Genomic DNA, 57,671 nt, shown 5'->3' with positions numbered 1-57,671 from the left:
CCATTTTAATTGCTTCGGGGCGGGTACCAAATACGGTTAAAACTTTCATCTATTATCCTAAACACAAAAGCCTGCCAAAAATGGCAGGCTTACTTAATCTACTTATATGAGTTAAAAAATTCCGCGGCTATCAACAACAACTTTCCTAGCCACTTGCTCTGCAGGTATGGCCTTAAATTCTTTATGATCAACCAACACTGCTAATGTATTACTGCGCTCAAGCGCTTCTTCAATTGAAACCAACTTAACGCCTAACGCTGCTAGAGCTTCTGGTAGCTCGTTGATATTTGGCTCAACAACTAGCACTTCGGCTTCGTTGTTTTGCGCTAGCATTTTGGTAATATCGAGTGCAGGGCTCTCGCGTAAATCATCAATATCTGCTTTAAATGCAATACCTAAACACGCTATCACTGGCTTTTTAAATTGATCAGCTGCATCAGTTATTTGCTTTAAAACATAATGAGGCTTAGCGTCGTTAACTTCACGAGCCTGACGTATGAGTTTTGCAGTTTCTGGCGCAGAACTAACAATAAACCATGGATCAACAGCAATGCAGTGACCACCCACACCAGGGCCTGGGTTTAAAATGTTTACTCGCGGATGACGGTTTGCAAGCTTTATAAGTTCCCAAACATTAATATCTAGCTTGTCGCATATCATTGATAGCTCGTTTGCAAACGCAATATTTACATCGCGAAATGAGTTTTCTGTTAGTTTTGCCATCTCTGCTGTTCTGGCGTTTGTTAGTAAACATTCACCCACAACAAAGGTTTTATACAAGGCAACCGCTTTTTTCGAGCACTCTTCCGACATACCGCCTATAACGCGATCATTCTCTACAAGTTCGCGCAAAACGTGACCTGGCAATACACGCTCAGGGCAATGTGCAATGTTTATATCAGCTTCGTTACCAGCGGTTTGTGGAAAAGTTAGGTCTGGGCGTGCTTCGGCTAACCAGTTTGCAAGCTCTTCTGTTGCCCCAACAGGCGAAGTTGACTCTAAAATAACTAAATTGCCTTTTTCGAGTACTGGCGCAATTGCTTTTGCTGCAGCTTCTATGTAGCTCAAATCTGCTTGGTAGTCTTCTTTAAAAGGGGTTGGAACAGCCACCATAAATGCTTCTGCTTTTTCTGGTTTTGTTACTGCCTTTAAATTACCGGCTTTAACTGCGCTGCGTACCACCATATCAAGGTCTGGTTCAACAATATGCACATTCCCTGCGTTTATTGTATCTACAGCATGTTGGCTTACATCAACCCCAATAACATTAATTCCGCGTGATGCAATAACAGCTGCAGTTGGTAAGCCTATATAGCCAAGCCCAACGACTGATACAGTTTTAAATAACATTTAAACCCCTAATTTAAATTAACTTTTGTAAAAACCCAGCCCTGGGCAACTTTAAACTTTTTTTGTAAGGTAGTAATAAAAATACTTAATTAAATTACTTTGCCTCAATATCCTTGTTGGCTGGCTTAATAATCTGTAGAGCCACTCTAAGTTTACGGCTCTAAAAGCGGCAGGTGCTCGTTTTACATTTTCGGTAAACACGTCATAGGTTCCGCCTACTCCCATAAAAAAGGTAGATGGGCACGACTTCTGACACTCAAAAATAAATAACTCTTGACGAGGAGACCCTAAAGCAACACTTACAAGCTTTGCACCTGAGTTAGCTATTTCTTCAATAACTTGCTGCTCTTCGCTAGCAGAAAAATAACCGTTTCGATAACCTACAACATTTACGCCTTGCGCTAACAATTTGTTATAAGCTTCATGTACCACAGACTCTTTTGCACCTAATAGAAATACTGGCACATTATTCTCTGCAGAACGTAACATTAAACGCTCCCAAAGCTCACAACCAGGAATGCGCGCCACAGGCTGTTTTAATCGCTTTGACATTACATAAGACACACCAATACCGTCTGGGTATCTCAAAGTAGCTTGCTGCAATGTGCTCATAACCTGTTGGTCAACATTCGCTGCCATCACCTTTTCAGGGTTTATTGCAACTGCAACACCTGGCTTTACGCCCTCAGGTACTAAAATTGAAGTATCAATAAGTTCATCAATTGATTTATAGGCTAAAACGTCTATTCCACCTACATTTATACTATTCATTATCAACTCTCAATTTAGCGTATATCTTTAATATTTCCTCTGTTACAGAGGATAACTGGTATGGTGCGGCAGACTTTATTGCACAGAGGCGCATTGTTAAATAGTCTTGTTCTGATAAGTCCAAAACTTGCTCTATTGCAGACGTTGCGTTAACACATACGTTTTCGTCATTTTGAATTAAAAAGCCATTTTCGCCATTTAGTAGTTGCGCGGTGCTGCCGTCGGTCTGTGTTGCTATTACAGGTAACCCACACGCCATTGCTTCCGCCATTACCAAACCAAATGATTCATTATATGATAAATTAATCAACATGTAACTTTCGTTATAAATTGTAACCAGCTGTTGTGCACTGCAATAATCAAAATAACGAATGCTCACGTTCTCGTTTTTAGCGAAACGCTCTATAAACGAACTATCACCTGACCCTACTATCGCTACCGTTAACTTACGCTGAAAATTTTCTAAAATTGCTTCGAGCCTATCAATGCCTTTGTTTTTATTTAAATTACCTACAAAAACAAAATCGAACTGTTTTATTGCGGTTGTCTGTGGCTCATAAAATAGGTCATTCACACCCGCACTTAGCACACTTGCAGAAACAGGCTTAAAAAATCGCTGCTTTAATTTTTCACTCACAAAAATAAACTTATCAACAAAACCTGAGCTATACCGATAAACTGGCCCAGGTGTTGGATACAAATAAATATCGCTACCGTGAAAAGTAACAACGATTTTTGCTCGCCAATTACGTAATAATTTATAAGCAATAGCTAATAAAATATTTGGAAAGTAAAAATGAACATGAATGATATCGTACTTTTTAAACGAAAAAATATAACCAAGCACGAAGCGCAAAAAGAACAAAGGATAACGCAATAACTTAGCAATTCCCGACTTTTCTTCTTGATCTAAATAATAAAAATCAACATGGCAATTACCCTGCTTTTTTAAGCTCTCGTACTGGTTAAAAACAAATCGTCCCGAATTTGGCTTGTTTTTACTTGGCCCCATATTCGATAGCAGTAATACACGTAAATTGCTCACTTGTTTTGTTTCTCCATACGCTTAAGCTTAACGCCATAATTGGCGCGCGAAGGTATAAAATGAAACATTAATCGGTATGCTAGCTGTATAAAAGGGATAAAAATAGCAGGTGTTTGTGGGGAGTATCCCGATTCGACAACCTGATTTTTATACTTTGAAGCAGTTTTTGACCATATTGATTTTAAATTACGATAAGACACCGCTCGTGAATAGTCTTGTTGAATAAATGAGTCAAAAACAATTCGAGAGGCAAATGGTGAAACTATTGTAAAAAATTGTGCGGCTAATACATTACTACCAAATACGGTATAGCGACCACCTCGCCCATACACAAACTCATAGTAAGTCACTTTTTGATAATCATTTAATTCTAGGTTAGCAGTTTTAACTTTGAAATCTTGCCACAGTATCTCAAATTCGCCGTTAGTCAGTTCTTTATAGCGTAAACGAAGTAACTTATGTGCGCTAAAGTTGATAAAACGATAAACAAATGGCACTAACTTTAATAGCTCTCCTCGCTTGCCCTTAAAGTTTATGTAGGTGCCTCGCTGAAATAAATCACCTAAGTAACCGTCATAAAAAGTAGAGGCTTGGTTATAGTGCTGTGCAATGTAGTGATAATTGGTATACAAGCGATTAATAGGCTTTAATGTGGCAAACGCCATTTCGTCCAAAATTGCTTGTTCTTGTTCATGAAGCGGCTGCTCATTAAAGTCAAAGGCATGGTAGTGTTCAAAGTCTTGCTGGTAATGCCCTGCTATTTTGCGTTCAGGCGAACCTTCGGGTCCGTAAGTAAAACCATATTTATAAGCACCATTAGCCAATAGATAACGAGAGTCTAGGCCGCTGCTTAATGGCAAAATTCGGGTATCGTAGGGCCAAAATTCAGTTAATGTATTTACATACTCTCCAAGGTCTTCTATTGCTTTTCCGTCATAAAATGTAAAGTAACTCTGCTCTGTTCCAGAAGTAATCGCCGCACCTGGCTGTAGGCGCTCAATTTCATTGTAAAGCGTGTAATTACCAAACAAGTGCTGCTTTTTACGAAGAATACTTTGCATATCATTATTTAATGTATGCTCTTGTGTAAGAAGAGCTTTAACGCTTGGCGCAATTCGCAGCCCATTCGCAAGTCTATCAATATAATGTGTTGATAAGCCGAGTGGATCTGTTAGCAAAGTTTGTTGTTCGTCATTTTTCCAAAAGATGACAAATACACCCGCTAAAATATCGTTTAATACGCTTGGTCCGCGCTCAACAATATCTTTGGCAAGTAAAGCAAGGGGATTTAACTTTTGCTTATATATAAACCAACCTGAAGCAATAAATACTTGCTCTTGGTAAATCGCTAGCGGCGGAGTCGACCAAGCATTGGTATCGTAAATCAAATAACCATCGGCAATATTTTCAGGAAATTGATATAGCTTGCTATTGTCAGACATTGCAGCAAAAGAAGCCGGTAATGACTTTGGATCGCAATTTAAATACATGCCACGCATTTTATTTATCCTTATGACGCTGCATTTGTATTAACAGACGTACGTTGTTGACGTCGTTGTAAGTAGGCTTCAAGAGGCTTTTTACCAAATATCGCCCCAACCAGTAATTTAACTATTACACGTGGGTTTAATAACTTTAACTTTAAAGCATGAGCGTATTTTTTTATTGCCATCATACGGTTACCGCTACGTAACTCAAAGTCAGCCAAACTTTCGAACTGTCTTGATAAGCCATTATTTAAGCCAAGGTGAAGATACTCTGCTTCGTACTTCTCTATAATTGCACGATGACCATTCGCTTTTGATACTGGATTACATGAAATACCATCATCAGCAAGTTGGTAAGTAATAAGCGCTTCGGCTAAGTGAATTGCAGGGTATTTTTTTGATAAACGTAGCAGTAAGTCATAGTCTTGCATGCTTGGTAGGCTGTTATCAAAGCCGTCAACATCGCGGATAGCATCAGTTGCAATCAATAAGACGGATGTGCAAATACCATAACCTTGATTTAGTAACGATTCGTATAAGTTATCGGCTCCAAGGCAGCCAAAGTACTTTTTCCAGCCTTGATACTCTAAATACATATCGGAGTAACAAATGGCTGCATTGCTTTTCTCTAATGCGGCTATTTGTTGTTCAAGTTTAGTTTGTAGCCACAGATCATCATCATCTAAAAATGCTACATATTCACCTTGAGCAAAATCAACACCGGTATTACGCGCTTGGCAAGCCCCTTTGTTCGCACTATGTCGAATATACTTAATTCGCTGTTCATCAGCATATTGTGCCATTACAGCTTCGGTTTGGGCGCGCGCATCGCTACTAGGATCATTATCATCAACAATCACTATTTCCCAGTTCTCATAGCTTTGAGCCTGTACACTTGCGATTGCTTTAGGTAATGCATGCGCACGTTTGTACGTTGGTATGATGACAGTAATTAATTTATTCATTTTAAAAGCCTAGGTAATATATCGCGCTTACTTGTTTCGGTAACCATCGTAATAAGTAATATCTGTTTCGCTATAGTGCTTAAAGGTCAAGAAGTAATCTAACCCTTTGTTTTCTATCGGGTGTCTATGTATTTCATCTTGATAAAAAAAGTTACTTTCATTAATCAGGAGCACATAAGAAAATGCGGCCATATGAAAAGCGATAACTAAAAATAAAAAGCTGCCTGTTATTAATTTGGGTGTTATGTACTGAAATGCTAACAACATTAAAGGGGCATACAGAAGGTACAACGGCAATAAAATGCGATGTAACTCATCACCTATAAAAAACAGCGCAATAAAGCTGAGCAATGTTAAAAAGCTCATCATATTAAATAATCGAATATACGTTGGGCTTGTTGTTTTTATATAGCCAGGTAATGCGATAATCGTGACGAAAATAAAAAATAACAAAGAAGGTAGTTTTGAAAAACTAGGTTCAAAAACTAAGCGCGTTAAAATTTTATTAATCATGTAATGATTAATAACAGAACCTACTCCTTTAATTGCTAACACCCCAAAAATTGCTGCAAAAACAAACCCTAGAATTAACAAGATTAATTGTTCAATATTCCAACGTCGGTTTAAATGCTTACTAAAAATAAGCAAAGGAAGTAGTAAAAAGCTTGTTGAAAAGTGCATTAAACTTCCTAAGAAAAAAATAGCTATGCCATGTTTCTTATTCGTTTGTGAGTACCAAATTCCATAGAGTAAAATAGGCACAGCCATACATGCTCTGATCAAGTGCCACTGACTTTGAAAGAACTTATAAAAAAATACAATCATTAAAAAGCACAGCAGTGGACTAGGGTTATCAACTAACTTACAAAATTTCCAAATTAACAGGTAGGTAACTGCTAGCGTTATAAAGTAGTAAAGGAATGAGTGATTATTAGTTAAGCTCGCTACAACCCAGCTATATAAAGCGAATAAGAAGTCTGCATGCTTTGCATACAGTAATGAAGTGGGTAACATGCTAGAAAAGCTGCTATAACGCTCATAGGCCATTAAGTAAGAGGGCATATCATCTGCTCCCCCCCAAAGATACCCTATATGACGCGAAGCAATCAGCACAGATAACGAGAACACAACAAAAAAGACGATTGCACTATCAAGTTTGGTTTTTTGCACTGCGAAGGCGTAAATAAATACGCCCGCAACCCAAGCTAAAAATGGCAAAAATAACCAGCCTGCAAGCAACAGGCAGCCAGTGATTAATAGCTTGGTATTTACTTGCTGTTGTTGTTCAGCAAAGCCGAGAGAGTCGTCAGCGTTCAAGTTATAACCTTATCACTTTGGCTTAATCACCTTTGCGCTGACGATTATTAATACGAACAAAATGTAGTAATAAGATGCTTACACAAACAAAAAACCCTGAAAAAATAGCACCAAGAATACAAATAACCGCTCTGTTAGGAGATGACTTTCGTTCTTCAACGATAGGGCTTTCAATAATCTTGAACGCAAAGTCCTTACGAACCTCGGCAAGTAACATTGCTTTGGTTTGCTCTTCTATAATTGTGTAGAACACGTTTTGCATTTCGGCTACGTTGGTTTTTGATAGCTGTTCATTTAAGTACTTAATGCTTTCTTTTTTCTCAGCTATTTCACGTTCTCTAACCGATTTATTGATCAATGCAACGATATTTTCTACATACTGCTTAGAGATGCGAGGGTCGATATGCTCAAATGAAATTTTAACTAAACCATTTACTTTGTCTTGTTGTACAGAAAGCTTTTTGAGTAGTCTCTCGTATGTTTCATACATTGAAGGCTCTAGACTTTCTTGTGACTCTTGGTCTATTTTCCACTTTCCATCGCTATAAAGCGCAGGATCGATTACCAGCTGCTGAGAATCTCTATTCCATTCTTTTACAGCGAATAAATTCACTTTTACGTTATTTTGCTCAATAAATTTATATAGAAAGTCTTTTGATTTGATGATCTCTAAATACACAGCAGTGTCATCACCAGCACCACCTAGATTGATACCTGCAACACTTGCTAAGCTACCCAACTGCCCTAGTGATGCTAAGGCACCGCTTTCTTGCTGCTTTTGCGGCGCTAACAGTACAGTCGACTTATACATGTTTGGCAAGGTTAACGAGTAGGCTAAAATTGCTGCACTAAAAACGATTGATAAAAAGATGATTAACCACTTTTTGTTCCAAAGTACTAACCAAAGTTCAATCAGATCAAAGGGCTTTTGTGAACTTACGTTCTGATTTACCGTGCCTGTCATTGCGCTTTCCCTGCTGCCAATTTTAATAAATACTGACCATAGCTTGTTTTACTTAAAGCTTGCCCTTGCTCTATTAATGACTCTTTAGTGATCCACCCCTGCTTATAAGCAATTTCTTGCAAACAGGCTATTTTGAAGCCTTGGCGCTTTTCAACAGTTTGTACAAAGAGCGACGCTTCCATCAGGCTGTCGTGCGTGCCTGTGTCTAGCCATGCAAAGCCTCGTCCTAGCACTTCAACTTTAAGACGCTTTTCGTCTAAATATGCTTGGTTTATTGCCGTGATTTCTAACTCACCACGAGCTGAAGGAGTGACCTTTTTGGCTTTTTCAATAACTGAGTTATCGTAAAAATACAATCCGGTTACTGCATAGTTAGATTTAGGCTCTAACGGTTTTTCTTCGATTGAAATACCATTAAAGTTTTCATCTACTTCAACAACTCCAAACCTTTCAGGATCGTTTACTTGATATGCAAAAATACATGCTTCTTGGTCAAGTTTTGCATGGGCTTTTAACTTTGGTGAAAAGTTAGAACCATAAAAAATGTTATCACCCAAAATGAGGCAAACGTTGTCGTCGCCAATAAACTCTTCACCAATAATGAAAGCTTGCGCTAGGCCTTCAGGTTTTGGCTGTACCTCGTAGCTCAAATTGATACCAAAACGGCTGCCATCACCTAATAGTGTTTTAAACTGCGCCTGATCTTGAGGTGTTGTAATGATGAGTATATCTTTAATTTCAGCAAGCATTAGCACCGATAATGGATAGTAAATCATCGGTTTATCGTAAATCGGTAATATTTGCTTAGAAACACCTTGAGTTATCGGGTGTAAGCGTGAACCACTACCACCGGCAAGTATGATGCCTTTTGTTTTGCGTAATGATGAATTGTCATTGTTCATTTGTGAATTACTCATTTCCATACTTCATTTAATGGTCAGTTCTGAGCGCTTAGGTATGCTTACTTTACACTCAATTTTCTTTATCGAAACGTTCAATTTAGGCTGCAGAAGCTAGCAATTATTCTCCGGCTGCACCTAGTCGCTCACGTTGATATGAGCCATCCTGAACATTTTGGCACCAATCTAGATTGTCTAAATACCATTGCACTGTTTTTCGAATACCAGACTCAAACGTTTCTTGAGGTGTCCAATTTAATTGGTCGGCTATTTTAGCTGCATCAATTGCATAACGACGGTCATGGCCAGGACGGTCTGTAACATAGGTGATTAGCGAAGCATACCCTTCGGCTAAATCTTTACTTGGTGCTAACTCATCTAACAAACTACAAATAGTTTTTACTACTTCAAGGTTTGTTTTTTCGTTATGTCCACCAATGTTGTATGTTTCACCTACTTTACCTTCACTAGCAACGGTGTATAAAGCACGAGCATGATCTTCAACAAATAGCCAATCTCTAATTTGTGAACCATCACCGTAAATAGGTAATGCCTTGCCTTCTAACGCATTTAAAATGACTAGTGGGATCAGCTTTTCAGGAAAATGAAACGGGCCATAGTTGTTCGAGCAGTTGGTAACAACGACAGGTAAACCATAAGTGCGGTGCCACGCTCTCACTAAATGATCAGAGCTTGCTTTACTGGCTGAATAAGGGCTACTAGGTGCATACGATGTTTGCTCTGTAAATAAAGGCAAACTTGAGCTATTTTCGACATCATCAGGATGAGGTAAATCACCATAAACTTCATCTGTCGAAATATGGTGAAATCTAAAGGCTTGTTGTTTATTAGTATCTAAGCTTGCCCAATAACCTCGCGCTGCGTCAAGTAGGGTATATGTACCAACAATATTTGTTTGAATAAATTGGCCAGGCCCATCAATTGAACGATCAACATGCGATTCTGCAGCTAGGTGCATTATAATATCAGGCTGATATGATTGGAAAAGTGAGTCGACAGTTGCACGATCACAAATGTCACCTTGAATGAAAGTATAACGTTCGTTATTTTCTATGCTTTTAAGTGACTGTAAATTTCCAGCATATGTGAGCTTATCTAGGTTTATAACTTTATGTGATGTTTCGTTTATTAAAAAACGTACCACGGCACTTCCAATAAACCCTGCACCACCTGTTACTATAATCGTTTTCATCCACACCCTTTTTAACTAAATTAATTAGCTTTTCAACAGCGGCGAATTATCGCAAATATACAGCCTATTTGCTATAACCTGCCGATTTTTTGCCGTTTTCTAACTGTTCTAAATACAATTCTAATGTTAATAAACTGCCTATTTTTTCAGGGCGAATTGAGTCGTCCATGGCAAAGAACTTGGATAGAATTTTATTAACTTGGTCATTGCCAATTAATGTTGCGACTCGGCTATTTGGCATACATAACATATCTGTAAGATACTGCTTAAATTGCGTTTCTCTGAGCCAAGTGTCGTAGGCTACATAGTGTCGCTTAGGGGCAATTGAGCGATATAGCTTGCGTGCCGCTCTTTCAAACACAGAACCTTTTATTAGCTTTACTAGTTGTTGCTTAACTGGATTTACCTTTGGCTCAACTTGATTTTCGGTCAATGAAATTGGTTTTCCTGTTTGTTGCCAAGGGATCGCTGCAAAATAGTCAGGATAATAACGTAACAACATTGCGTGGTATAACTTACCATTACGTCTAAAGCTTTCTGGTAAAGAATAAAGAAACTCAACCAAATCGTTATCCATAAACGGTTTAAGGTTATGTAACTGATGACTCAATAAATCACTTCCAGCGCCAATAAAGCGTACTCCGCGATTATAAATAAGCACAGGATCATCATTTTCATATGTAAAGTAGTCATGATCAATGTTTGCATGTTGAACATGCTTAGTATAGCGAGTTGCAATTCTTTTCTGCTTTGAGATTGTTGCTTGCGACTCAGGAAATAAATAGCTCCCGCCAAAAGTCACATCACCTAAATAACCATTGAGTAAATAATTAGACTCTTGTGCAATCAACTCTACAGAGCTGAGTGCATGCATGTGTAAAATATTCTTTAAGCCATCTGTTAACCAAACACCACGTTCTCTGCCAGAGAACCAATTGTTTTGATCAATTGCAACCAACTGGTTAGATACCCCTGCTAAATCAGCCACTTGTTTTGCAATAATTGCATCATCGCAACTAGGTTCACCAAAGGTAAATGTTTTGATTTCGCCTTTATAGTGCTGCTTGGCTCCAGCGAGCAAAACTCTAGAGTCAAGACCACCACTTAATGTAATTGCTAATTTAGGCTGTTTTACCACACTCATACATCGAGCCATACTGGCATCAAAAAGCTGATAAGATTTTTCAACAGCCTCATCAAACGAGATGTCATTTAGTGGTTTAATCTCTGACCATTGCCAGTAGAGTTGCTGCTGATAGTGTTCTGCTTGGGTATTAACAGTGACTAATGTTGCTGCTGGCACACGTCGTATATTCTTAAATAAAGTTTGCTCACCAAGCATGTGCCCTACATCAATATAGGTATCTAAAGCCGCCTGATCTATCTTTTGTGTGTAATCTGGGTGCAGTAGTATGGCTTTTGGCTCACTTGCAAACCCTTTTATACGATCACCTTCAACCCAAAGGTAAAGTGGTTTAATACCGAAGCGATCTGTTGCCAAATGAAGTGCTTGTGTTTGTTTATCATATACCGAAAAAACAAAGTAACCATTTAAGCCATTACAAAACGCAAGTAGGTTATCAATTAGATACTGCTCGCAAAGATTCTGTAGCGCATCTTCCGTTTTACAGTCATTACCATTGATTGAAAAGATATCGCCCCAAATAGTGACGTGCAAGCGATCATCGCTATATTCGTAGCACGCTATTTGCTCAACATTTTTAAGCATTTGCTGATAGTGCTGCGAAACAAAATAACTATGTTTATCGCCTGCTACATTCGCAAAGCAATCATGATCTTCTGCTACTTGGTCTGGGCTAATAAAACCGATCATACCGGGCATACTAAGAACCTCGAATAAAACTGTAAAACTTGAGTAGTTGCGGTGTAATTACGATTAAGTAACCTACACAAATAAGCACAAACAAATATACTGGAGCTAATATTAATAATGGCTGTATAAGTAATAACAACAAGGCTGCTATCGCAAAAAATGCTATGCATGCTGGCCCGAGTGCGGCAGCAAACTGGAAAAAAGACAATCCACTAATAGGCTTAATAAGAAGTTTCCAGTGCAGTAAAAATAATAAAACCTGTAACGCAACCAGCGCTTGCACCATTACCGTAATACCTTCATTGATTGAAAGTACGATAACTAAGGGACGCACAACTGTGACAGCGATATTCCACCAAAAGCCACGTTTTACCTCACCACTAGCACGTAACAGCACACCAATAGGATTCATCATAGATATGATAAGCATATATAAGCCAAGCCAACGAAGAAGCTCAGCATGTTCCAGCCACTCAGCCCCATAAGCAATACCTAAAATAAATTCAGGGAATAAAGCAACTAAACAGTACAAAGGTATATTGATTAAGCTAAGTAGTCTAATCACCATGCCATATAAAATGGCTAAGCTATGCGTTTCTTTGTGCTTAACAATAAGCGGAAAGGCCACTTTGTTTACCACTGGATTAATCAATTGTAATGCAGGTCTAAATACGAGCGCTTTAACATAAGCATAAATACCAAGTACTTCTGGCCCTAGTAATTTACCAATCAATAACTGATCAAGCTGAGCACTTATAAAGTTTACAAAGCTCTCTCCGGTTTGATAAAGGCCATACTTAATTGGCGCGATTATGCTGTTTAAACGTAACTTGCTAAATCCTGGTCTTAAAAGAGGGAAGCCAACTAAAAAGCAAGTACTTAAAAGCAGAGCATTTAATAATTGAGAAAACACAACTGACTCTAGCCTCAGGTCAACTGCTAACAATATAATTAATGCTATAAAACTTGCTACGCTGGCGAATACTTCAATTTTGGCAATACTATTGAAGTGCATTTTTTGCTGTAACAACGCTAATTGTTGCTGCCCTAAGCTGCGAATAAAAAATACCGGAGACAAATAACATAACAATAAAGACAGTTGTGGCATGTTAAAAAATGACGCAGTGGGCACAGCCATTATCAGCACAAGTAAAGAAATCACAATACCCAATATTACATTGACCATATACAGCTGGTTTAGTTGAGATTTTTTTAACTGCTTATGGAATATTAGGGCGTTTGAAATGCCTGCATCACCAAATATTTGAGCAAAGCCCACCACCAACTGTATGATTGCCAATACACCAAGTTCGGCAGGCGTTAAAAATCGGGCAAGCACAATTAATTGCGCAAGCTGCAGACCACCTTTTATAAGTGTGGCAGAGGCCGTCCAAGATACGCTAGATACAGCATCACGTGCTACACTCATGCTAATTTATCCATGTAATTTCTCTAGCATATCGCGCCATTTCGGTGCTAGCACTTGCTCGGTGAAATGCTGATTCATAAGGTCAGGGTTACGATTATTGTCTTTATTGATTAACTCTTTTAACTCTGAAAAATTCATGCTGGCCACTTCATCCGTTTTATGGATCTCAAAGCCAAGTTCTGTCAAATAGGTATAACTAGATGTGTTAGAAAGTAGGAACATTGGTTTGCCCATTAATAACATGGCATATGCAACATATAGCCCTTGTTGGCGGTGTTGGGCAAATACAGTTAAGTGAACATCATTCAATAACTTATCGTAGTCTTGCTTGTTAAGCATAGTGGTAATTGCATTAAACTTATTACCAAACAATGCTGTAGCATGTTTTATCACTTCATCTATGTAGCTTTGCTCACCACCATAGTTTAGTGGCATGATAATTTCGACACTTTCACCAGCTAAATGAGCTAGCTTATTTAGTGCGTCAATATGGTTATTACTTGATGATGCCGAATTACCTACGAGTATTTTTAGTGGTTTTTCAGACGTTAATTGCTCGCGGTCTCGCTCAACTTTCATCCCAATTAATGGGTATGGCAGCACTTTAACATTTCGTTTGAATAATACACGTTGAGCAAGTGACGCATCTCCTTTATTTAGAGCAAACACATGTTTATAGCGATTAATAACTAACGCATGTAAAACATGGACTATACGTTCTTTTATCGTACGATTTGCTTTTGTATGACGATATAGCTCAGCCCCCCAAAGTACACAGCTGCTGCGCTTTGTGACCGAGTGAAATAACAGTTTTTTCCAAACATGCATATCAAACGAACCATGAAATACTATTTGGTCTTCTTTAGCTGTGCTCTCAAGCAAAGAAAAAAGCTCTGTATTATCTTTATAATTTAAAAAGTTTGGGATCGGCTCTGGCGTTTTAACCCAAAATTGCTGTTCTGCATCTGGGGTGCATTGCTGACTGAAAAACTGTTGCATCGGTTTATAGTGATGCGGCGTATCAGCAAAGATATGGATTATACGTTTTGTCATGTCGATTATTTATTTTGGTAGGCTGCTAGGAAAGATTTTTCATGGGCTAGTAAACCATCTTCGCGCGCTTTAATATATTTTGCAGGTTGCCCAGCATACACTCCCCAAGCCGCTAATGAGCGATTTACTAAACTCAGTGCGCCAATAGCCACACCTTGCTCTAGCATTACGCCTGGTAGAATTACACTGCCACTTCCAACAATTACATGCTTAGCGAGTGTCACAGGGGCATGTTCAACGTTAGTAAACTCACTATCAATAGTCGGGTTAGTTAAAAAAGCCCCTGAATAATCATCACTGCTTGAGTAGATAGCAACCCTTGAAGAAATATTACAAAAATCGCCTATTTGAATATGCCCAGCGCCAATAAGGCAGCTGTATACGGCAAGATGAATATGACTTCCTAGTGTTATACCACCCTCTCCTGCAGAGAGAACACAAAAATCATCTATGCGGACGTTGTCGCCTATAGAGATCCTTGATGCTCCATAGATAGATGCTTTCTTTGATATTTTTACGTTCTCACCAACGTTTGAAAAACCCAGTTCTTGTAATTCATCTCGCGTATAAATGGCCATCTAGCTTCCTATTAAATGGATATATTAACAACTGGTTTGGATCGCAGAAATTAAACTACTACATATTTGCTCAACGCCATCCAACGTTAAGTCGGTGAACATTGGTAAACATAAAATGCGTAAACTTAACTCATTGCCATGTGGAGTACTACCTTGCATTCCATATGCAGGGACTGTTGACAAGCTTGGATAAAAGTAACGCCTTGTTTGAATACCTTGCTCGAGGAGTTTAGCTTGCACTTGTAACAGCTGTTGCTCATTTTTAAGTACAACTGGCATGTACGCGCCATTGTTTTCGCCTTGAGGATGCCAAGCCTGTAAACTCAGCAAGCCTTGCTCAGCAGACGCTTTTAATAGCAATTGGTATTGCGCTGCAAGATCACGCCTTTTCTGAGTTATCTCACTCACATGTTCGAATACAGATAATCCCATTGCTGCATGCATTTCGCTCATTTTTGCATTAATGCCAACCAGTTCTGGGTAAAGCTTTGCGTCAAAACCAAAATTAATTAATTGCTTTGCTTTTAAATAATCAGATTCATGCTTAAAGATGATGGCTCCACCTTCTACACTATGAAACAACTTAGTAGCATGTAGACTCAAAGTCGCTACATCACCATGCTCAAGCACTGTTTTACCGTTGATATCGCTCGCAAAGGCGTGAGCAGCATCGTATATAACCTTTAAGTTATATTCTTTCGCTTTACACTCTATAGCCTCCACATCACATGGATTGCCAAATACATGCACACCTAAAATTGCCGAAGCACTATTAAGTTGGGAATGTGTAGCTCTATTTATATCAAGGTTATAAGTATTTGGATCTATATCAATAAATTCTGGGCTAATATCAGCAAACTTTAAAGAGCTTGCTGTTGCAGCAAATGAGAACGGCGTTGTTAATACCGTTCCTTTAGTATCAAGTGCAGCAAATGCGACTTGCAATGCTAAGGTCCCGTTGGCGACCAATAGTAAATATTCAACACCTAAATATTCTGCAAGTTGTTGCTCTAATTGCTGCAAACACGGGCCATTATTTGTTAACCAGCAGCGCTCAAATATACCATCAATTTGCGCTTTGTACGCGTCGATTGAGGGCAAAAACGGTTTTACTATTGGATACTTCACTCATCAGACTCACAAAACAAAAACAGTGACGAAGTGTAGCAAACAACGATTAATGGGGCTAGCAGAGAAAGAATCTTTTAAGTTAACTATGATCAGTAAAAATCGCCTATAAAAAAAGCGAGCCGAAGGCTCGCTTTTTAAAACCATAACTGGTTATGTACTAAATACTTATTAGTAAGTTAATACACGGTCAGCTGAAGCTTTGTGGTAGTAAACACCTTTAACACCAATGTTACCTGATGGAGCATTTACAACTACGTTTACGTGTGCGTTACCAGTGATGCCTGACTCTTTAGCAAATGCAGCAACTTCTAGGCTGATGTTTGTTACAGAGTTAGCAGCAGCAACTTGAGTAAGCTCTTTAGTGTAAGTTTTACCTTCAGCTTTAAGAGTTACAGTGATTGCACCTTCAACTGTACCACGGTTAGCAACAGTGATTGATTGAGCGTACTCAGTACCGAAAGGCATAAGCTCGATGTCGTCTGAAGAACCGTCTAGCGTCCAAGCACCTGCAGAAGCTGCTGGGATAGAAGCAGTACCAGTAGATGCAGTTGTAGCAGTAGTTTCGAATGTGAATGATTGCTTAGTAAGTACAGAACCTTTAGCAGCCTGACCTTTAACGTTTGCAGTAACTGTGAAGCTATCAATATCAGTATCAACTGTTTGAGTAATTGTAAGCTCAGTCATGTTATCGTTAAGTTTTGCAGCAAATGTATCAGCGTTTGCAGTAGCTTTAGTAGCAATTGTTAACGCGTTACCAAGCTCTGCTGTAGAAAGTTTGCCGTCTTTATCTGCATCATAATCCATCGCGAAAGAAAAGTCAGAACCTTTAAGTACGTGAGTTAACTTCGTGAAAGTAAGAGGCTTAAGAGATGAAACGTTTGTTAAATCAACAGTTAGTACATCTTTAAGTGGATCTGTAGCAAATTGTTGACGACCTTTACTTGTAGTAATTACACCGTCAAACTTAGTAAGGTCTGAAGTTAGCTGTGATACATATGTATATGCAGGAGCTGTGCTTGTAGCTTTACTCGCATCATAGTCACCGATAGAAGGGTTAACTGAGATAGCTTTAGAGCTGAATGATACTTTACCTTTTGCAACAGCATCGCTAGTGTCAAGGGTAAATTTTGAAAGCGTTAACGTGTCGCCTTTAGCTGAGTTAGCAGTACTAACACGGAAGCGAGCAACGTTGTCACCTTGGAAGTCAACGAACGCAAAAGATGCAGGAGTAGTTGCACCACCATTATTATCTGTTGATAACACTGGATCAACGGTCGTATCGAATTTAGCACCAGTAACAGTAATAGCGATTACGTCATTAACAATGTACTCAGCACCTTGAACAAATGCTGGATCAGCTAGATCGTCTTGAGTTAACTCACCAACTACAGCAACACCTTCTAGTGATACTTTTTCATCTGCACCAGTAACTGATGCGGCTAAAGCTGCTGTAGATAAACCTGATAGCGCTAAGGCAACAAGTGTTTTTTTGAACATTTTATATTCTCCAAAGTTTCATGAAACAGGAACCTTCATTGTCCCTTTTTTTAGTTTTGAATGACCATGCACCATAGGCCGTCACCTAAGTGACTACTAGTCAAATTCAGAATTAGTCTAATGAATGTTAGTTTATTGTCAAGTAATTAACAGTCGTTACACTAACAAATTTATATTACCGTTTTATGGATTCTATGTACACCTTTTAAAATCATTTACTTTCATACACTTAAATATATCGCAGTTTTTTTATTGAAAAAAAAGTCTTTGGTTACAATTGTTTACACACCCTGTTTTGCACCTATTTTGTACATATTTTGTGCGCATAAAAACTCCAATGATTTTGAAGCATTGTATTTATATAAATTAACAAAATACTTCAAGGTACTAAATATTTTATTTGGCTGTTTTAGTGCCTGCATTTGCTTTTTTAGTTAATAATAACATTTTTTGCTGGTGTGGATATTTTTAATTCTGTTAGACCTTGCTTAAATTGCTCGTAAACACTTTCCCACTCAGCTGTATTACCTATAATTCGAGGTGTTACTAATACAACAAGTTCAGTTTTAGTTGAGTTATTGTTAGTTTTATCAAACAATTTGCCCACAATAGGAATACTTGAAAAGAAAGGCACTGAGGTATCACTTAACGTACTGTTTTCGCTAATTAGTCCACCAAGCATAATTGTTTGACCGTTTGCAGCAATTACCTCTGTCTGTAAACTACGTTCAAACACAATTGGGTTGCCCTCTGCACCCGTTCCCTCTGATTGAGTACTTATTTCTTGGCTTATTTCTAAAACAACGACACCTTGCGCATTCACAGTTGGCGTGACTTTTAAATCGATACCAGTTTCTAAATAACTAACAGAAGCGCGAGAACCATTGGTTGAATCAGTCACTATTTCACCTACAACAGGGATACGGTCACCAACACTTATATTTGCTTGAACACCGTCTCGCACTGCAAGTGTTGGCCTTGATAGTACATTAACATAGTCATTCGTTTGTAATAAGTTAATTGCCAAGCTGCCAGCTGTTCCTGATAAGGCGTAAGTTAGGCCAGGGCTATTTTGTGTATTTGCATTTAGTGTAAATCCACCTTGCGCTGTCGCTCCTAAGTTTGTAAGAGCAAATTCAACCCCCTGTTTAAACACATCGGTCAAACTGACCTCTGCAATCATTACTTCTAACATGATTTGTTTAGGCATAATATCTAAACGTTTAATCATAGGAAGTAAGTTTCGGTAGGCATCACCCGTTGTATAAAAAATCAATGAATTAGAACGTTCATCAACGACCATCTTAATACCATCAGATTGAACTGAAACATTTGCAGAAGCTGATTTTTTTGACTGACTAGAAGTATTTAGTTGTTGATTTTGGCTCGCAGCTGAGGTGCTATTCGATAAAGCCTGAGCGCTACCTCCACCTAAAAGATTTTGAATACTTGTGCCTAAATCTACAGCTCTTGCAAATTCTGGTACAAATACAAAGTATTGCTCTTGATTACCGTCTGCTGGCTTGTCAAGTTGACTTGCCCAAAACGACACTCGCTTTAAAAAGTCTTTATTGTTTGTAAAAAACACCATGGTATTCGTGCGCTCGAGCGGCACAATAGAAATAGCTTGCTCACTTGACGCATTAATACTCACTGATATGCCTTCTTGCTTAAGTAAATCTTGTAATTGTTTACTCAAATCATCAACTGGGACAAAACTTGATTTGTACATGCCTATTGAACGATCACGAAACACGGGCTGATCAACAAGCTGCATAAATTCAAGCGCTTTGATAATGTCATTACGTTTACCCTTTAGCATTATCGCCTGTTGTTCAAACATAGCCTTGGCATTCACTTGGGTTAGTTGCTTAATCGTGTTTGCTAACGATGTTTGCATACCTGCTTTAAAAGGCGCAAGTTGTACAATTTCGCTCGAAGTATTAGGTACATCTTCAGGGTTAGCACCATAACCGTACACTAAGTTATTTGAGATGCCATCTTCTGATTTATGGATGTAGTAAATACCGTCTTGAAAACGAATAACAATGCCTCTTTCTTGCAGCATTTGCTCACTGATTGTAAACAACTTACGCTTGCTTAACGCATCTTGAAGATTTAATGTGACTTGAGCTTTACTCGCATTTAGCTGTTCACCCAAAATGTAATTAACATTTAATAACTCGCCAAACACATAATGCAGGTAATCTTTAACTAATAAGCTATCGGCAGTTAACTTAACTTGCTCAGCATCACTAAATTGGCTTGCAAGGTCTGTTTGACTTGATTTTGGGCCGCTTTTATTTTGTAACGGCTCTATGTAAACAATTCCTTCGCTTGCTTTTTTAGCTTGCTGCGTATCTTCAACTTTGTCTACGGCTGTTGCTGTAACATTATTTGTCTGTGCTTTTTCTAAATACGATGGCGCAGCGGTAATACCGCTATTTGATCTTGCGCACCCTGTAAGTACACTCATCGCAATCATGCCTAAAAAAAGGGCCTTGCTATGTTTCATAAATTTTCCGGACACTATAACTAGTTGTTTATCAACCACGTTGGTACATGATTAAAGTAATATTTTGTTGACCTTTACTAAGCTCAACTTCGGTATTTGACAATACTTTTAAGCTATAACCATGCACTGTTTGCATATCGGCATACTTAACAAGTTGTGTATTATCGTCATTGATATTTTTTTGTTCTATTAATACATAAGGTTCATTTGTAGTGATTACAGCTTTTAGTTTAAGTTCATAATCGCCAGCAAATACGCTAATTAGTTCACCATTTTGCTCTGCTTGTTCAGCCGCGGACAAGCCTTTTTCTGCTACCTGTGTATTTTGCACGGGTTGGCTGTATTTTTTGTATGTTTGCTCTAGTGTTTGCCTTGTTTTCTCAGATAGTAACGGCAAAGGCATAACCTTTAAACTTTTCTGGTTAAAGTCGTTATCTGCTTTGGTGCTCTCTAAAATTAAACGATTGCTAAAATCTAAAGTAAATAACAATAAAATAAGAACGCTAGGAATAAGTATTGCTTTATTCATTAGGTTCTCCTTGCTGCATATAAAAGCTTAGCTGAATTGTACCATCAACCTGGCCAAGTTCTTGTGCTGTTTGGCCTTTAATACGCATATTAAAATCGCTAACTTGCATTAATGGCGTGTTCGTTTCTAGTTGCACCAACACATTTTGAAAGTTTATTAGTTTGCCACTTATGTTTAATGTAAGTTGATGACGCATCAAGCTGTCTTCTGCTACTTTAAGGCTGACCAACCAGTTGCTGTTGTTTATCTGTAGATTATGCGTTGCCATCAACTGCTCAACTTTTTGCTGCATAGCAAGTTTAAACTCTGTATCTTTTTGTGGCTCGACAAATAATCGATTAATACTCTCTAGCTGCTGACTAATTTGCTGTTGCTTAGAATCAATAGTCGCTTGATTATCGATTACAGTTTGCGATTTTGTAGCCCGCTTTTGTAAGTTGCTAATTATGCCTATTTGCTCATCTTGCCAATCAAGTAGTGGGACTACCGCAAACTTAAGCACTAATAAAACCGCTAACAATGCTAAAGCTATTTGCTGCTTAGGTTGTAACTGACTCATTGCGCCCCCTGCTCCGACACCGCAGGTATCACTTGATCATTACCTGTATTTAGAACGAAACTAATAACAAAGCTTTCACCACCGCGTTCTTTGCGTGATGGGTAATCAAACTTAGCATCTTCCACTCGACTATCTTGCATAACAGTCGCAAGTGCATCAGTCGCTTTATTTGCCTTACCTCTCAAAACAAAGCGCCCTTCTTGCCAGCTTATACTACTCAATTCTGCAGAATTGAATAAATCACTTATAACCAAAAAAACCGGGCTAGTTATAGGAAGTTGTTGCAACAATTGCTGTCGCTGCAGTAAAGCATCACGACTGGTCATATATACATTCAATGTATTTAGCGCTTTGTTGACTGTTGCTTTGTTAGCGTCGAGTTGACTTTCTAGCTGATGCGTTTTGAAAACTAAGTAACCACTAGTTAATAAACCATAGACAACAAATATACCGCCAAAAATAGCACTGTATCGAAGGGCTAGGCGTTTGTTAAATATGTTGACTGGAATATTTAAGAAGGCTTGTAAATATTGCTTAGGTGCAGCATACAGGCCATTGAGTACCCGCTCTAAATATTCTTGCTCTGTATTAATATTGATTACTTTGCTTAACGGAATACCAAACATACTAGCGAAGCGTTCAGGGCTATTTATTATTTTACTTTGCAATGATGAGCAAACATTCTTCTGATGTTTAGTGATGAAGCTAGCATTATGATAAGTATTTAAAATCACTTCTCCATCATTGACTGTTTGGCTCATTAATAACGACTCTGGTAGCGTAAACCACGCTTTAGGTGAATCTTTAGCAAATTGCCATTGCATTACTTGGCTTTGTTCTGCCGCCATCGCAGTTACTAAGGTCTGGGTAGTCGCTTGCTGTTTATCGGTACTTTTCTGCTCAATGTCTAGTAATTGCTTTAATTCTTTTTTATTACCAATAGGGTAAGTATTGAGTTGCTCATTGTAGTGTTGACGCCCAACAACTAATAACCACTTCGTTGATTGTGTGTCTGATGATGGTCTTAAAGCAAATTTATGGTGCTCATTTAGCACAAGTTCGTAGGGTTGTTCAGTATAAAAAGCAACCACTTTACATAGCCATTTTTTAAACAATAACTTAATTTTATTATTAATCATTATGCTCTCTATCGCGTCTTCACAGCTACTTCATTGATCACGGGATCTTTTGTTGGTTGCAAATGAAAGTATATTGTTTTATTTACTACCGCCTGCCCAACTCTCGATGTTAACGATACCCTGAATAAATTAGATGGGTACAAAATAATATCATCACTTTCAGTTATGCCAGTTGCTTGGACAAAGTCTTTAACCGTTAACCTATTGGCTTTACGCTGCATAATAACATATTCTGCAACTTCGTTACTTAATAATGCATAAAGTAACGAATTAGGCGAATTCATGGGGTTGAACGTGCCTTTTTTATATTGTGTTGTGTTTTCAGCAAGTACTGACAATTGCTTCGACGGCAACCCCAAATGCCCAAGCTCTTCAATATCATGAATAGCTGCATTACGCGCAACAGTGCCATCACTAATGTAGTCTGAAGGCTTCTCTAAACTCTGCCAAGCTATAATCTGCAACATCGCAAGCTGGGCATCATAATCATTTAAGCCGCTGTAGGTCAACAATCGCTTTAAGCGTACTTGATTTGGGTAGTGAATATTTAGCAAACCACGTAAATCTTGTAACCGAACTTCAACATTGTTGGTTGTTTTAAAAGGCTCACTATAAAAGTTCCACGTTGTAATTTGCGGATTATTAGCCGGAGGACTGGGGATAGGTGTTAACTTTTCAGTCAGCAAAGAAAATACGATATTCGCTTGGGCGTTATTTAACTCAACTAAGGCTTGGGCCTTATCAACCATCATAGTTGCGCTTTTTACTTGCTGTCGGGCTGACTGCGTAAAGTATAAGGCTAATATAGAAACGACTGCGACGATTAATAATACTTGTACAAGAGCTATTCCACGCTGCTTTGTCATAATTCACCCGTTTGAATGTAATTACCAAACCAACGATTAGGCTCTTTATCTAATTGGAAGTAAAATTCCATTGGCTGCTGTTTTTTGACTAAGGTTAGTTTGACTATTAGAGGTGTTAACTGTTGATCTAAGCCAGAATAAGTCGGTTGCCAAAATGGTTTTTCACCTGGCTCTTGCAGTGCTTTTTGCTCAAGAGAACTCCAACCATAATAACTGAAAGTAACGCTATCGAGATCTTTTAAGAGTGTGTACTTATTTGAAAACTCGATGTTTTGTTCAGAGTTAATTAATAACATGTCAGCACTTGAAATCGACTGATAAACTAACTCAAAGCGACCTTGTTGATTTTGAACAGCTGTTAATCTCACAAGCTCAGGATTTTTGGTATCTGTATAACCATTTTTGGTCATCATCAGTAGGCTGTCTTCAGCGCCAACAAAAAACATCTCTGGGCGTCCTCGATTATTCTTGATCAGGTACGGTTCTATACCCTCTAAGATGTTTTGCAATATATAGATTGATTTTGTCTGTTCAATATCTTGCTCAAAGCTACCAAGCTCCTTGTCCCAACGAGAAGCCAATTGCATGTATACATAGTTTCCAGTAAACATTATGAGGGAAAGCAACGTCACTGAAATCAGCAGCTCGATTAAAGTAAACCCTTGCTGTTTATGCATTGTGCCAACTCACTTCATTAAATGTATAGCTTTTTTCAATACCATTTCGTTTAACTATGAGAGTGACTTGCCACAAATTTATTTGTTTTTTTTCAGCAGCCTGCCTACCAAATTCAAGAGCCATAGCCTCATCTACAACAACTTTACTTTGCACAATTACAGCCTGCCATTGGTATTCAACTCCCCAGCCGAATCCACTGCCTGACAAGTTAGACTGCTCTGAAGTTGATAACTTTATTTGTTGTTGGATTTGCGTTATTAATGCAGGGAGGTTAGCAACCAATTTTACATGGTTGCTTGCTTTTTCACTGGCAATAAAGGCGCCCCTATAAATAAGAGAAACAGCTGCAAGCGAAGAGAATAAAATAATAGTCGCGATAAGCAGCTCAACTAATGTAAATCCTAACTGGTGCTTTGTTTTCATTTTGATGAGGGCTCTAAACTTATCATTAGCGGTTCATCCCGAAAATAGCCTTGGATCTCAGTAGGCGAAACGAGTCCATTATTATTGAAGTTTACTTGCAGTGCATCAAACCGTAATGATTCTAATTTTTTTGTTTTTATTAGTTGATTTGTATCCGTTTGGTATAAATAAATCATATCGTCTTTGAGCTCAAGTTGATACGAACGCGATTCTATAAAGGATTGAAATGCTATGCTTTTAATCCAATTCCGTGTTGTTAGAAGCTCAGTTCTTGCTACACTTTTGTCTACTGCTTTTACTGAAATTGGCGCCACAACCGAAAGTAATAATGAAACAATACTTAAAACGATAATAAGCTCGATAAGGGTAAAACCATATGCAAATTTATTATTTGCAACGTGCATTAGAAACCTACGTCGTTTAGAGAGATCATGCTCATCAACATGATAACGACGATACCACCGACGAAACCACCCATAAATAAAATCATTAATGGTTCAATCAATGACGTCATATTATCCGTCCAGGTTTCAAAGTCTTGCCGTGAACGATTTGCTATTTCATCAAATACAATATCTAAATTACCGGACTCTTCCCCCACCTCAAGCAGTGAAATATAAAATGGTGGATATAAAGAAGTTTGCTGTAATGCAGGGGTTAATTGACTACCACGTTTTACTTTTTTTCGCGCAATTGTCATTTCATGATGTAATACGTGGTTTTTGATATTACCCGCAGCCAGTTCTAATGCTTGGTCAATGGGGACACCAGCTTTCAGCATCAAACTTAAGCCACTATTAAAACGTATGCGCTCAACTGTGGCACTTGCATTAGCTATTACGGGTAATTTTAGTGCTGTTTTATGCCACCAATACTGAAAACCTTCACGTTTACTTGCCCAAATAAGCGTGGGGACTGATGCAATAACCGCCAATGCCAAGAACACTTGATAGTCATTCATCCACTCACTAATAGATAACATGAGCTGAGTATACCAAGGGAGTGAGCTTAATTGACCAAACATATCAGCCATTTTTGGAATAATGAAATTAAATATGAAAAAAACACTTAAAATACAGACAAATAAAATAACGCATGGATAAGTTAAGGAGCCAATAATTTTACGCTGTAATTCACGCTTAAATTTTAGATCTTTTGCGATTCCAGAAAATATTTCGCTTAAGTTACCTGAAGCTTCACCTAATTCAATTAAGTTACAATAAAGGTTATCGAATACATCAGGATAAGCTCTGAGTGCTTGAGATAGGCTACTTCCTTTTTTTATGCTACTGCTAATATTAGCAAGCATTTGTGCTAATGCAGCTTTAGCTTTTGTGCGCCTTATTATGTCTAAGCCGCGGTCAATCCTAACTCCAGTTGCAAGTAATAAACTTAACTCCGCTGTTAAAAATTCAAGGTCGGCTAAGGATACCTTGCTTTGAAAAAGCACACCGGAAGTTGCTCTTTTATGTTCTTCTTTAACTTCAAAAGGCAGTAAGTTTTGCGCTTTTAACTTATTAATTGCATCTTGCTCAGAGGTTGCTTCAATAAGCCCCTCTGATTTGGCGCCAGATGAATCATAGGCTTTGTAATTAAACAGTGCCATTAGCCTGCTACCCGTATAACTTCATCTATTGTTGTATAACCTAATACAGCTTTATGTAGTCCATCTTCTAGTAAAGTACGACGATTAAGCGAATGGTTATGCTTTTTAGCTTTAGGTATGAAATCAGCATCTTTTGGCATTGCTTTAATTTCATTATCACAGCGTAAATACTCTGTTACAGCCATGCGTCCTTTGTAGCCAGTATGAGCACAGTGTTCACAGCCTTTCCCTCGAACTAAATTAATCTTGACTAGATCAAAACGTTCAGCAAACTGAACTAGGTTATATTTTTCTATCAATGTTTGTGCGTCAGGATCGGGCTCACTACATTGACTACACACTTTACGTGCCAATCGTTGTGCAACAATTGATACAAGTGCAGCATTAAGTAAAAACTCTTCAACCCCAAGATCGAGTAATCGAGTATATGCACTCGCTGCATCATTGGTATGGACAGTACTAAACACTAAGTGACCGGTTAGTGCTGACTGTAATGCAATTTGCGCTGTTTCTTTATCACGAATTTCACCCAACATAATAACGTCTGGATCCTGACGTACAATTGAGCGAAGACCTGCAGAGAAGTCAAATCCTATATCACTATTAACTTGCACCTGATTAATACCTGGTAATTGGTATTCTACCGGATCTTCTAAGGTAATAATTTTTACATCATCATTATTAAGGGCATTTAAAAATGTGTATAAGGTGGTTGTTTTACCTGAACCGGTTGGGCCTGTTAATAATACAACCCCTGCAGTTGTTTTAATATCTTGGCGGATCAGCTCATTAATGTCATCTGATAGGCCCAAAACTGACATATCATAACGTACGTTTTCTTTTCTTAGAAAACGCATAACAACCGATTCACCATCATTTAATGGTAATGACGATACACGAATATCAAGCTCTTGATTAGCAATTTTCATTTCGATTTTGCCATCTTGCGGACGGCGCTTTTCAGCGATATCCATACCCGACAAAATTTTCAAACGCGTAATTATTGGCAGTTGTTTACGAGCCGAAATAGTTTCAGCTTCATGCAAAACACCGTCAATTCTAAAACGCGCCCTATAGCGCCCTTGGTAAGGCTCTAAGTGCATATCTGATGCACCTTGACGTAATGCCCTACTAATTAATGAATTAAGTAAATTTACAGTAGGTGCTTCGGTTGCTAATTCCTTAAGGCGCTCTTCTTCATCTAAAGGACTATCATCGTCAATATCTGTTAAAGGTTCTTCGTATTTCGCAGCTAGTAATTGAATATCAACTTCATTCGCAATGAATAATGAATAAGCTTGGTTGTTTTTACTTAACCAGTCATTCATAACTTGATTCAATGGATCTTTACATGCAAAAGAAATATGTTCTGGATTATCAGTTATTGGTAACCAGCTTTGCTCAACAAACATATCAAGCGTAGGCTTATCGATGGCTAGTGCAGAAAAGTTAGCGTACTGTTCACTAGTAAATAGTGGGATACCTAAATATTCACTTAGTAAAAAAGGAACTTGATCTTCTGGCAAGCTCCCCATGTTTACAAGTACTTGTTCTAACCTTCCGCTATATTTTGCCTGATAATTTAAGGCTCGAGTAAGGTCTTGAGGGTCAACACCAAAATTTTCTATAAGTAAATCATGTAATTGCATTATTGATGTATTATATCCGCGTTGTTGTCGGTACCACCCTCTTTACCATCACTACCGTATGATTTTAGCAAGTATGGATTTCCATTTTCACCTGGGGTCTTGTATACATAAGGGTTTCCCCAAGGATCTAACGGGATATCTTTTGGTAAATAAGGACCATCCCAACGTGGATCATCACTTTTACGTAACTGAGAAAGTTCAGTTGGGTATTTACCTAAATCAAGTCGATAAGTATCAATAGCAGTTTCGAATGATGACATTTGTGCAGCTGCTATTTTACGCTCTGATGAACTTAACTTAGAAAAAAACTTAGGCGCGACCAGTGACATTAAAAGCCCTAAGATGACAATAACAACAAGTAGCTCCATCATCGTAAAACCATTATTTTTTTTCATAAAACTCTCTTTAAATTTAGTTATTTTTTGACGTCTATTTTTTTCGTCTAAGAAACCGTGCTACTTTCCAACAGTGTTGTAGTGCTAAAGAATAAAACACAAATACAATCAAAAATAGGGCAAGCATTATCCATTCAGGAACATTTAAAACTTCCCCTAGGATACCAACACTGCTCAAAATTATGGCAAAAAACAATATTGAGCTCAACGCCCTGCGAGGACTAAAACCTACTCGCATAAAGATATGGTGTAAATGATCGCGGTCAGCACTAAACGGCGATAGCCCCTTACGTTTACGGCGAATTATAATGGCCATCATATCCATTAAAGGTACACCAATAATCCATAACGCTGTTACAGGTCTAAATGCTGATTCGGTTGTCTGAGTGCCTACCATTAAAAACCAAATAACACTTAAACCAATAAACATAGAACCCGCATCACCCATGAAAATCTTCTTATTTCTATGGCCTTTAACACCTAAGTTAAACGCTAAATAAGGTAGTACGGTCGCAACAATAATAAGCGGTAAATAAACCAAAGCATAGTTACCACTAAACAGCATTAAAATAAATACAGATAATAAGGTGAGAATACTTAGCGAACCAGCTAAACCGTCAATGCCATCGATCATATTAAAGGCATTAATACAAGCTATGACACTAATCACTGTAAATATTACACCAAACCAACCAAGGTCAATATCACCCATTAAAAATAGATTGCCCAGATTTTGAATGTATATTTCACTACTGTAGATCATCACAAGAGCAACTAGAACTTGGACGCCTAATCTAATTTTTACACCTAATTGACGGTAATCATCTATAACACCCAAAACTACAATGACCGCAGCACAAGCTAAGTAACTTACAATTTTCACTGTCAGTGGGTGAAATGCCATAATCGAAATTGCTACAGCCAAAAAGATAGACAACCCTCCAATTAAAGGAATGGTGCCGGTATGCTGTTTACGCAGACATGGTTTATCGACTAAGCCAAATTTTACAGCTAATGGCGTAATAGCCAAAATTATGATGTATGAAAAAACAAATGCAAACATCAATGTAATGAATTCAAAGGTCATTATGAAGCCTTAATTAAGAAACATACTTCATTGTTATAATGAACTGATAGCCGCTACAGCTACGCCCATTTGATACACTATTTGTGTTGCAGTGCTCCAAAGAGTCAAGTTATCAATATAATCAGAATCTAAAGGTACTACTATAGTATCACCTGGCGATAACTGAAAATTATTATTAACCGCAAACCAAGACCCTTCATTTGGCACTTCAATTAAACCACTTGCCTTAATGATATAAATACGGTCTTCATCAGCACGTTGCTTTAAACCACCGCTGCGGCTTAAATAGTCATTAAGGCTAAGCTCTTCCTGATAAAGGTGTGAACCAGAAAAGTTAACCTCACCTACAACACTTACACTTGAGCGTTTTGAAGGTACATATAGTACATCTTGATCTTCTACCTCTAAATGACGTTGACCATTCATAATTGCAGGTAGATCAATAACCAAACGACCAACAGCCCTAACATTCGCTAAGTCATTTATTAAATTATTCATATCTTGATACGATAATGACGCATCAGTAATAGAGTTATTAAAACTTTTAGAAGCAATATCTCGGCGTAAATCTTCAGACAACTTCTTTAGTTGTTGCTGCTGCTGTTTTCGAGTTTCTTCACGCGTAAAAATAGCCCCCTCAGGATAAGAAAACTCTGTAAAACCGCCTGCGCGCTCAATTACTTCGGCTAAGGTTTCCCCTTTTGAAATACTATAAACACCAGGGAATTTTACTTCGCCAACAATATTAATTTTTCTATCTTGCTGCCAATTTGGAATCGGGTAAATATTAATTGTATCTTTGCTTTTTAACTCAAATGATGAACTAGACTCATCATTAACTAACCTAGATAAATCAATACTAATATGTTCCAAATTAGATTTTCCTGCAAAGCGAGTTACTTCAGCACTTTTCAGGTAGGCAGATTCTTTTAGGCCACCAGCAGCTAGAAGCGCTCCTTTCACTGACGCATTCACAGGTTTTGGATATACACCTTCGTAAAATACCTCACCACGGATACCTATAATTTGTAATCCGTCATCAGAGTTTGCTTGCTGATTCAGTTTAGCCAAAATAGGTTTAAGCAACCTTTTTCTACTAAAAACAGCATACTCATGCTCTTCTAATTCTTCCTTATTTGTGAGCAATTCAGTAATAGAAAGAACTTCTTGCTCTTTTTCTTTAGAGAGTGTCTCAGCTAGTTCCTTATCCAACGCTGAACCAAGATCGATAAATTCATAAAATTTTCGCTCTTCGTACTCATCCCAAAGCTTGATTTTTTCTTGTTGTTTTAACTGCTCTTTAGTTAAAGCCATGCCTGCAAGGGCATTTTCTTCACTTTCTAAAGATTGGAAACGACTAAATACAACAACAATATCGCGAGGCTTTAATTCTAGATCTTCTTCACCACTTACTGCATTTATGAGGGAAAATTGATGTAACTCAATATCACCACGTAAGTTAGTCTCGCGAACAATTAATGAATAATCATAGTCTGCAATTGGTAGTAAATCTGCTTTTAGAGAACCAAAAAGCTGGCTGACAGTTTTTCCTTCATGCCAAGCATAGTTGCCTGGATGAGCAACAGCACCAAGCAGAGTTACGGCATTGTCTAATTCTTTACTAGAAGATGGAACGCGAATTACATCTCCATCATTTGGTTTATATGCATCTCTTTTAGATAAGTTGAGTTGCAGAACGGTTCTCGAACTATTACCTGTGTAGCGTTCTACAACTGTTTTCTGCGGATATGCAGCGGCATTAAAACCACCAGCCATAGCTATTAGATCTTGACTAGATTCATTTTTTTTAAGCTCAAAAATGGCTGGTCTACGTACTTCACCTTCAACACTCACTCGCATACCAACTGGTGGAATAAATACAACATCACCTGGCTTTAAAATGACATCATTACTACTATCACCTTTTATCAATAAGTTATATAAGTCGAGAGTTGTTACTGTTTTTCCCGCACGCTTTAATTGTATATTTCGAAGAGAACCTATTTCTGAAATACCACCACTTACAAATAAAGCATGAGTAATTGAAGCTAATGAAGGAACAGTATAAGCACCAGGCTTGTATGCTTCACCTAAAACCATAATACGGATTGAGCGTGTTTTACCCATTGATACATAAGCTTCAGTACCAATAATCTCTTGTTTAACCTTTGCTTTAATTAATTCGACAACATCACTGTATTGCATACCACTAACTGTGACTGGCTTAAGCTTACTAATCGTTAGGCGACCTTCACGGTCTATTATAACCTCTTCTGCAGACGTTTCTTTACCAAACAAATTGATAGTAAAAGTATCACCAGGCCCAACAATGTAAGAATCAGGCACTAGAGCACTTTCTGACGGCGCAAACGTGGTCGGTTCACCAGAAAAAAGTTCATAACCAAATGGTTTAAGCTTATCTTCTTCAGGTTTGAACTTCTCTTCTGCTGAAATCTGTTTGTTATCTTCATCATCGTTAAACATGCCTCTAGGCATTACAGTATCTGTGACTTCATTCTCAGATTGATTTTCGTTTTGACCTGCCGAACCCAACATACTGAGGTCTAAGCCATACTTCTTAGCAAGTACTTCTTGTTGAGATTTAGGGAGTTTTTTAAATTGTTCGATTTGTTGCTTAGTTGGAGTGACTGAATGAGCTTCAGTAATAAATAAAAGCGAGATAAAAAGCGCGATTACAAGTCTAAAAAACTTCACAAAGTTTCCCTTCTAAGAAAATAAAGATAACCGCGGCATACTACATCATTTTATAAGCAAAAAAAATGGGTAAACAAGTTTACCCATTTATTATTAACTTAAAAATTAGAAACTATACACAAGCGTCAATGACGTTTCTGTATCTGTGTTTTCTTTGTCATCGGCAACATCTGAGTTGTGGGTGATGTTATATGCCACTTTCATTTGCAGTGAGCCGTTGATTTTAGCAAGGATTGCAGACTCTGAACGTGTTTTGGTGTTGGTATCACCGTATTCAACTGATACTAACTGAGTAAAACGTGCACTGTCTGAAATTTGCCAGTTGTAATCAACTTTACCTAGTGCGATTACTTCACCTTCGCGCTCACCAGCAAGCGAATTACCGTTGTCATCAACTTCAGTGCTTGTGTCTGGGTATTGGAAATACTTATAACCCGGACCAATTTCAGCATTAAGCCACATGTCAGAACGGTCGATTAAACGTAAACCATAACCCGCTGAGATGACTGACTCGTTGCGGTATGCACCAAAGTAATCAGATACGTGCGAGCCGTAGATGAATAAATGTGAGTGCTTTTCGTTTAACTTGTAGTTACCTTGCGCTGAGATTGAGTACTTTTCGTTAGTACGTTGTGTTTCTTTAACACCTTGGTCATTTTCGATCTCATCTTCTTTATAGAGACCGTCTAACTTGTACTCGTTATTCCAGTTTTCTAGGTTATGTAAAACCTTGATACCACCTTTTAGTGTGGTTGTTTCAGTGTTACCGCTTGTTACAATAGCACCTAACTCACTGGTTACATCCCAAGTTTTGGTTTCATCTGCTGCGAATGCGCTAGTTGCAGCTGAGGCTGCAACTAGAATTGATAAAGCTTTTAATTTCATTAAAAAATAACCTTTACTACTTTAAGTTCGACTTATTAGTCTTCTTTATGCAAATGAACATCCATTTGCGGGAATGGGATGGTGATGTTGGCATCATCTAATGCGATCTTAATGTTTTCCATTAGATCGAAATACGTTGGCCAGTAATCAGCTGAGTTAACCCATGGGCGAACGACAAAGTTTACGCTTGAATCTGCAAGTTCAGATACAGCTACTGTGTATGCTGGGTCTTTTAATAAGCGCTCTTCTTTATCTAACACTGATTTAAGAACTGCTTTTGCTTCTTTTAAGTCTGCATCGTAACCAACACCGATTACTAAATCGATACGACGAGTTGATTCTCGAGAGAAATTGGTAATTGGGCTGCCCATAATTGATGAGTTAGGCATGATAATTACTTTGTTATCAGGTGTACGCAATTCTGTAGAGAAAATTTCGATTTTCTTAACTGTGCCAGCTTTACCGCCAGCTTCTACATAGTCACCTGATTTGAATGGGCGAAGTAAAATGATTAAAACACCTGATGCAAAGTTAGACAGTGAACCTTGCAATGCTAAACCTACTGCTAAACCAGCCGCACCTAAGATAGCAATGAATGACGTTGTCTCAATACCTAATTGAGATAGTGCCATTAAGATTGTTGCAGCAAATACAATTGCATAGACAATACTAGCAACAAATGAACCTACAGCTTTATCTACTTTCTTTTTATCAAATGCTTTTTCGGTTAAGCCTTCGCAGAATTTAGCGATGCGACCACCGATGAAGAAAATGATTAGCGCTAGAACCGCCTGAACGGCGTAATGTATGATTAAACCTGAATTCTCGTTGATCCAGTTCATTATTGTATCCATGTTCTCTCCTGAAGTTCATTTTTAGCATAACGCTGTACAAATTATATATGATCTTTGGTTAAAAAATCATTAAATTAAGCGCAAAACTAAGAAATGAGTATTTGCCTAATTACAAAAAACGCAAGTCTAATCTGCAAAACTGAACGCCCGCTGACCAAGGTGACGATTCTGAATTTTCTGAGGAAAGTAAGTTTTTTCTACTTTTTTCAATTTAGGGCTTCACAAGCTAAACTTAATTATGTAATATGCGCGCCACACCAAACGAGGTGTATCTCAGTGGCGGCTGTAGCTCAGTTGGTAGAGCCCCGGATTGTGATTCCGGTTGTCGTGGGTTCAAGCCCCATCAGTCGCCCCACTCTTCCCCCTTAGTAAATCTAAAAATTAGAATTTTTTCAACAATTTAAATTTATTTAAATAATGAAACTGCTTCTAGCTTTCAATATTAAACTGACTACAAACTAACAGCCCGGTTTATTTACTGTGAGTGGCTAGGAATGGATAGTTACTGTTTAATCTATTTACTTCCAATAAAGTTCTTATCAACAGCAACATAACTTAAAGGCAATAAGAAGAGATTCAAAGGTAGGTTTTCTTGTCCCTTTACTGCCTTCGCGTTCAATGCAATTCAGAGCGTTTTGATAATATCCCTAATCATATTTTACTAACTATGAAAACTGACATTGAACTAACTCATTTATAAGTGGAAACGTTTGGGGCAGGAGAATAGCTATATTCTGTTAGGTGAAGTGGTAATTACTAACCTATTATGTTTTACATCCGAGCTTCCGATTAATTACCTAGAGGTTAATACAAATTAAAACTCTTAATCTGAATGTGCTCAGGTTCACTTATATTGCGTTACAGACTTTATGTATTGGCTGCTATCACTCATCTGTAATTCTAGCTCTACTTCAGTGTTTTCAATTAACTCTTCATTAGTTGCAACACCCACATTGTTGTATTGATGGCGAATAAAATACTCAGGAATAGCCTGATTGAACAATTGCTTTAAACTTCCTGGCCCGTAAATTCGTATACAAGTATTAGGAGTACCTATGAAACTTTCATCTTCGCAAAAACCTTCACAAAGTAACACTTTTAACTTTGGATTGGATTCAATTTGATCAGCTGTAATTATAACTGGGCTACCTATTAAATCACTGAGTTCATCTAATGCTTTTACTTCTTCTTCCGAAGCATTGAAGTACTGATAAGTAAGATCTGAGTTTAAATAGTTGTTAACAATACGAGCTTTGTGAACATACTTCAGCAAAGATACTACTTGCCCAATAAATACCTCCCCCTTATCCGACAAATTAGTTTGTGCAATGATAATTTCACCAAGTTCAGGGTGATCATGCACAACTTTCAATTTCCCTGACTTGCTCAATATATCTATAGCCTTAATCAGCTTTGGAAAAAATGGAAGCTTACTTAACTTCTTACCTAACCACAAACTAGTTCGGATAGAAAATGTTGACTTACTTATATCTGACATCTCGGTCGAAAATGATAAAAAGCTATTAAGTGCTAAACCCTCTATAATGGTCTTCTTAGTACCTCCATAAATGTGCGCTCTACAACTTGCCAAAAATAAATTTTCATCATTGTTAGTTGCGTATAGTTCACATTGGATTTTTTGTTTTACCGCTCCAGCTTGAAAAACCCCACCAGGTCTTGCAATCATCTGCTCAAAAAGCGGTGAACCACTTATATTTATTTTGCTAGTGTCGATAGAAAACTCTCTACCTTCTTCTTCAAGCCCTAAAAGACAGCTGTACAAAGTATCATCATTTTTGTCTGCGGCAGCTATTTTGAGCTCAATATCATGATACTTTGGCTCAATAAGAGAACTAACTTTACCGTCTATGATATTGGTAGTAACATTAAAGCGTGAATCCAAACTAGATAATTCAGCTTCCTTTATCTGTATAGCTTTGATAGCTAAATCTGACGATGACGAACCGCTCCATCCAGAAATATGCTCTATAGTACTTTTTATAATCTCCTTTTTAACAGTGTGTTCATCATATATCTTCTTACCAATATTAGTTTTTGAAAACTCTTCAGCTTGAGCCCTCCACGACTTTAGCAACGATACTGAATATTTAGCAACATCTACGTCTATGATCCTAGCGCAGCTCTGACAAAGCCAGATACCATTATCGAAGCTTTTACGTTGTTGTTTTGTTAGGGATGCATCATATCTAGGTCCACCAATAGCGGCAGCTGTAATATGAGCAGCAACCCCTATTCCAACAGTACCATTAGAATCAGTTTTTGCACCCTTTGTTAGTACTCTGCACTCAGGATTAGAGCACAAATGGCCCACTCTCTCTGCCAGCTCCTTCTTAGTAGCCTTTGAAAAATCATCTCTTGACTTCATTCCACCCACATACTTCCATTCGACTATATAAATATTAAAACTAAATCATGTAATATTGAGCATTCCAAAAACTATTTTGACTCATAGTGTCTCCATCACACTAAGTTTGAGGTGTAGTTGGTGACAGACCAGAAATTTCAGGCCTAAATAATTGATGGACTATCAATTAGCACAATCAAAAGCTCAATTATGTTCCAAAAGCGAGATTGCATACAAATTCGCCAACAAACAGAAACGCTTTACAGAGGAAAGATTCCACCCTATTTTCTGACCTTCGTGGATGTTAATAGCCCTTACAAATATGATTTCTATTCAATTACTTAATCGTAATTTAGCTCAATAAAATTACCTGAATACTCTGGTGATTCGGAAATAAAACCAAAATCTAATTCTATAAATTTATTAATATTTTTAAAAAATTTGAAATCAGTATCAGTTGGTTCAACCCCTCCTGATACTACAATCAACTTTTCACCTTGTTTTTGTATATTAGGATGAAGTGTGTATCGTAAAAGCTGCCCAATGGCCATCTCGATATTTTGAATTACAGAGTTAGTGTACTTAAGCTCCGCAACTACATACCTATTATCCTCAGTATAAACAACATCTCTTCTAAATAAACCATCTGTATCTTGAGAGCTAGCATCTATACCTTTTGAAGATTTAAGCCATCTAACAAATCGCTTCTCCATTTCTTGTTCACGAAGAACAACGGAGGTAAATTCAGATAGTTTTCGTCTAACTATTTTAGTATCCGCATCATTACTCCACATATCTGTCGAGCATTCAGCAGAGGGAGTTCTAAAATTATCAAACTCAAACCTATCAAGGACTTTATCAATAATGGCTAAACATGATTGAAAGTCGTTAGCATTTTTAGGTATGTAATAATCAAAAATATTATCAACCTCTCTAACTTTTATCGCGCAACCACTAGGCAGTTTACCTAAATCAAAATTGATAAATTCTTCATTTATAATTTTAGAGCTATTTAATGGTGCAAACCTTATGCGAACATTATCCTTATTTGGTGTGACAGAAACCCTTCCTTTAGATTGGTTCTTACCAAATATTAACTTCACAGTGGCATCTTTACGCCAATTAGTTGAACCTGTGTAAAATTGAGATAGATGAACATCCAATATCATACATACTTTCTTGTATTCTGGATTAGCATCAAACCAAGCTTTTGCTTGGCTAAAAGATAATGAAGGTAGATACTTCTTAGCAGTTGACACCCACATCCAACGCCTTGCTAATCGTACTGGTTATGCTAAAGGTAAGACAGTGGATCAAACAGAACAAGACATCATAAAAAAACGCCGAATAAGACAGAGTTCATGTTTAACTTGCATCACTGGTTTATCCTTCATGGTAGATACGTCTGTACTGCACGCAAACCTAAGTGTGGTTCATGTATCATCGAAGATTTATGCGAATTTAAAGAAAAAACAAAAAAGTAAGCATAGTGTGGGATTGAATATTAATCAGGTATCATATATGTTTTTTAAATTACAGAGCTAGCACCCGTAAATTATGATTGTTTAAAACTGTATAGAAAATTAAGATGGTTGAATATACCAACTTTGTAACAAGGGTATAAAATTTTAAAAATAACAATAAAGACCAAAACTATAACACTAAAAACTTTTTTAACTTTGCTATGCTTCTAATTAATTTTAAGTTACTGCAATATATTTGCTACAAGTTTTTGTATTGCTCAATGCAAAATCGTATTTAAGAAAGACTTCTCCTCATCAGTAAGGATCTCACTACAATTAGTATGTTCCTTTTTTTTACCTAACTCATTTACTAATACTTTCAATAAATTCAAACATACAGTTAAATAGCATAAATCGATATCATTTTCTTTATTAAATAAATTTTTCAGTTGCTCCAAATTAATACGAGTATCTTGTTCATTTATCTCATATATGAGATGCTGAATCTCTGCAATAATTTTTTTTCTGATATTTTTATTCATAATAAACCTGATAGAGTCAATAAATTCTAATCATTAAGCACAAACTCATCTTTATGCATGAATATGAATCCTTGCATAAAGACATTATTAATTTGAGACAAGAAGTCAAAGTGTTTAGTAGAACAAACCCCCTCAACAACTACTTTATGCCTCTTCCCTAAATAAATTAATAAACTTTGCAAAAACTTCTTATCACTACTAAATAACTCCCAAAACAACTCTTTTGATACTTTAATAGCGCTGAAAGATATTTTGTTAGAAATCACAATCTCGAAATTTGATTGACCAGTACCAAAATCATCAAGCCATAAAAAAATATTGGAAAAATTGTTAATTGAATTTAATGTGTTAAAGTCAGTCTCTGTCAGGTGGTCAATGTTTCTTTCATTTAGCTCAAGTGCTATCTTTTGCTGTGGGTTGCATTCAAAAACTTTAAAAAATTGACTAAGATTCTTAACTACCGAATCAGGTGTATTTAAGCTGATTGTGTACTTAAGATTTCTTATGTCAGCTAATATAATGTTTAATAGCAACCTAAAAATTTCAACTTGTTCGCAATTGCTTATACTAGAAAAAAAGATTTCAGCATTAATTTTTCCCTTTTGTGAAGTTACAGAGCAAACTATTCCAGCACTGTCATAACTGCTATAAGAAGCTGATATTTTTTCGAGACGAGGTTGAAGGTCTACACTCCCCCAAATATCTGAATGAAAACTAAAACTTTTTAGGTAATGCATAATATTATCCAAATATTAAGAAACTGTTTGATGGTCAGTAAGCATATAGCCCACACCTCTAATATTTACTAACTCAAAACTAGAAAAGCGCAAGGCTGTTCTCATTTCTGATATGGTTACTGTAAGGTTGTTCTTAACGACGCTACAATCTGGCCAACCGTATTCAATTAAATATGAAAAACTAAGAGGCTTGTTAATATTATTTATTAATGCGCAAAGCAACCTAAACCCCCGATTTGATAAAACAACCTTAATTCCATCGATAAATATATTCTGGCTATTTGGGATTAATTGGATTTTCTTTTCATAGTTAATCTCATTATTTAACGGGCACCTTTTACAAAAATGGATGCAGCTTTGTGCACTTGAAATCTTGATTAAATCTACAGAAGCGTTCATGATAACTATAACCTATTTATAAAAATTTACTGACTCTCAAATGGCAAACTTGGAAATTAGCTGATTGCTCTTAAAATTTGAAGGTAAACTATGGTATTCATAAATGTTTTCATTATATATCCTTCCATTTAGTGCTATTAATAAAGACTTCATTTCTTTATCTAAATTAGAGGTAATAGGAAAGTAAAATCCAATTGATAAATTACTGCATATATCCCTTAAAAGATTTAAGTAAATTGGAAAGAATATCCGATCATCATTTTCTAAAAGTTTTAAGCATTGTTCAGATAAATCAAATGCCAAATCCAGAAAGAACTTTTTTTCAATACTACAACTTGTGTTAAGTATACAATTCATTGCTTTTTCCCTTAGCTTTAAACTTTGTTGAATATAAGATTCAAACCTTGTTTACATTTTATTACAAATATTCACAACAATAAGAATTATAAAATTTATAATTAATCTTAAAGCCCGAATTCAGATAATAAGTGCACCACTCATGGTTAAACGGTGAGAAGAGATCAACTGCCTGTTGGTGGTACTCTGTAATCGCCAAAAAACAAGAGTAGATACCATGAGTTACAAGCAGTTGATCGAAGGGTAGAGATACCAGATTGAGGCCTACTTACGCGAGGGTTTTAGCTATCGAGAGATAGGGAAAAGGCTAAAAGTGAGCCACAGCACTATAAGTCGTGAAGTTAGGCGCAATAGTACTCGAAGTCATTACTTGCCTGAGGTTGCACATTCAAAGGCATGTAAACGAAAACATCTAGCTGCCAAGTATTCCATGCCAGCACTTACAATTGCGTTCGTTGAGTTTGGATTGGAGCAAAAATGGAGCCCTGAGCAGGTTGCGGGTGTAAGCAAAATTATCGGGCATCCTGTGAGTCATGAATGGATTTATGGCTATATTCAAAAAGATAAATTGAGTGGTGGCAAGCTATACAAACATCTGCGACAAGGGCACAGACGTTATCGTAAAGGCAGCCGAAGCAAACGTGTCATCATCCCAAATCGTGTTGGCATTGAACATAGGCCTGCGATTGTTGACACTAAGACACGATTTGGTGATTGGGAAGCGGATACAGTACTTGGCAAGCATGGTACGGGAGCAATCGTTAGTTTAGTCGAGCGTACAAGTAAGTTTTACCTGATACGCAAAGTGCCAGCAAAAAGTGCAGCGCAAGTGAGCAGAGCAATGATAGGTATGCTGTGGCGCTATCGACGCCATGTTCATACGATAACCGCAGACAACGGGAGTGAGTTTTGTGAACATGAGCATGTTTCAGACAAGCTAAAAACCGACATCTACCTTGCTAACCCCTACTCATCATGGGAAAGAGGGTTAAATGAGAACTTTAATGGCTTGTTGCGTCAATATATTCGCAAAGGCACTGATTTACGAACGGTGACAGATAAGCAAATTGCGCACATAGAAAAGGCGCTCAATGCGAGGCCGAGAAAATGTCTAGGGTTTAGGCAACCAGCGGTAATATTCGATGAATTACGCAAAGCAGCCTAATTTAGCGAGTGGTGCACTTCGGACTTGAATTCGCGAGTAACTTATCATATGAAGGTTATGATTATAAAAAACTAGTGTTCAATTAAGGCTCCACAATAAAATTGAATATGAAGTCTAATAACAAGAAATATTTTTAACTAATACAAGCACGATATTAAATATAAATAGGGTCTGCCTAGTTTCTATTTTAATTAGAGCTATTTAAAGCAATAGCTCCAATTAAAGTAAAAAGATAAATTATAATATTATAACGATAGGGCGTAACCTTTTTTTCTGTAATTAGTAATATTAATGCTGGTATCTTTGAATAAAATGCGTAGATCAGAGATTGCAACATTTAAATTATTGCTTACCACTTTGGAATCTGGCCAAGCATATTTTATTAAATATTCTTTAGACAAAATACTATTGTGATGACGCACTAGTGCGCAAGTTAGTCGATACCCATGTGAGCTAACTTTATATTGCTGGCCAAAGATTTGAAGTGTGCGAAGTCCGGTCGTTTTAATTATTCCTTTACTACTAAGTTTGTCGTAGGGGAATAAATCGCATTTATTGCATCTTTTACTGCATAACTCTTCGTTATTATCTAATAAAGAGTCGTTTGAAGAGGTAGCATTGATGACAAAATTTAAACTATTCATTTATAACCTTTATCGATGAATTACTTTTTAAAATGTAAGCGTCCTCAGTATTACTTTTGCAAGGTCTAACAAAATAATGATTTTCGTGAGTTCGCTTTAAAACTTCAACTTTTTCACCATTGATAATCTGAAGTTTAGTGCCGACTGGGTATATACCCATCATCTCAATAAATCGAGCAACAAGGCGAGGATCAAACATAATTCCTGATGATTTCAGAATCTCACTTAGAGCATCAATAGGTTTTAATTGAGGTCTATACCCTCTTACACGCGTCATTGCTTCGTAAGCACAAGTTAACGAAAGCATTCTGGAATAAAGATTTATCTGTCGCCCTTTGAGACCGTTAGGGTAACCACTACCATTGTAGTTTTCATGATGAGACCCTATTATCTTGCATACAAAGTCAGAAAATTTTGTGTTACTTTTTATGTGCTGTACTGCAAGAACTGTATGAGATTTTATTGCTTCCTTCTCACTAGTATTCAGTCTTTTCTGATTATTGATATCAATTGGTAGATACAACATCCCAATATCATGTAATAAAGCTGCATAGCCTATAATTTTTAATTTATCTTTATTTATTCCGAGGTACTTACAAAATGTCAAATAAATAATCAAAACTCGTAAAGACTTTTTAGCAATTCCTGAGGAATTAAAATGTATATTGTCTAGGTAGACATGTGTTTTATCATCTTTTAAGACTTGAATAACAAGTGAGTTCACGACTAATTTAATTTTATACGAGTTGAGATAGGAGCTAGCCCGATTTTCATTAAGCACAATACTCAACAGTTTAAAAGAACGCTCAATTAACTTAGTACCACTTTGTTCAGGTGAGTGTTTTTTCAAGCCTAGTATGTTTACATCTTTTTTTTCATCAGCAATATAAAGGTTCAAGGAGGCTCTTTTAAGCTCACTTAGCTGTTTATCAGTGCTTATCACAAAACGATGTCTAATGAAAGGAGTGCTTAACCAACTTTTATCGATCTTAACAACTTTCATTCCTAGTTTAACTTGGGATGAGTGTATTTTTTTCATTTGAATTTATCTTGGTAGATGCCACAGAAGGGCTTAACAATTTTTTTTGTGAGGCACCATCCCATTGGTATCTTAAATCCTCCACAAATTTTGACAGGTATTTAATTTAAGGTCAATTCTTTGGCCGGTGTTTTTTATTTAATAGCCTTTCGAGTAAATAAATTTAAGGATGAAAATTTAGGTAGTCCAAAAATCAAAAATCGTCTAGTATAATTATCCTTTGGCTTCTCTGTCGCAGTATTTGACATTACTTTCCTTAAATTTTTCACAAAAATAGTTCTATTCATTGCATCGAGTGCTTTTGCTCTCGAATATCAATTATGCAAGCGTTCTCTGCCCTGGCATTCGATTCAGATAAACCAGCCCTTACACCCTAACTTCCATCAAAAAAGGTTGGTAGTATTAGGGATTTTAAATATTTAAAAAACAACAAACCTCTATGAGCTTTATTAAATTCTTGTGTGAGGTATCCATTATGGCTCCATCAAACTATCCCAAAACTTTCCTAGCGACACAAGCTAATCCGACCAAAAAGCACTATGAGCCGTTCGTCTGATTTGTAGAGCTATATTCCTAACATAAAATGAATAAAACAGCCTCTTTTCGATCTTTTGATTCACAGATAAAACCGAATTAACCATTATTTTCAAACATATATTAACCATTTGAATATATTCAGGAGGTTAATATGAATAAACAATTTAAGTTCAACGATAAACAAATTGCATCACTTCCATCTAATCCCAGAAACTCAAAGTCAACCGAGTCTGAATACAGTGATACGCAGATTACAGGCCTGAAGTGCTTAGTCGGCAAATCAGGTAACAAACGCTTTTTATTTCGCTATACCTATCAGGGTAAAAAGCAAAGCATGGCGCTCGGTAAATTTGGTGATATCAACGTTGCTACAGCTAGAAAAGTCGCACAAAAGCACCGATTAACTTTATTAGAAGGCAAAAATCCAAAGTCTAGCAATGACAAACTATTGCACATGACTATGGGAGAGTTTTTTAAAGAACATTACCTACCCATGATTAAGAAACGAAAGAAAACATGGGTCGATGATCTTTACCGTTGGGACTCGATATTACACAAGCGTTTTGCACTCTTGGAATACAGAGACCTAACGACTATAGAGGTCCAGAAATTACACATTGAGTTAACTGAAACCCTCAATAAATATGGTAAAACCTATGCTCCAGCGACCTGTAATCAAGTTCTATTGCTTTTGAAGTCTATGACTCGCTATGCAAAAGAGCTTGGCGTAGTAGAGAAAGATGTATGTAAGCCAGTAAAGCTATACAAATTAAACAACGCAAGAACCCGCTTCCTAACTAAACACGAAATAAAGCGCCTATTAGCTGAATGTAAAAAATACTCAAATAAAACCATCTCTGGATTTATTGCGACTCTTGCATTAACAGGACTTAGACGCTCTGAAGTGTCGAATATTAAAGTAAAAGATATTGATATCAAAAATAGGATTATTTATATCCCTACCACCAAGACAGGTAAGCCTCGCACTGTACATATTACTGACCTCTTATTATCTTTTATTGCTGTAGTTCCGCTCAAAAGAAACAACCCTTACTTGTTTGCAAGTAAGGTCGCTGGTAAGCCATTGCGCTGTGTAAAAAAGACATTTAAAAAGTTACTAAAGCACGCAAACATCGATGATACAGATGTGTGTATTCATACCCTACGTCATTCTGTTGCATCAAACCTAGTTAGCTCAGGTGTCAGCTTGAGATTAGTACAAGAGCAATTGGCCCATGCATCAATTGTGAGCACGCAACGCTATGCCAAACTAACATCTGAATCACTTAAGCGCACAAGTGAACACTTATCTGACCTATTTGAATAGTAAAACCCTCACTATTTGGATTATCGACTCTGAAAAAGTCAATGCACAATCAATTATCAATTTAGCCCATTCCTTCTATTGGAATGGGCTTTTTATTGGAGAAAACCAATGCAATTATTCAATCGAATACCAAATGGAAATGAGTTATCACTTAAAGACGAAATCAGTGAGGAGCTTGTAAAACAACTCTACCTCCCCTTTTCAACTGAGCATGAAGCAAATGAGTTTTGGCAAACATGCTCAACAATTTTAGTCGTATTTACCCACCACGACGATATAGAACTCATTAAACACACCCTGAGTAAACAGTTCATAAGCGTTTTAAAAGAAGCGCTGGATAACCCTGAGTTTGTTGAAAAGCTTAATTATGACTTAAGTGTTTACTTACTTATTACTCAAGACAATGGAGGAGGTATTTATGTGGTTATTTCAGAACCCATCAAAGCTCACTTTCTTGCCTCTTATTAACGGGCTTATACATGTCATCTGTGATGGTGACAAACCCTATATAACCCGCTATCTCGCACAAACAACCCTAACTATGTTAATTACTTTATTAAGGAAACATTATGTCTACACAAGATAAAAAAGATGCTAAAACTAACTCTGACGTTTTTGAACAAAGTGAAGTTAGCATTGAAAAATCAGATGCAGCTGATCTCGATTACCACACAGTATTAGTCGGGCTCACGGGTAAGTTATCAACTAAATCAAATGGAACGATTGGATTTGAGCTTGCTAGAAATAAGCAAGATAAAGGACTTTACATTCGTGCCACCAGCAATAGTGATGCAGGACTATTCTCTAAAGAGTGGATAAGCATGGAAGCTATTTACACGTTGCTAGATAAGCACAAAGACGAACCTTTTAAATCCAGTATATTTAAGTCAGTAATAAACGGAGCTTCTAGTAACAACGCATCTTTCCTGGCGGCTATTTTAAGAGACAAAGATATCGCGTTGTTGGTACCTGCTGAAAAAGGAATTTATTCACATCAAGTAAATCCCCTCATCACTAATCAGCAAGATGCTTTAAACAAGTTAAAGCCGCTACCACAACCAACTGTGGCAAGCTAAGTAACACAACACCTCTGTCGTTAGCGCATACCAGCTTGCTTAACACCTACCCCTCAACTTTTTTCAATTAGAAGCACATTATGAACATAACCAAGCCGACTTACTTTACTGTAAGCGATGACTTGTTGGTGATTATTAGAAAAGTTGCCATCAATAGCATAAAGCCCACGGATAAGTGTATAAACCTTTCTTTTCAAGATACTAATTATTCTTATGAAAAAGGTGGGTTTCACCCCGTGTTTATTAACCTAGAAAAGGCAGAGGAGAATTGGCAACTCGTAACTTTCACGGACTGCCACGCAATAAACCATGCAAGTGAATTGCGACCAGATATAAACCTAAACTTTAATGAAGGTGAAGTTTATTTAGCCGGTTGCGGATTACTTAAAGGTGACACTGCACAGTCGTTATGTGACTTAAGCATCAGTAACTTTATCACTTATTTTAAAATGGATGTTTACACAACAACTGTCTACGCCAACTAGCCCAAGTATAGACAGTAACTAGGGCGCTTACTTTCTTCTAGTAAGCGCCCCTAACTCACCAAGCCAACGACGGCGTCAATCAATGTCAGTAGCTCTAAAAACCTCAAATCAATGGTAATCGAGTTACTAATCCGGTTGGCGCTATAAACTTCAATTTATGGATATTAAAATGATAGGTATTATTCATCAGTTAGATAAGTTTGAGAGAAAATGTGTCAAACCAGTTATAGGTAGTGTTGTCTACTGTGACTTATTCTCTAACTTAGCAAGTCACTCAGGCATATACATAGGTAGCAACCAGATTGTTCACCTAAACGGTAAGGGTCAAGTAGAAATGGTCAGTCCTGAAAGGTTCACAGCAGGCACTACGGCTTCAACGATAAATGTATCATGTTGTGGTAAAAAGCCCGTAGGGTCAAATATAGCGTCTAATAGAGCCAAAAAGAAGCTTAATACATCACGAAAATATAACTTGTTATTCGATAACTGCCATCAATTTGTGGCAGGGTGTTTGATTGGTGACTTTGACGGGAATGCGAATAACTTTTTATGGATACTTGAGATGACTATGGAGGAAAAGCTTAAATTTGATAATTGGCTGCCTTGGGGATTCTAGCAACAAAGATTTATTATATCTGTAAGCTTACACTAACTTTCCAAATACATTCTAATCTAAGATAGACAATCTCCTTGATCTAAGTATTAGCATACTCAAAAAACGACCTAGTCACTTTTTAAAAGGGAAGGAATAAGAGCTATAACTTTTAAAATATAGAAATCTGTTGTTAGCTTTGTTGGTAATATAGTTAACAACATGCCACACTCATTTGCTTAAATTAGCTTTGAAATCAAATGAGTGATTACTTTAAACACCAAGTAACAGTAACCTAATAAGGAGCAGTAGATGGGAAGAGAATGGGTTCCATTTTTAAAAGAAGAAATTGACGAGCTTTATCAGCTCCTAAAAAGCCGAGTTGGTGATGCTTATCCTGATGAGCTGCTATATAAACTTATAGACATCGTTGAAAGTGCCACATTCGTTGAGATTGACTTTGGAGAACTTATGCAGTGTCTTGAGGAGTGTCAATCAGGGTATAAAATACTAGAAAGCCAAGAGGCGCTTATTGACTACAAAGCTCAAAACCCAGGCACCATAAATTATATGCTGGCATACCGAGCCTACAATATACAAAACCCACAAAGCTCGATTGAAAATTTTGCCCTTTGGGCAGAAGACGTTGAGGGTCTTATTAGTGAGAAGGGGCTCTTAGTTCTCGCTTGCTCATTTACTGAAGGTGCGAGCAGTGATTTTTACTTGATTTCAAATAATAATAACTACTCTCAAATTATTGATAAAATATAAGAATAGATAAAGTTCGCCTTACATCCTGAGAAAACAACATTGAACCATGGATTAATACAACTTATTAATTTTAATAAAGAAAAGCATTTATACTTAAGATGACAATATAAATATTATTGATAACAACGTTCATCACTCTAATAATTTTTTATCAAATTTTCAAAATCTATCATATAACTAGAAGTACGACCCAGTTACTCTTTTTTTCTTAAGGAAAAGAGAAATGACCAACTTTCGATATATGTAGTAATTAGTTAACAATTTTGTTAGTAATAAAATTTAGCATCAGAGCAATATAAAACTAGCCGATTTACTCATAACTATGGAAATACAATGACCATTTTGACTACTACTCAACTTTCAGAAAAGCTGGCAGGCGGAGATTCTTATATTCGAACCAAGAACAATATCGTTAAAGGTTTAGCCATTACAACAAAGCTGAATCCCGAAGCACCTGAAATTATTGTTGTGGGTAATGGTGTAAATATTAAGAAAAGGGCCAGGTTATTTGTGGAACAGCAGGAATATGTACCTGTTTATCTAAAAAAGGCTGCCAATTCTTGGAAGTTCCTAGGCAAATATAAAGCTGATATATTTTCACAAGATCCAGAAGTTATTGAAAAACACCGCAAACACCGTACAGCAGAAACAGTTAGTGGGATACTGTTTCTTTCGGCAGAGGACAGTTATGAAGTAGAGGTAAATTCCAGCAGTTTCCCTGATCCACTGAGACGTAAAAAAGTAGAGCTTGCAGCTATTGAATATGTTATTGCCCACTATGAAAATCAAGGATACTCAATTTCAGATCGGCAAAGTGACAATTGTGGTTATGACTTGTTTGCAGAAAAGAATAAGGCGGTTGTAAAAATCGAAGTTAAAGGTACTTCACTTGATGAGCAGCGCTTTTTCCTTTCCAGAAATGAGCGTGCTAAGTCTGTTGATCCGCTATGGCGTTTAGCAATTGTTTCTAATGCTTTAGATACCCCAGAATTATCCATTTATAGCGCTGAAGAAATGGAAAAGGCTTTCAACTTCGAACCTTTATGTTGGGAATGTAGAATTTCACAAATATAGTAAATCAAGAAAAGTAAATAATTGTCCCTTATATTGTCAGGCTACTCGAGAAAACATTAAACAGAGCCGTCTTTTGGCTCTCAAATGTTTTTGCCTAAAAATGAATCTGAACGAGCACGACAAAAGGCTATAAAATTACTGGCATGCTTTAATTACAAAACTATTTTCTAATCCTTGCGAAGCTTCTATTCGCTTATTTCTTTCACATTCCCAACTATATACGCGCAAAATCAGCTTTTTAAAGCTTGAACATTTCTTTATTAAATGCAAAGAACACTCTATTTTCAGGAAGTTCATCATTAGAAAAACGTTTCCAGCACGCTCTTGCAAGCCTGCGTTTTTCTTGACCTCTCCTTTTGCTTAGGTTTGGCTCATGCATAAACACAATAAGCCTACAGTCCCTTTTTTTCACTTGTTCCGCTATCAACTTCCACCAAGTTTCATCGGTTTCACCAATAGAAGAGCCAAAAATACATATTAAATTAGCACTATTTAATCGGCGTATACAATCTTGGTCAATCGCATGACCACTTACACGGTTGCACAAGGGTTTAACAATAGACTCTTGCACATCTAGCTCTGTTTTTAAATTCTCATTCAGAACCTGATTAATATTGTCTACTCCTAAAACCATATTTTCTTCTACAGTTCCATGTAAGTGAAGTATTTGTTGTATATTTAACTTTTCAGTTGGAGCTGAAGAAGACATATCAACAGGGATATTAGAATACCTAGCTTTACCTTTACTCAAGTCTAATATTGACTCAATAATATCCGTATAATTAAGTGTGATTATAGTTACATCTCTAATATTTTTTTGTGCTTTAAAATAACTATTTATCGCTCTGTAATTTGCAGTGTCCAAATATTTTTCAGGTGAATAAAGGTCTTTAATAAATTTATTTTTATCTATTTTGTGAAGATATTTTTTTGAAAAATCATCTTGAATTAATGTTAAGTAGTTAGCAAGTTCATCAATCAGATCTCTGTGTATTTCCTCAAAACATGCTGAGGAGCCAAGCTTTTCCGTATACTTACCTAGGTTAACTTCCAGATCGACCCAATCTAAGTAGTTTTCATCTATTTCTCTCTTGAACTCGAATATCTTAGGTGAATCATTTTTAACTTTTTTATAGAATTCTAAAAAGTCTTGATAACTAGTTTTCAAATTAAGATTTAAATCAAACCCATTACCTATAAAGTACACAACATTCATACTATCGTCATACATCCAATTAAATTAATTAACCTTACACCCCAATTCATATTAACAAGGCTCTTGTTTCTTAATACAAAGACAAGCTCCATAAGTCCATGAACTTGCTTTTATTAATTATCAGGTAGCTTTAATAACAATTTCTTTGGTAGTACCTTAGCTCTCATGTAGCTGTATTCCCCCTAAACGAGTGTCATACTTACCAATAGACATCAAAAGCTCACGAGAGATATAAGATTCTCTGTGCTTAAAGTCTGCGAGCTTTGTCACCAACGTTAATTCAGATCTATACTGCTTTTCAAACTTACTGATTATATAATCATAAGTATTTATATTATTGTGCTCTAGTTCAACTCTTAAGCTTTTCCCAGAGTTTGAATTTATTGCCTACTGCAAAAATCGATAAATGTCGCCAACTGTTTTAAAGCTATCTAGCCACGTCTTATGGCTTTTAATTACATTCTTTGTTTTGGTAGTTACATCAGGTGAGTTTAACGCCTTATCATAGATACTATTCTGTATGAGTTTTTTTGCGTCTTTAAACATCAATTTCCTTAAGATTTTAATCTACATAATTGTTACCCAAAGCAAGTTAAAACTACACCATATCAGTTTTATTTTGTAATTTACTCACTACTAATTTGACGGAAAGCTCAAAATTACAAAATAAAACTGCTATTTAACTATTGATTAAATGCTTAGCTTACATCTTCCAATGTAACTATAACCAAAAGAAAATTTAAGAAAAAATAAAATTCCCGAATATTTCAAATTGATAAATATAATTAGGTTTAAAAATTCAAATGTAGAATTTTTTGCGGGAAATGCGGGAAATGCGGGAGGTAGTTTGAAACAAGAAACTCTGAGAGAGTATTAAAAATATGGTTTGCTCACAAGGAATATAGTATCTAGCACTAATCATTCAACCAACAGAGCAAACCTACCAAAAATCTTACACTATGGAAACCAATAACATCTTATTACTCCATTGATTGCTTTTGATCTCAGCATTTTTTTATTCCTACATGAAGAGCCAATATTTTTCCTTGAAGAATTTGATAATATCGAAGATATGCTACTCTCAGCGAAATTAGCTCCATCATGCTTCGTAATCCCATACACTCTAACCCAATTTTTGACATCCTTAGTCGTGAACACCCTGGGTAATGCACCATCTCTTACAGCTTTTCTTATTTGATTAATTAAGTAACTTTTACAACTCACTTTAGCCCCAAAATGATTAAATCTAACAGTTAAGCTTGATCTTATCTCTCATAGTTAATTACTCTTCTCCATCATATGTGAGTAAAACCAAGTTGGAATAGAGCAAGCCGATACATAAAAACTTCGCCTGTTTCATTAGTTATTGTCAGCTTCGATATTAATCAAACTCTAACGATATAATTTCACGGGCAATACAAAAGAAGGTCTCTCTCCTATGATTGTGGCTATTGGCGCCTCTAACATTAGCTTGCTTTGGTAAATGTTCTGTTGTTCTTAGGGTGTTTCTCCCAGGTTCATTTTTGAGAAAATTCTTATCTACTAAAAGTTGAATAACTTCGGATTCATTGGCAGAGCTAAGCCAACGCTTAAAGGTCTCTGGATAAATGTAATAATGAGTATCACTAATATACCCATAATGTTTATTAGGCACTGAGGTCGATTTGACTCGAATAAAATTACCTTGCTCAGATTGTAACTTTTGTTTTATGAGCTTTAAGGCAATCTCTGCATCACTCAGCCTATTTGGCTCATAGCTGTAGTAACGTTCATATACAAATGAAATAGCATCCATAATTCTCTCCTTGCTCCACAGTAATACACCAAACTCATTTGCTAACTGACCTGCAACTACGAATAAAGCAAATCGTTTAAGAACTCGCGACTCAATCGAGCCATTATTCGGGAACATAACCTTCATTTCAGCTAAGGTAGATTCAAATCGTTCTCTAACATCTTCTCTTAGTTCACTATATGTTGATTTATGATTGAGAAGCGCTGTGATAAAACTTGTGAATAAAATTCCACTATTTTCATTAATAGCATCATCAAATGCTTTCGAAGCCATTTCTGAATCAGGAAATAATGCTGGATAATTAAGATCACTGCTATTTATAGGTATCCCAGGCATCCTAACCGATTTACCTTGGCCTAAAGAAGACCCACCTCTTCGCATGATTAACTCTTGCGCAGAAAGCTCACCACTAGATAAAAGCATGAAGCTAACAGGCTTTGAAACGGCTGACGATTCAAGCTCTGAATTCATTCTCTCCTTAAAAGCACCACCGGCAAGACTATAAACATCTTCCCCAAAGTTATTAGATACATACTTACCAAGTTCGTCTAAAATTAATAATCCATTATTGTAAAGATTGAACTTAGCCTCTATACCGTTCCTCGTTGCTCCCCAACTCAACATATAACAACCATCTTGAGAGCCTTGATCAGGTGCAGCAGATGACCCTATAACTGATGCAGCTATTTTTAGTAGTATCGTTTTACCAACACCAGATGGACCAAAGAAATGAAAGCCTCCCCCATCAATGTTTACAAACTCAACAAGACAGCCTGATAATGCGATTAATACAGTAACAACGACAAAATATGGTGCTAGCTTATTAAGGATGATATTGTAATAAGCCTCTTTACATCCTTTCGGTTCAAATGCCGAATCTAATGTTCCTGGTAGTTCGAAGGGCAAAGCTTTACACCCCTTTGCTTGTTCATCATTTATAAAAACACGACGACCTAAGACATATATAAGAGAATTATCAATAAAACCATTTCGTATTGGCTTTATATATTTCACCAGCAAACTCTCTGAATTAATCCACTTAGCGGCATAATCTATTAACTTCCTTGCCTCTTTACTCTCTATAGCAACACCTTGCTTTAACAATTCTGTTTGCATTGTTCTTAAAAGCTTATTGATAAGGTCCAGGTTTAACGGAAATTCTTTTTCATTCAATGCTAATCGAATCCCTACAAGTAGGCCATCAGGTGTAGCAATTAAACCTTCAGGAATGATTGCTCCAGCAGAAATTTTCAGAACTAAATCATTCTTATAAAACTCAATTAACTTATCATCATCAATATCCATCATTCGCCCTCAACCTGATTTAAAGACTGTTGTTCATACTTAATCACTTCATCTAGCGGAAATCGAATTAACCGCCCAATTTTTATGTAATTAGGTAACATCTCAGGATGTAAAGCTTTAGCTTTATCAACCCATGATTTAGATACACGCCACCTAAGTGCTAACTCTTCTATCGTTAAAAATTTAATACTATTTTCTTTTGCCATTTAATTTCCTATTTCATTTTTAATTCGATAATCAAAGAATATAAGAGTGAGTAAAATGAATGTTGCAAAACAAAAATTTCCTAGATTTTTAATTCATGTGTGTATGGCTTGTTTACCTTGTGAAAGAACTAACCGCCTCTTGTGAAGCAGTAGCTAGCGACTCCATATCGGCGTATAGATACCGGCTAGTTGTTTTTATGTCCTTGTGATTTAGTAGCTTTTGTGCCAAAAAGACATTGTCATACGCAACAATTGTTGCAAACACTGCGCGGCAATGATGAAAGGTGAACTCATCAAGGCTTAGATCAGTTTTTAATTTAACTAAAAAACGCCTTGGAGGTGCCATTGGTTTGGTAATGGAGTTTAATGATGGAAATAAATACTCATTCCAGGTAAAAGCCATTAAATCATTAACAACTTGCATTGCTTTATCGTTAATAGGAATTTGATAAGGGTGGCCTGATTTAGTTTTTGAGATAGTGACTTTTTTCTCATTTAAATCAATATTAACCTTTTTTAATTGAAGTAACTCCCCACGACGGCAACCTGTATACATCAAAAGTAATATAAAACGACTCGCTAAAAAATGTTCTTCAGAGCATAACTTGCAGTAATCAATAATACGCTTTATTTGTGCCCTGTTTGGTAAGGTTTTGGTATTTTGGTTATGCTCAGGAAGCTTTTTAATTTGCTTAACTGGGTTCTTGCTTTCGAGAATTTGTCCCTCTTGTATTGCGAACTTAAATAGCGAAGCTATTGCAGATAAATCTCGATTAACAGTAGCTGGCGATACTTTTTTTTGTCTAGCCATTAGTACCGAATTGATATCATTGCGAGTGATTTCAGCAAGCCGTTTACTTCCAAGTACAGGTAGGAATACATTTTTTAATTTATCAATGTAATCTGAACTGCTACGAATACTCTTTGCTATATGTGGTACATAACACTTTTGATAAAAGTATGAAAACTGCTTGCTTTGACGAACACATTCATAAGTACCTAACTGTACATCTAGCTTAAACTTGGCCGCAATTTTTCTAGCTGTTGATATGTTTAAATGTGGAAATGTTCCAAGCCGTTCATAGTACCGTTGTCTCTTCCAAAAAACACGTGCAATTAATGTTGTTTTAGCTTGCGATTTTATAACCCTCAAGCTCGGCTCAACTAAATCAACATATTCTTTATTGGGATTTGATTCTAGACTTTCGATTAATGATTTTGTTAGATTAATTCTGTGCTTCATGTTTAGCTCTTTCAACTATTAAAAAAGCATTCAACCTCAAAACTATCGTCAATAATTCGAAAATAGGAATTTCCTAGATGAGCTCAGAAACCAATCCACTTGATGTGCATTTAAACTTACTGCTAACGGATAAAATAACTAAAAGTCATAAAAACTTAATAGGGCAGTTACTCAACATTAATAGTTTAATCAATAGCGATCAGAGCATTGAGATAGAAAATAAAATTGTTAATGCAGGCAACACTGAATTACAACGATTATTAAGAGAAGTTAGCAAGGGAAAAAAGCTAGCTGATGCCTCTATAGATAATCTAAACTTTGATGAACTTCTAAAATTAATTAGCCATTATAGGCTTAAACCTAGCATCAACTCCCAAAAAATTGAAAACACTTGGAAACTTAACTCTACCTATTCTTGCGACAAACAGTCAACTTACTATGACTACATAAGCGATTTTCAGAAGTTCGTAACATTTGTAGATAAAGTATTCCCCCCAAAAAGAGAAGAAAATGATAAATGTCCCCAAGAATGTGTAGTGTCAATAATACTCCCACATTCTCAAAAAATACGGTCAAAGAAAGATAACATCAGAAATGGGGCCTGGCAGCATATTACAATCAACCAAGGTGAATTAGGCCATTCTCTTTTCCCATTAATTTGGGATGTTTTACTCCGCAGCTTACATCTACCTGAACAAGGAAGGCGCAATGTACTAGCAGACTTATTTGATCCACAAAAAATTAATGCAACAGATTATAAATTAATAAACATCTCAGAATCACATAGAGAAAACTCTAATAATCTCAACATACACACAGAAGTTAGCTTTAACGACTTCACAAGTAATGATGCAACACATCTTATTGCGAACTACAAGTTTGATATGAGGAAATACAAAAGCTTTTCATTACTTAAAGTTAAAAAGGCACAAAACACACAAGGTAAGCGAGAGGTCAAATATGATATTAAAGCAATCCGACAAACACTTGGGTATTTACTATGTCAAACATCTGGCTCTATTATCACAATAAAATTAAATAATAAATGTGACACCCGTTCAAGTTTGATAACCCCTTTTTGGTGGAATGAAACAATAAAAGCTCTTAGAATTGAAAACAACCCTGAAGCCAAAAGCTATACCAAGCCAGATTTCTCATTTATTGACTTCAATAAGTATGCCCAGCTTTCCAGTGAAAAGGTCACTGAGTCTAGAAAACGTCTAGAAAAGTTTTTTAACGGCAAGGACACTGCATCAGAACGAAAAAAAGCGTTTGAATCATTAATAAATAGTGATGGATTTAATAAGCCTAATTTACCTTCATTGTTATACCCAGGCATTTTTTAAATAAGAAAATTAGGAACCTATCATTATATTTAAATCTATTTTGCAACATTAAGAGACCACATACTCAGTCGTTACCACCTCGTAAGGTTAAAACCCGGTGAAGATGAGAGAAACTTCAGCCGCACGATCATGAATGGATATAAAATTAACATTGTTTATATTAGTGAAAAATAGACGCTCACTTTGCTTCGCTTACTGAAGGGTATGGAAGTAACTGTGAGTGTTGGAGTACCATTAAATCTAACCATTTACTGATAAATACTTTTCTTTTTTATTTTTTTACTCGACAATCATACTAGATGTAGAAAGATACAATAGTAAGTATCGGATTGTGATTCCGGTTGTCGTGGGTTCAAGCCCCATCAGTCGCCCCACTTCTCCCCCTTAGTAAATCCCTATATTTCACTGATATTTTCTATTTTAATTTCAAGATTTAGTGTTATCTTCATCGACTGATTTCAATTCTAAAAGCTGTCAGCTTTGGCTGTTCGGGGTTGTTTGTGGTTCAATATTTCTTTTGCACAAAGAGAAGTGAATGAGAAGAAAATGAGGAAGTAATAATAATGCTTTTTTGTTTTCCTCTAAGCGAAGTGCCCTCTTATCCTCTTTGTGAACATTTGGTTTTCTCTGTGAAGCGCGCAGCGCCTCTATGTACTCTGTGGTTCAATTAATTTACGCACAAAGAGAAATGAATGAGGAAACCACAATATTACTTTCTCTTAAGCGAAGCGTCTCATAATCTCTTTGTGATAATTTGGTTTCTCTGTGTAGCGCGGCTCTTAAACTGCAGGCAAAAAAATGCCACCTTTCGGTGGCATTACACACGGGATTATTTCTATTTACTAGAAATGCTTTTCAAAGTTCAAGGCTGTGCACTTTACACCTAACCTCAACCCCATAATTACTTCCAACTTTTCATCTTGTGACCTTTAACAGCATAGAAAAGTATGAATAAATAACAAGGCAACATTACAATATAAGCCATTTGTTGTGCTTCTGCGCTTTTTACGCCGCCACTTGCCAAACCCCAAAATAACGGGCCGAATGCGCCACCAGCTATGCCCATTATAAGTAGACCTGAGCCTACACTAGTTAGCTTACCTAAACCAGATAATGCTAGCGGCCAAACTGCAGGCCATACAATGGCGTTAGCAAAGCCTAGCACAGCAATGAGCAATAGTGTATCAGGCAGTACCGATTTTAGGCTAAACAGTGTTGATATAAATACAGTTTCATTATTACCAGTAACTATCGCTAGAGTTAACACACAACCTAATACAGCAGAAATAGTCAACGCTGCTTGCTGTGATAACACGCGTGGGATAAGTAACACCCCTAAAAAGTAACCTAGCACCATACAACCCATAGTGTATGACGTCATTACACTATATTTTTCAACACCTAATGACAACGCAAAGCTACCAATCGTATCACCGGCAATTACTTCAACGGCCACATAAACAAAAAGTGCCACAATGCCTAATGCAAGACTTGGATGGCTCAGCGCTTCTTTTACTTGCCCCGGTTTTTGTTCATCAGAATCATCGATCAACTCTGGCAATGGCATTTTAGTAACCGCAAAACCAAGTATACCAATAAAAATTGCCATCCCTAAATACGGTAATATTAAACCATTTGCCATAGCATCAATATCAGTTTGGCTAAGCTCTTTACCTACAAAGCCTTTAAAATCGCTGAGTATCAGTGCGGTAAACACGATTGGTGCTACAACACCGGCTGTTTTATTTAATATACCCATAATACTAACGCGAGCCGCGGCTGATTCTTCTGGGCCAATTCTTACGACGTATGGGTTAACCGCTGTTTGTAGCAATGTTTGCCCTGCCCCCATCACAAGCTGTGCAAATAAAAATAGTGCAAACACCTGCGTTTTTGCAGCAGGAATAAATAGTAAACCAGCCACCATCATGGTCGCCATACCTAGCGCCATACCATTTTTATAGCCTACCTTTCTGATGATCATTGCTGAAGGTAGAGCCGTAAAAGTCACGGCGATATAAAACGAGAAAATAATCAGCGATGCCTGAAACGGTGAAAGCTGCAAAACTTGCTGTAAAAACGGCATCAATGAGCCATTTAACCACGTAGCAAAACCCAGTATAAAAAACAGCGTGGCCACAATCGCCATAGGCACAATACTGCTCTGTTTATTCGTTTCTGACATAACATTTCCCACTCACAGCACACAGCGATTCTGCAATACTGTTCATTCAGATGATTATATAAAAGAGATATTAAATATTTATAACACTATCGCAACAAAAATGACAGCGCTGACATACTTATTTAGATACCGTAGCCATGAAATTTATTTCGCTCGAAGGTTTATTCACAAAGAGAAGTGAATGAGAAGATAATGAGAAAGCCAAAACATTACTTTCTCTTAAGCGTAGCGCTCTCTTATCCTCTTTGTGATCATTTGGTTTTCTCTGTGTAGCGCGCAGCGCCTCTGTGCACTTATATGGACTCCCCGTTTTTTGTCAACGGAGTATTTATTAAATAAAGATTAGATGCTGGCTTATATACGGACTCT

The 57,671-nt window shown here is 36.9% G+C and carries 52 protein-coding genes, 1 tRNA gene and 1 pseudogene (1 of these 54 running past the window's edge); 11 read left to right on the top strand and 43 right to left on the bottom strand.

Translation table 11 applies throughout. The annotated features are described in order from the left end of the window. The 31 genes from wecB to QL229_RS12760 form a co-directional block, all read right to left on the bottom strand. On the bottom strand, window positions 1–49 hold the 5' portion of the coding sequence (gene wecB / locus QL229_RS12910; RefSeq protein WP_281547001.1) for a UDP-N-acetylglucosamine 2-epimerase (non-hydrolyzing). The gene continues 1,067 nt to the left of window position 1, outside the view; 49 of the gene's 1,116 nt are visible here — the first part of the coding sequence; it begins with the start codon at window positions 47–49; its stop codon lies off the left edge, out of view. Window positions 50–111: 62 nt separating this feature from the next. Then, a complete protein-coding gene (wecC, locus tag QL229_RS12905) occupies window positions 112–1,350 on the bottom strand; it encodes a UDP-N-acetyl-D-mannosamine dehydrogenase (RefSeq protein WP_130050474.1) in 1,239 nt (412 codons plus the stop codon). Window positions 1,351–1,401: 51 nt separating this feature from the next. Beyond that, window positions 1,402–2,121, bottom strand: coding sequence for a WecB/TagA/CpsF family glycosyltransferase (locus tag QL229_RS12900; protein WP_281547000.1), 720 nt, complete (start codon window positions 2,119–2,121; stop codon window positions 1,402–1,404). Continuing rightward, window positions 2,114–3,166, bottom strand: a complete 1,053-nt coding sequence (locus QL229_RS12895) for a glycosyltransferase family 4 protein (protein ID WP_281546999.1) — start codon at window positions 3,164–3,166, stop codon at window positions 2,114–2,116. Before QL229_RS12895 ends, QL229_RS12900 begins: the two co-directional genes overlap by 8 nt. Continuing rightward, a complete protein-coding gene (locus QL229_RS12890) occupies window positions 3,163–4,665 on the bottom strand; it encodes a hypothetical protein (RefSeq protein ID WP_281546998.1) in 1,503 nt (500 codons plus the stop codon). The genes QL229_RS12895 and QL229_RS12890 overlap by 4 nt, the downstream gene beginning before the upstream one ends. An 11-nt stretch (window positions 4,666–4,676) precedes the next feature. After that, window positions 4,677–5,618: a glycosyltransferase family 2 protein gene (locus tag QL229_RS12885; protein ID WP_235403720.1), complete on the bottom strand. Its 942-nt coding sequence runs from the start codon at window positions 5,616–5,618 to the stop codon at window positions 4,677–4,679. Window positions 5,619–5,645: 27 nt separating this feature from the next. After that, the gene (locus QL229_RS12880; RefSeq protein ID WP_281546997.1) at window positions 5,646–6,935 is read right to left on the bottom strand and encodes an EpsG family protein; all 1,290 of its coding nucleotides are present in this window, start codon (window positions 6,933–6,935) and stop codon (window positions 5,646–5,648) included. 22 nt (window positions 6,936–6,957) lie between these two features. Beyond that, window positions 6,958–7,899 carry a Wzz/FepE/Etk N-terminal domain-containing protein gene (locus QL229_RS12875; RefSeq protein WP_281546996.1) on the bottom strand — a complete coding sequence of 314 codons (942 nt, stop codon included), beginning with the start codon at window positions 7,897–7,899 and terminating at the stop codon, window positions 6,958–6,960. Further along, the gene (gene rfbA / locus QL229_RS12870; RefSeq protein WP_235403724.1) at window positions 7,896–8,816 is read right to left on the bottom strand and encodes a glucose-1-phosphate thymidylyltransferase RfbA; all 921 of its coding nucleotides are present in this window, start codon (window positions 8,814–8,816) and stop codon (window positions 7,896–7,898) included. Before rfbA ends, QL229_RS12875 begins: the two co-directional genes overlap by 4 nt. Window positions 8,817–8,919: 103 nt before the next feature. Continuing rightward, window positions 8,920–10,011, bottom strand: a complete 1,092-nt coding sequence (gene rfbB / locus QL229_RS12865; RefSeq protein ID WP_199527057.1) for a dTDP-glucose 4,6-dehydratase — start codon at window positions 10,009–10,011, stop codon at window positions 8,920–8,922. Window positions 10,012–10,075: 64 nt separating this feature from the next. Beyond that, a complete protein-coding gene (locus QL229_RS12860; protein WP_281546995.1) occupies window positions 10,076–11,854 on the bottom strand; it encodes an asparagine synthase-related protein in 1,779 nt (592 codons plus the stop codon). 1 nt (window position 11,855) lies between these two features. Then, entirely contained in the window at window positions 11,856–13,274 is a 1,419-nt protein-coding gene (locus QL229_RS12855) for an MOP flippase family protein (RefSeq protein ID WP_281546994.1), read from the bottom strand. Between the two features lie 6 nt (window positions 13,275–13,280). After that, the gene (locus QL229_RS12850; protein ID WP_281546993.1) at window positions 13,281–14,327 is read right to left on the bottom strand and encodes a TDP-N-acetylfucosamine:lipid II N-acetylfucosaminyltransferase; all 1,047 of its coding nucleotides are present in this window, start codon (window positions 14,325–14,327) and stop codon (window positions 13,281–13,283) included. 5 nt (window positions 14,328–14,332) lie between these two features. Next, window positions 14,333–14,905: an acyltransferase gene (locus QL229_RS12845; protein WP_281546992.1), complete on the bottom strand. Its 573-nt coding sequence runs from the start codon at window positions 14,903–14,905 to the stop codon at window positions 14,333–14,335. Between the two features lie 24 nt (window positions 14,906–14,929). Then, a complete protein-coding gene (locus QL229_RS12840) occupies window positions 14,930–16,033 on the bottom strand; it encodes a DegT/DnrJ/EryC1/StrS family aminotransferase (RefSeq protein ID WP_281546991.1) in 1,104 nt (367 codons plus the stop codon). 171 nt (window positions 16,034–16,204) lie between these two features. Then, window positions 16,205–17,533, bottom strand: coding sequence for a hypothetical protein (locus QL229_RS12835; protein WP_281546990.1), 1,329 nt, complete (start codon window positions 17,531–17,533; stop codon window positions 16,205–16,207). A 430-nt stretch (window positions 17,534–17,963) separates the two neighbouring features. Next, the gene (locus tag QL229_RS12830; protein ID WP_281546989.1) at window positions 17,964–20,048 is read right to left on the bottom strand and encodes a secretin N-terminal domain-containing protein; all 2,085 of its coding nucleotides are present in this window, start codon (window positions 20,046–20,048) and stop codon (window positions 17,964–17,966) included. Window positions 20,049–20,079: 31 nt separating this feature from the next. Continuing rightward, a complete protein-coding gene (locus QL229_RS12825; RefSeq protein WP_281546988.1) occupies window positions 20,080–20,577 on the bottom strand; it encodes a hypothetical protein in 498 nt (165 codons plus the stop codon). After that, entirely contained in the window at window positions 20,570–21,136 is a 567-nt protein-coding gene (locus tag QL229_RS12820; RefSeq protein ID WP_281546987.1) for a GspMb/PilO family protein, read from the bottom strand. The genes QL229_RS12825 and QL229_RS12820 overlap by 8 nt, the downstream gene beginning before the upstream one ends. Further along, window positions 21,133–22,275: a hypothetical protein gene (locus QL229_RS12815; RefSeq protein ID WP_281546986.1), complete on the bottom strand. Its 1,143-nt coding sequence runs from the start codon at window positions 22,273–22,275 to the stop codon at window positions 21,133–21,135. Before QL229_RS12815 ends, QL229_RS12820 begins: the two co-directional genes overlap by 4 nt. Before the next feature lie 8 nt (window positions 22,276–22,283). Then, a complete protein-coding gene (locus QL229_RS12810) occupies window positions 22,284–23,141 on the bottom strand; it encodes a type II secretion system protein GspK (RefSeq protein ID WP_281546985.1) in 858 nt (285 codons plus the stop codon). Then, window positions 23,138–23,818, bottom strand: coding sequence for a prepilin-type N-terminal cleavage/methylation domain-containing protein (locus QL229_RS12805; RefSeq protein ID WP_281546984.1), 681 nt, complete (start codon window positions 23,816–23,818; stop codon window positions 23,138–23,140). The genes QL229_RS12810 and QL229_RS12805 overlap by 4 nt, the downstream gene beginning before the upstream one ends. Then, the gene (locus QL229_RS12800) at window positions 23,811–24,242 is read right to left on the bottom strand and encodes a prepilin-type N-terminal cleavage/methylation domain-containing protein (RefSeq protein ID WP_281546983.1); all 432 of its coding nucleotides are present in this window, start codon (window positions 24,240–24,242) and stop codon (window positions 23,811–23,813) included. Before QL229_RS12800 ends, QL229_RS12805 begins: the two co-directional genes overlap by 8 nt. Then, window positions 24,239–24,646, bottom strand: a complete 408-nt coding sequence (locus tag QL229_RS12795) for a type II secretion system protein (RefSeq protein WP_281546982.1) — start codon at window positions 24,644–24,646, stop codon at window positions 24,239–24,241. The genes QL229_RS12800 and QL229_RS12795 overlap by 4 nt, the downstream gene beginning before the upstream one ends. After that, a complete protein-coding gene (locus QL229_RS12790) occupies window positions 24,646–25,848 on the bottom strand; it encodes a type II secretion system F family protein (RefSeq protein ID WP_281546981.1) in 1,203 nt (400 codons plus the stop codon). Before QL229_RS12790 ends, QL229_RS12795 begins: the two co-directional genes overlap by 1 nt. Further along, complete coding sequence (locus QL229_RS12785; RefSeq protein WP_281546980.1) at window positions 25,848–27,497, bottom strand: GspE/PulE family protein; 1,650 nt, start codon at window positions 27,495–27,497, stop codon at window positions 25,848–25,850. Before QL229_RS12785 ends, QL229_RS12790 begins: the two co-directional genes overlap by 1 nt. Beyond that, window positions 27,497–27,892: a type II secretion system major pseudopilin GspG gene (gspG, locus tag QL229_RS12780; RefSeq protein ID WP_281546979.1), complete on the bottom strand. Its 396-nt coding sequence runs from the start codon at window positions 27,890–27,892 to the stop codon at window positions 27,497–27,499. The genes QL229_RS12785 and gspG overlap by 1 nt, the downstream gene beginning before the upstream one ends. Window positions 27,893–27,926: 34 nt before the next feature. Next, the gene (gene wecA, locus QL229_RS12775; RefSeq protein WP_281546978.1) at window positions 27,927–28,979 is read right to left on the bottom strand and encodes a UDP-N-acetylglucosamine--undecaprenyl-phosphate N-acetylglucosaminephosphotransferase; all 1,053 of its coding nucleotides are present in this window, start codon (window positions 28,977–28,979) and stop codon (window positions 27,927–27,929) included. Between the two features lie 33 nt (window positions 28,980–29,012). Continuing rightward, complete coding sequence (locus QL229_RS12770) at window positions 29,013–31,694, bottom strand: SLBB domain-containing protein (RefSeq protein ID WP_281546977.1); 2,682 nt, start codon at window positions 31,692–31,694, stop codon at window positions 29,013–29,015. A 105-nt stretch (window positions 31,695–31,799) separates the two neighbouring features. Then, window positions 31,800–32,579 carry a DUF481 domain-containing protein gene (locus QL229_RS12765; RefSeq protein WP_281546976.1) on the bottom strand — a complete coding sequence of 260 codons (780 nt, stop codon included), beginning with the start codon at window positions 32,577–32,579 and terminating at the stop codon, window positions 31,800–31,802. 35 nt (window positions 32,580–32,614) lie between these two features. Then, window positions 32,615–33,433, bottom strand: a complete 819-nt coding sequence (locus QL229_RS12760; RefSeq protein ID WP_054563554.1) for a mechanosensitive ion channel domain-containing protein — start codon at window positions 33,431–33,433, stop codon at window positions 32,615–32,617. A gap of 279 nt (window positions 33,434–33,712) precedes the next feature. On the opposite strand from QL229_RS12760, the gene QL229_RS12755 reads away from it, so the two are divergent. Continuing rightward, window positions 33,713–33,788: transfer RNA gene (locus tag QL229_RS12755), tRNA-His, on the top strand. Window positions 33,789–34,277: 489 nt separating this feature from the next. On the opposite strand, the gene QL229_RS12750 is transcribed toward QL229_RS12755, so the two are convergent. Together QL229_RS12750 and QL229_RS12745 are read right to left on the bottom strand one after the other, a co-directional pair. Next, a complete protein-coding gene (locus tag QL229_RS12750; protein ID WP_281546975.1) occupies window positions 34,278–35,819 on the bottom strand; it encodes a hypothetical protein in 1,542 nt (513 codons plus the stop codon). A 320-nt stretch (window positions 35,820–36,139) separates the two neighbouring features. Next, complete coding sequence (locus tag QL229_RS12745; RefSeq protein ID WP_281547035.1) at window positions 36,140–37,063, bottom strand: hypothetical protein; 924 nt, start codon at window positions 37,061–37,063, stop codon at window positions 36,140–36,142. Here QL229_RS12745 and QL229_RS12740 point away from each other — a divergent pair. Beyond that, window positions 37,005–37,282: pseudogene (locus QL229_RS12740) on the top strand (endonuclease III); the annotation flags it as partial. The gene QL229_RS12745 and the pseudogene QL229_RS12740 overlap by 59 nt on opposite strands. Before the next feature lie 257 nt (window positions 37,283–37,539). Here the strand turns inward: QL229_RS12740 and QL229_RS12735 are convergent. The 3 genes from QL229_RS12735 to QL229_RS12725 are packed head-to-tail and all read right to left on the bottom strand — an operon-like array spanning window position 37,540 to window position 38,939. After that, entirely contained in the window at window positions 37,540–37,803 is a 264-nt protein-coding gene (locus QL229_RS12735) for a hypothetical protein (protein WP_203984057.1), read from the bottom strand. Window positions 37,804–37,829: 26 nt separating this feature from the next. Beyond that, a complete protein-coding gene (locus QL229_RS12730; protein WP_281546974.1) occupies window positions 37,830–38,540 on the bottom strand; it encodes an EAL domain-containing protein in 711 nt (236 codons plus the stop codon). Between the two features lie 15 nt (window positions 38,541–38,555). Next, window positions 38,556–38,939 (bottom strand): helix-turn-helix domain-containing protein, encoded by a 384-nt coding sequence (locus tag QL229_RS12725; RefSeq protein WP_250661291.1) that lies wholly within the window; start codon window positions 38,937–38,939, stop codon window positions 38,556–38,558. Window positions 38,940–39,552: 613 nt separating this feature from the next. Here QL229_RS12725 and QL229_RS12720 point away from each other — a divergent pair. Continuing rightward, window positions 39,553–40,461 (top strand): IS30 family transposase, encoded by a 909-nt coding sequence (locus QL229_RS12720; RefSeq protein ID WP_281547034.1) that lies wholly within the window; start codon window positions 39,553–39,555, stop codon window positions 40,459–40,461. A 245-nt stretch (window positions 40,462–40,706) separates the two neighbouring features. Here QL229_RS12720 and QL229_RS12715 read toward each other — a convergent pair whose 3' ends face one another. After that, window positions 40,707–41,105, bottom strand: a complete 399-nt coding sequence (locus QL229_RS12715; protein WP_203984074.1) for a winged helix-turn-helix domain-containing protein — start codon at window positions 41,103–41,105, stop codon at window positions 40,707–40,709. After that, window positions 41,098–42,144 carry an HD domain-containing phosphohydrolase gene (locus tag QL229_RS12710; RefSeq protein WP_281546973.1) on the bottom strand — a complete coding sequence of 349 codons (1,047 nt, stop codon included), beginning with the start codon at window positions 42,142–42,144 and terminating at the stop codon, window positions 41,098–41,100. The genes QL229_RS12715 and QL229_RS12710 overlap by 8 nt, the downstream gene beginning before the upstream one ends. A gap of 688 nt (window positions 42,145–42,832) precedes the next feature. On the opposite strand from QL229_RS12710, the gene QL229_RS12705 reads away from it, so the two are divergent. From QL229_RS12705 to QL229_RS12675, 7 genes are all read left to right on the top strand, one after another. Continuing rightward, window positions 42,833–44,008: a site-specific integrase gene (locus tag QL229_RS12705; protein ID WP_281546972.1), complete on the top strand. Its 1,176-nt coding sequence runs from the start codon at window positions 42,833–42,835 to the stop codon at window positions 44,006–44,008. 108 nt (window positions 44,009–44,116) lie between these two features. Further along, complete coding sequence (locus QL229_RS12700; protein ID WP_281546971.1) at window positions 44,117–44,476, top strand: hypothetical protein; 360 nt, start codon at window positions 44,117–44,119, stop codon at window positions 44,474–44,476. A 101-nt stretch (window positions 44,477–44,577) separates the two neighbouring features. Next, window positions 44,578–45,084 (top strand): hypothetical protein, encoded by a 507-nt coding sequence (locus QL229_RS12695; RefSeq protein ID WP_281546970.1) that lies wholly within the window; start codon window positions 44,578–44,580, stop codon window positions 45,082–45,084. Between the two features lie 80 nt (window positions 45,085–45,164). Continuing rightward, window positions 45,165–45,569 (top strand): DUF2787 family protein, encoded by a 405-nt coding sequence (locus tag QL229_RS12690; protein WP_281546969.1) that lies wholly within the window; start codon window positions 45,165–45,167, stop codon window positions 45,567–45,569. A gap of 169 nt (window positions 45,570–45,738) precedes the next feature. After that, entirely contained in the window at window positions 45,739–46,185 is a 447-nt protein-coding gene (locus QL229_RS12685; RefSeq protein ID WP_281546968.1) for a hypothetical protein, read from the top strand. Between the two features lie 288 nt (window positions 46,186–46,473). After that, window positions 46,474–46,932, top strand: coding sequence for a hypothetical protein (locus QL229_RS12680; protein ID WP_281546967.1), 459 nt, complete (start codon window positions 46,474–46,476; stop codon window positions 46,930–46,932). Between the two features lie 333 nt (window positions 46,933–47,265). Further along, window positions 47,266–48,006 carry a DUF3883 domain-containing protein gene (locus tag QL229_RS12675; RefSeq protein ID WP_281546966.1) on the top strand — a complete coding sequence of 247 codons (741 nt, stop codon included), beginning with the start codon at window positions 47,266–47,268 and terminating at the stop codon, window positions 48,004–48,006. Between the two features lie 238 nt (window positions 48,007–48,244). Here QL229_RS12675 and QL229_RS12670 read toward each other — a convergent pair whose 3' ends face one another. The 4 genes from QL229_RS12670 to QL229_RS12655 all read right to left on the bottom strand — a co-directional run bounded on the left by QL229_RS12670 (window position 48,245) and on the right by QL229_RS12655 (window position 53,771). Beyond that, window positions 48,245–49,222, bottom strand: coding sequence for an AbiH family protein (locus QL229_RS12670; protein ID WP_281546965.1), 978 nt, complete (start codon window positions 49,220–49,222; stop codon window positions 48,245–48,247). 1,381 nt (window positions 49,223–50,603) lie between these two features. Continuing rightward, window positions 50,604–52,325 (bottom strand): DUF927 domain-containing protein, encoded by a 1,722-nt coding sequence (locus tag QL229_RS12665; protein ID WP_281546964.1) that lies wholly within the window; start codon window positions 52,323–52,325, stop codon window positions 50,604–50,606. Further along, the gene (locus QL229_RS12660) at window positions 52,322–52,528 is read right to left on the bottom strand and encodes a hypothetical protein (RefSeq protein WP_281546963.1); all 207 of its coding nucleotides are present in this window, start codon (window positions 52,526–52,528) and stop codon (window positions 52,322–52,324) included. Before QL229_RS12660 ends, QL229_RS12665 begins: the two co-directional genes overlap by 4 nt. A gap of 112 nt (window positions 52,529–52,640) precedes the next feature. Next, window positions 52,641–53,771, bottom strand: a complete 1,131-nt coding sequence (locus QL229_RS12655; RefSeq protein ID WP_281546962.1) for a tyrosine-type recombinase/integrase — start codon at window positions 53,769–53,771, stop codon at window positions 52,641–52,643. 77 nt (window positions 53,772–53,848) lie between these two features. Between QL229_RS12655 and QL229_RS12650 the strand changes: the two genes are divergently transcribed. Continuing rightward, window positions 53,849–55,117 (top strand): hypothetical protein, encoded by a 1,269-nt coding sequence (locus QL229_RS12650; RefSeq protein ID WP_281546961.1) that lies wholly within the window; start codon window positions 53,849–53,851, stop codon window positions 55,115–55,117. A gap of 901 nt (window positions 55,118–56,018) precedes the next feature. Here the strand turns inward: QL229_RS12650 and QL229_RS12645 are convergent. Continuing rightward, the gene (locus tag QL229_RS12645; RefSeq protein ID WP_281546960.1) at window positions 56,019–57,302 is read right to left on the bottom strand and encodes a sugar MFS transporter; all 1,284 of its coding nucleotides are present in this window, start codon (window positions 57,300–57,302) and stop codon (window positions 56,019–56,021) included. Between the last annotated feature and the right edge of the window lie 369 nt (window positions 57,303–57,671).

It is taken from the genome of Pseudoalteromonas sp. PAR1 (genome assembly GCF_947311895.1).
Taxonomy (GTDB): Bacteria; Pseudomonadota; Gammaproteobacteria; order Enterobacterales; family Alteromonadaceae; genus Pseudoalteromonas; species Pseudoalteromonas lipolytica_C.
This window is presented reverse-complemented; position numbering and strand designations above follow the sequence as displayed.

Bases quoted from the DNA above. Each gene is read 5' to 3' on its own strand.
- QL229_RS12760 (WP_054563554.1), bottom strand. From the start codon at position 33,433: ATGGATACAATAATGAACTGGATCAACGAGAATTCAGGTTTAATCATA.
- QL229_RS12725 (WP_250661291.1), bottom strand. From the start codon at position 38,939: ATGAACGCTTCTGTAGATTTAATCAAGATTTCAAGTGCACAAAGCTGC.
- QL229_RS12795 (WP_281546982.1), bottom strand. From the start codon at position 24,646: ATGCACGTTGCAAATAATAAATTTGCATATGGTTTTACCCTTATCGAG.
- QL229_RS12805 (WP_281546984.1), bottom strand. From the start codon at position 23,818: ATGCATAAACAGCAAGGGTTTACTTTAATCGAGCTGCTGATTTCAGTG.
- QL229_RS12825 (WP_281546988.1), bottom strand. From the start codon at position 20,577: ATGAATAAAGCAATACTTATTCCTAGCGTTCTTATTTTATTGTTATTT.
- QL229_RS12645 (WP_281546960.1), bottom strand. From the start codon at position 57,302: ATGTCAGAAACGAATAAACAGAGCAGTATTGTGCCTATGGCGATTGTG.
- QL229_RS12860 (WP_281546995.1), bottom strand. From the start codon at position 11,854: ATGCCCGGTATGATCGGTTTTATTAGCCCAGACCAAGTAGCAGAAGAT.
- QL229_RS12820 (WP_281546987.1), bottom strand. From the start codon at position 21,136: ATGAGTCAGTTACAACCTAAGCAGCAAATAGCTTTAGCATTGTTAGCG.
- QL229_RS12750 (WP_281546975.1), bottom strand. From the start codon at position 35,819: ATGAAGTCAAGAGATGATTTTTCAAAGGCTACTAAGAAGGAGCTGGCA.
- rfbB (WP_199527057.1), bottom strand. From the start codon at position 10,011: ATGAAAACGATTATAGTAACAGGTGGTGCAGGGTTTATTGGAAGTGCC.
- QL229_RS12665 (WP_281546964.1), bottom strand. From the start codon at position 52,325: ATGATGGATATTGATGATGATAAGTTAATTGAGTTTTATAAGAATGAT.
- QL229_RS12710 (WP_281546973.1), bottom strand. From the start codon at position 42,144: ATGAAAAAAATACACTCATCCCAAGTTAAACTAGGAATGAAAGTTGTT.
- QL229_RS12685 (WP_281546968.1), top strand. From the start codon at position 45,739: ATGATAGGTATTATTCATCAGTTAGATAAGTTTGAGAGAAAATGTGTC.
- rfbA (WP_235403724.1), bottom strand. From the start codon at position 8,816: ATGAGTAATTCACAAATGAACAATGACAATTCATCATTACGCAAAACA.
- QL229_RS12715 (WP_203984074.1), bottom strand. From the start codon at position 41,105: ATGAATAGTTTAAATTTTGTCATCAATGCTACCTCTTCAAACGACTCT.
- QL229_RS12695 (WP_281546970.1), top strand. From the start codon at position 44,578: ATGTCTACACAAGATAAAAAAGATGCTAAAACTAACTCTGACGTTTTT.
- QL229_RS12815 (WP_281546986.1), bottom strand. From the start codon at position 22,275: ATGATTAATAATAAAATTAAGTTATTGTTTAAAAAATGGCTATGTAAA.
- QL229_RS12765 (WP_281546976.1), bottom strand. From the start codon at position 32,579: ATGAAATTAAAAGCTTTATCAATTCTAGTTGCAGCCTCAGCTGCAACT.
- QL229_RS12900 (WP_281547000.1), bottom strand. From the start codon at position 2,121: ATGAATAGTATAAATGTAGGTGGAATAGACGTTTTAGCCTATAAATCA.
- QL229_RS12890 (WP_281546998.1), bottom strand. From the start codon at position 4,665: ATGCGTGGCATGTATTTAAATTGCGATCCAAAGTCATTACCGGCTTCT.
- QL229_RS12690 (WP_281546969.1), top strand. From the start codon at position 45,165: ATGAACATAACCAAGCCGACTTACTTTACTGTAAGCGATGACTTGTTG.
- QL229_RS12745 (WP_281547035.1), bottom strand. From the start codon at position 37,063: ATGTGGGTGTCAACTGCTAAGAAGTATCTACCTTCATTATCTTTTAGC.
- QL229_RS12850 (WP_281546993.1), bottom strand. From the start codon at position 14,327: ATGACAAAACGTATAATCCATATCTTTGCTGATACGCCGCATCACTAT.
- QL229_RS12655 (WP_281546962.1), bottom strand. From the start codon at position 53,771: ATGAAGCACAGAATTAATCTAACAAAATCATTAATCGAAAGTCTAGAA.
- QL229_RS12790 (WP_281546981.1), bottom strand. From the start codon at position 25,848: ATGGCACTGTTTAATTACAAAGCCTATGATTCATCTGGCGCCAAATCA.
- QL229_RS12785 (WP_281546980.1), bottom strand. From the start codon at position 27,497: ATGCAATTACATGATTTACTTATAGAAAATTTTGGTGTTGACCCTCAA.
- QL229_RS12875 (WP_281546996.1), bottom strand. From the start codon at position 7,899: ATGACAGGCACGGTAAATCAGAACGTAAGTTCACAAAAGCCCTTTGAT.
- QL229_RS12650 (WP_281546961.1), top strand. From the start codon at position 53,849: ATGAGCTCAGAAACCAATCCACTTGATGTGCATTTAAACTTACTGCTA.
- QL229_RS12680 (WP_281546967.1), top strand. From the start codon at position 46,474: ATGGGAAGAGAATGGGTTCCATTTTTAAAAGAAGAAATTGACGAGCTT.
- QL229_RS12735 (WP_203984057.1), bottom strand. From the start codon at position 37,803: ATGAATAAAAATATCAGAAAAAAAATTATTGCAGAGATTCAGCATCTC.
- gspG (WP_281546979.1), bottom strand. From the start codon at position 27,892: ATGAAAAAAAATAATGGTTTTACGATGATGGAGCTACTTGTTGTTATT.
- QL229_RS12730 (WP_281546974.1), bottom strand. From the start codon at position 38,540: ATGCATTACCTAAAAAGTTTTAGTTTTCATTCAGATATTTGGGGGAGT.
- QL229_RS12835 (WP_281546990.1), bottom strand. From the start codon at position 17,533: ATGTTCAAAAAAACACTTGTTGCCTTAGCGCTATCAGGTTTATCTACA.
- wecC (WP_130050474.1), bottom strand. From the start codon at position 1,350: ATGTTATTTAAAACTGTATCAGTCGTTGGGCTTGGCTATATAGGCTTA.
- wecA (WP_281546978.1), bottom strand. From the start codon at position 28,979: ATGACCTTTGAATTCATTACATTGATGTTTGCATTTGTTTTTTCATAC.
- QL229_RS12830 (WP_281546989.1), bottom strand. From the start codon at position 20,048: ATGAAACATAGCAAGGCCCTTTTTTTAGGCATGATTGCGATGAGTGTA.
- QL229_RS12855 (WP_281546994.1), bottom strand. From the start codon at position 13,274: ATGAGTGTAGCACGTGATGCTGTATCTAGCGTATCTTGGACGGCCTCT.
- QL229_RS12670 (WP_281546965.1), bottom strand. From the start codon at position 49,222: ATGAATGTTGTGTACTTTATAGGTAATGGGTTTGATTTAAATCTTAAT.
- QL229_RS12885 (WP_235403720.1), bottom strand. From the start codon at position 5,618: ATGAATAAATTAATTACTGTCATCATACCAACGTACAAACGTGCGCAT.
- QL229_RS12675 (WP_281546966.1), top strand. From the start codon at position 47,266: ATGACCATTTTGACTACTACTCAACTTTCAGAAAAGCTGGCAGGCGGA.
- QL229_RS12705 (WP_281546972.1), top strand. From the start codon at position 42,833: ATGAATAAACAATTTAAGTTCAACGATAAACAAATTGCATCACTTCCA.
- QL229_RS12810 (WP_281546985.1), bottom strand. From the start codon at position 23,141: ATGACAAAGCAGCGTGGAATAGCTCTTGTACAAGTATTATTAATCGTC.
- QL229_RS12845 (WP_281546992.1), bottom strand. From the start codon at position 14,905: ATGGCCATTTATACGCGAGATGAATTACAAGAACTGGGTTTTTCAAAC.
- QL229_RS12700 (WP_281546971.1), top strand. From the start codon at position 44,117: ATGCAATTATTCAATCGAATACCAAATGGAAATGAGTTATCACTTAAA.
- QL229_RS12800 (WP_281546983.1), bottom strand. From the start codon at position 24,242: ATGAAAACAAAGCACCAGTTAGGATTTACATTAGTTGAGCTGCTTATC.
- QL229_RS12660 (WP_281546963.1), bottom strand. From the start codon at position 52,528: ATGGCAAAAGAAAATAGTATTAAATTTTTAACGATAGAAGAGTTAGCA.